Here is a 56,274-nt window from a genome sequence, read left to right as displayed (position 1 = left end):
CCTCGCGTCCGGGGTCCGCCGGACCTCGGCCCCGGGGCGCCGTCGGTGGTCGGACCCGTCCCGCCGGTGGTTTCCCGTACCGGTTTCGCTACCACCCCTGGGCGGATGGCTGGGGGCATGCTGGGGTGCCCGGGGGGCGTGACCGGGGTCCGGGCGAGACACAATCGTGGTGAGGCTCCGTATACGGCCGCCGGCGTCCGAGTCCGGCCGGCGCCGAGGTCTCGACGGGACGTCGCCCGACGGCGCGCGATACCCCGACCATCCGTCATCGCGTCGAGAGCGGTAGGCCCGGGCCGGCCACACCGGCCGGTCCGTCCGCCTCGACCGAAACCCATGGGGGAAGTCATGCGATATTCGATCCTGGGCCCACTGCACGTCATCGACGAGGCGGGCAACGGCGCCCCGATCAGCGCGCCCAAACTGCGCACACTGCTGGCGGCACTGGTCATCCGAGGCAATCAGGTCGTCTCGATAGATCAACTGATAGACGAGATATGGGGCGAGAATCCGCCCCGTCGGGTGACAGCGGCACTGCATGTGTACGTGTCCCAGCTCAGGCGATTGATCGGCAGGCCGGACGACCCCGAAGGCCCGATCGTCACCGGGGCGCCGGGATATCTGCTGCGGATGGCGCCGGAGGACCTCGACCTGTGGACCTTCCAGCGCCATGTGCAACAGGGGCGCGCGCATCTGCGGGTCGGCGCGTACCGCCAGGCGTCCGAGTCGCTGCGGGCCGCCCGGGACCTGTGGCGCGGGCCGGCGCTCGGGGAACCGTACGGCCAGGGGCCGCTGATCCGCGGGTTCATGACCTGGCTGGAGGAAGCCCGTTTGGAATGCACCGAGTTGCTGGTGGAGGCCGACCTGGAATTGGGCCTGCACCGGGAGTTGGTCGGCCCGCTGTACGCGCTGACCACCGAGCACCCGCTGCGTGAGGTGTTCCATCGGCAGTTGATGCTGGCGCTGTACCGGTCGGAGCGGCAGGCGGACGCGCTGCGGGTGTACCAGCAGGCCCGGGAGACGCTCAACGGCGAACTGGGCCTGGAGCCGGGACGGGCGTTGCGGGACCTGCAATTGGCGATCCTGACCGCCGACGAGCAACTCGACACCAGGCTCGCGAGTTGACGTCGGCCCGTCGGCGGCCCGAATGGGTCGCCGACGGACCGCGGCTCACGCGGTCGGCTCCTCCGCGATCGTGATGGCCTTCTCCGGACAGGCCCGGGCGCCGCGCAGGGCGGCGGCCCGTCGAGCCGGGTCGACCTCGAAGTCGCCCATCTCGTTGAAACCCTCGTCGGTGACCTCGTAGACCTCCGAGGCCAGCGCACTGCACATGGAATGCCCCATGCAGGCATCGGAGTTCACCCGGACGCGCATGCCCGCTATCCCCGTGCCCGGCCGAGCACGAGGTCGAGGTTGTGCAACCCCCGGCCGGGCGAGTAGTGATGCAGCGGCACGGTGCCCTCGGCGACGTGGTAGTTCGGCACGCGCTTGTGCCACTCCTCGATCGCGATGCCGATGATCCGGCGCGCGAGGTGCATCCCCAGGCACCGGTGCGGTCCGGTGCCGAAGGCGAGTTGACGGGTGGCGTTGCGGTCGAAGTCCACCTCGTCGGGGTTCTCGAAGGCGTCCGGGTCCAGGCCCGACATGCCCCAGGACAACAACACCCGATCGCCCTTGCGCATGGTCACGCCGTGCCGCTCGACGTCGCGGGTGACCAGGCGCCCGGTCGAGGAGACCGGTTCGTGTCGGATGAGTTCCTCCACCACGGCGGGGATCCGGTCGGGATTCGCGTTGATCAGGTCCTGGACCTCGGGGTGGCGGGCCAGGTACAGGAAGATCAGACCGAGCTGCGCGGTGGTGCTGTCCAGGCTGGCGAGCATGGTCACGAACGCGGCGTTGATCATCTCGTCGCGGGTGAGTTCACGGCCGTCGAAGCGCCCCTCGACGAGTTGGCTGATCACGTCCCGGCGGCCCTGGGTTCCCTCGGCGCGGCGCTGGTCGATCGCCTCGCCGAAGAAGTCCCACAGCGGCTTGTTCGCCACCCGCAGGTCCTCGTCGGTACGGGCGTTGGGGATGCCCTCGCGCCGCAGCCAGGTCTTGTGGTCGAGCAGCGTGCGCAGGTGCTCCCGGCCGATCCCGAAGCTGATCAGGAAGGTCTCGGCGGGCAGTTGGATGCCGAAGTCGGTGAGGAACTCGCAGCGCCCGGCGGCCACGATCGGCTCGATCGCGTCCACGGCGGCCTCCCGGATCCGGGGCGCGAAGTGGTTGACCACCCCGGGGTTGAACAGACTCGCCAGCGTCAGGCGCCACTTGCGGTGCTCCTCGCCGTCCAGCTGGATCGGGATCTGCTTGGTCGGGAAGATCTGCCGGTGCGGAATGACCAGTTCGGCGTTGGAGAACAACTCGGGGCTGCGCGCCGCCCATTCGATGTCCTCGTAGCGGGTGAGGATCCAAAAGCCGCCCGCCTCCTCGGAGCGCACGATCGGCGCGCTCGCGCGCATCTGCTTCCAATACGGGATCGGGTCCTGCTGGAGCCAGGGCTGGTACAGGCTCCACTGCCGCGAGCGCTCGTCGACGGTGGCCGGCGCCTCGGGCACGGATGCCGGGGTCTGGGTCGGGGTCGGGGTCTGGGTCCGGGTGGTATCGGTCATGCTCCTGCTCCTTCATGTCCTGGATCGGCCCGAAGGACGACGCCGGTGGGTGGATCCACACGTGCGGTGGCCCGTCGTCGATCGCTCGCCGGGTGGGCGCGCCGCCGCGGTCCGGGTCAGGCGGATGGGGCCGCCGGCGCGGCGGACGCCGCCTCGTCGGGTTCGCCGAACCACGTGGTCAAGGCCGCGCCCAGACCCTTGGCCCGGGCTCCGGTCGCGTCGTCGGCCCACGCGACGAACCCGTCCGGGCGGACCAGGACGAGCGTCGCGTCCAGGGCCGGCTCGGCGGAGCCCGCGGTGACGATGTCGACGCGGTCGGCCCACGCGATCGCCTCGGCCGGGTCGGCCCCGCCGCCCGCGCCGCCGGTCAGGTCCACGAGCAGGCCGCGTCCGGTGCTCAGGAGTTCGAGCAGCTTCGTGTCGCCGGCGCCGGTGTTCAGCGTGACCCCCGGGACCCGCCGGCCGACCAGCGCGTGCGTTTCGGCACCCGGATCGGCGTCGGCCGGCGCCGGGTAGCCGACCGCCGTGGTCATCTCCAGCAGGTGCCGGTTGACGCTCTCGATCGCGGTGAGTTCGGCGACCATGTCGCGCAGCGGGGTGATCTCGGCCAGCGGGTGCATCAGCGCCATCTGGGCCCGCGAGTGCAGCGCGACCCGCTCACCGACCGGGCGACGCTCGCTCTCGTAGCTGTCGAGCAGGCCGGGCGAGGCGTGCCCGGCCAGCGTCGCGGCCAGCTTCCAGCCCAGGTTGAGCGCGTCGTGCAGGCCGGTGTTGACGCCTTGCGTGCCGGAGATGAACAGCACGTGCGCGGCGTCGCCGGCCAGGAACACCCGCCCGTCCCGGTAGCGTTCGGCCAGCCGGGTGGGGCCGCCGTAGCGGGCGAGGTAGTGCGTGCGGGCCACCCGGGGCGCCTTGCCCAGCACCCGCCGTACGCTGTCGAGCAGTTCCTCGGTGCTCACCGGGACATCGGCGGCCGGCGGCGTGGCGCCGAACTCGATCGTCATCAGCCGCAACCGGCCCGGCTGGAGCGGCAGCGCGCCGAACACCCCGGCCGGGTACAGGCCGCCGTCGAAGGTGTCGTGCTCGCTCTCCTCGAGCTCCACGTCGCCGAGCACCCCGGCGTACTCCTTGCCGGACGCGACGAACCCGATGCCGGCCAACCGCCGTACGGTGCTGTCCGCGCCGTCCGCGCCGACCAGGTAGGCGGCGCGCAAGGTCTCCTCGGTGCCGTCCTCGGCGCGCGTGTGGACCGTGACGCCGTCCGCGTCCTGCGTGTAGTCGCTCACCCGCACGCCTCGGCGCAGTTCCACGCCCAGTTCGCCGGCCCGCGCGCGCAGCAGCCGCTCCAGGCGCCACTGCGGGTAGGCGTAGGTGTATTCGGTCGGGCCGACCGAGGTCAGGTCGAGCCAGTGGAAGGCGAACGGGGTGCGCGGCCAGGCGAACATCTCGTGTTCCCCGATGCGGTCCGCGAGTCCGCGCTGTTCCAGGATCTCCAGGGTGCGGCCGTGCACGGCCATGCCCGGGGAGAACTCGGGATCGTCGGTGCGCGGCTCCACCACCACGGGTTCGGCGCCGGCCAGGGCGAGTTCGCACGCGAGCAGGAGGCCGGTGGGGCCTCCCCCGGCGATCACGACGGTGCGGCTCATGCTCTTCTCCTCCGCGCTGGGCGTTGGGGGTCGGCCCAGAGCTTGAGCGCAGCGGCTAAGGCTGGGCTTAAGGGCGCCGGGCGGCCGGGCTCGCGGGGGCGTGCCGAAGCGCCCTTCACCCGGGCTCGGAAGCGCCGCCCCGGCGCCCCGGCGGGCAATGCGGTGAGCCGCCGGCACCGGCCGCGTGAGCGGTCGTAAGAGTCGCTTTAGAACCGGCTGTGACAGTGGGCGCGAACGACCGGGGGCACCCGCCGGCGAGGCAGTGGGAGGGCCTGCCGCGGGCGTGGTCCCGCCCGGCGGTTGCGGTCTCACGGTGCCGAGGAGAAGCAGTCCATGACAGCACGGATCATCGCCGCCGACCGGGTGCTGCCCGGCGCGGGGGCCCCGGAGGTGCCCGACGGGGCGGTCCTGGTGGCGGACGGACTGGTCCGGGACGTGGGCCCGCGTGCCGAGGTCCTCGCCCGGGCGCCGGTCGGCACACCGGTGGCCGATCATCCGGGCGCGAGCGTCCTGCCGGGGTTGATCGACAGCCACGTCCATCTCGTGTTCGACGCGAGCGCGGATCCGGTGGCCGCGTTGGCCGGGGTCGACGACCTGGACCTGTTTCCGGCGATGGCGAGCCGGGCTCGGCAGTTGCTGGACAGCGGCGTGACCACGGTGCGCGATCTCGGCGATCGGGGCGGCCTGGCCCGGCGGTTGCGGGACGCGATCGCCGCCGGGTTGCTGCCGGGGCCGCGGGTGCTCGCCGCGAACACGCCGCTGACCGTGCCCGGCGGGCACTGTTGGTTCCTCGGTGGCGAGGTGGCCGACCACGACGAGTTGCTCGCGGCGACCCGCGCGCACATCGCCTCCGGCGCGGACGTGCTCAAGGTGATGGCCACCGGCGGGAACCTGACCCCCGGCGGCCCCCAGGCGTGGCAGCGCCAGTTCGGCGCGGACGCGATCGCGCTGGTCGTGCGCGAGGCGCACGCCGCTGGGCTGCGGGTGGCCGCGCACGCGCACGGCGCGGTCGGCGTCGAGGCCGCGCTGGCGGCGGGCGCGGACACCTTGGAGCACTGCACGTTCATCCCGGAGGCGGGCCCGGCGGCGGGCCCGGACGTACGGCTCGATCTGGTCCGCGAGATCGCCGACCGCGGGGTGTTCGTGTGTCCCACCTTCAGTCGCGCGTTCGATCTGACCCGGGAGCGGATCGGCCACGAGGCCATGGGCCCGTGGCTGGACGTGGCCCGGGTGTTGCACGAGAACGGCGTGCGCCTGATGGCCGGTACCGACGCCGGCATCGCGGGGGCGAGCTTCGACGCCTACGTGACCGGCCTGGAGTGGTTGGCACGATCCGGCCTGGCCAACACCGACGTGTTGGAGATGGCCACCACGAACGCGGCGGACGGGCTCGGGCTGGGTGATCGCACCGGGCGGCTGGCCCCGGGCTTCGCCGCCGACCTCGTGGTCGTCTCCGGCGATCCGCGCGCCGATCTCGCGGCGCTGCGCGCGGTCCGGCTGGTGCTGGCCGACGGCCGCGCGCATCTGCCGCCGGCCGAGGTCGAGGCCCGGCTTCGCGCCCACCGCTGAGCGCCGGGCGGACCCGCGCGGGACCGCCCGCTCGCCCCCGAGGCGCCCGGGGCCGTACCCGCCTGTCGGCGGACCCCCTCGTCACACATCGCACATCGCACGTCGGACATCGGACATCGCCGAGGAGTCGAGATGGAACGCAACGAGCACAGCGATCGCACGGTAGTCGTCGCGGGGGCCGGGCCCAGCGGCCTGATGTTGGCCTGTGAGCTGGCGCTGGCCGGCGTGCGCACGATCGTGCTGGAGCGGTTGGTGGAGCCGCCGGGGTGGTCCCGGGCGCTCGGGCTACAGTACGGCTCGATCCGGGCGTTGGAGCAACGCGACCTGGCCGCACCGGTGTTCGAGTACGCGCCGATCAAGCACTTCGGTTTCGGGATGTTGCGGTTCACCGGGCTGGAGGAACACCTGGTGCCGCGCCGGGTGCCGCAGCGCCGGATCGAGCAGCATCTGGAGGAGCGTGCGGTGGAGTTGGGGGTGGACGTGCGCCGGGGGCACGAGGTCGCCGACTTCACCCAGGACGAGTCCGGGGTCACCGTCACGGTGCGTACGGCGGACGGCGAGTACCGGGTGGCCGGCGCGTACCTGGCCGGGGCCGACGGCGGCGCCAGTGTGGTGCGCAAGCGGGCGGGCATCGACTTTCCCGGCACGCCGTCGGTGGCCGACGGCATCACCGGCGACCTGCGGATCCCGGTGGAGCGGCAGATCCGGATCGACCCGTCACTGCATCCGAACGGGATGTTCGCGCTGATCCCGTTGGAGGGCGAACTGGTCCGGGTCACCGTCGCGGAGTTCGGCGCGCCCCGGACCGGGCGCGAGGTCCCGGTCACCGAGGAGGAGTTGCACCGGCAGATCCGACACGTCGTGGGACGGGAGTTCGACCTGGGCACACCACAACTGTTGTCCCGGTTCGGCTCGTCCGCGCGGCAGGCCGAGCGCTATCGGCAGGGGCGGGTGATCCTGCTGGGCGACGCCGCCCACGTGCACTTCCCGATCGGCGGCCAAGGCTTGAACACCGGCTTGCAGGATGCGGTGAACCTGGGCTGGAAGCTGGCCGCGACGATCCAGGGATGGGCTCCGGAAGGGTTGTTGGACACCTACGCCGTCGAACGGCACCCGGTGGCCGCACGGGTGTTGATGAACACGCGGGCCCAGTTGTCGCTGATGTTCCCGCTCTCCGAGGCCGAGCCGCTGCGCGAGGTGCTGGGCGAGTTGCTCGCGCACGAGGAGGTCAGCCGGCATCTGGTGCACATGATTGCGGGAGTGGACATCCGCTACCCGGTCGCGGAGCGGTCCGGGATCGGCGCGGACGGAGGCGCCGCCGCCGAGGTGGGCGGGCACGCCCTGCTGGGCGAGCGCTTCCCGGACGCGACGCTGCTCACCGAGGCGGGCGAGACGAGCGTGGACCGGGTGCTGCGTACCGGCCGTGCGGTGCTCCTGGATCTGTCGGCGGGCGACGCCGAGCCGTTCGACATCACCGGCTGGAAGGACCGCGTGGACGTGGTGCAGGCCGCCCCGGTCCCGGAATCGGCCGCCTCGGCCGTGCTGCTGCGGCCCGACGGGTACGCCGCCTGGATCCGCCCGGAAGGCGTGAGCGGGGACGGTGGCCTGCGACGCGCCCTGACCGGCTGGCTCGGCGCGCCCGCGTAACCACCGCCTGATCGCCCGGTCGGCGCGCCCGCGTAGCGATCCGCTCGTTCACCCGGTCGGACGCACGGTGTTCTCGGCCCGAATTGCCTTGCCGGACACGTGTGTTGCCGATGCGATTGAAAAGTCGAGAGTTCCTCCGTATCGTAAGTCGAGAGATCCTCCGGTTTGCTTTCGGCCCGGAAGGGGTGCCGTCGCGTGCCTCGCCCCGGCCGGCCACACCCGACCGGCACAACGGTCATCGCTGCGGGCGCGCGAGCCCGCGCACGCTCACCGTTCCCCCTTCTTGGCCCCTTGTGGAGGCACCATGTCGACCCCGCCGGCAGTTGGCACACCGGCCGATCCGGTCTCGGCCGTCGAACGACGCGAGCGCCGCCCCGGCCTCGCGCTGGCCGTGATCCTGGCCTGCCAGCTGATGGTCATTCTGGACGCGACCATCGTCAACATCGCGCTGCCGGACATGCAGGAGGCCCTGGACTTCTCACCCACCGGCCTGACCTGGATCATCAACTCGTACACGCTCGCCTTCGGCGGCCTGCTCCTGCTCGGCGGGCGTGCCGGCGACATCCTCGGGCGCCGCAAGGTCTTCATCGCCGGCATCGCGCTGTTCACGCTCGCGTCGCTGGTCGGCGGCTTCGCCAACTCCGAGGCGATGTTGCTGACCGCCCGGGCCTTCCAGGGCGTGGGCGCCGCGTTCGCCGCGCCCAGCACCCTCGCGCTGTTGAACACCAACTTCGAGGGTCCCGCCCGAGCCAAGGCGCTCGCCGTCTATTCGGCGGTGTCCGGCGCGGGCATGGCCTTCGGCCTGGTCTTCGGCGGCCTGCTCACCGACGCCACCTCCTGGCGCGCGGTGTTGTTCATCAACGTGCCCATCGGCATCGGCATCCTCGCCCTGGCACCGCTGTACATCCGCCAGCCCGAGCGCCACCCCGGCCGCTTCGACATCCTGGGCGCGGTCACCTCGACCGCGGGCATGGTCGCCCTGGTCTACGGCTGCATCCGGGCCGCATCCGACGGTTGGAGCGACGGTCTGACCATCGGCGCGCTCGTCCTGGCCGGGGTGTTGCTCACCGCGTTCATCGCGATCGAGTCCAAGGCCGCGCAGCCGATCACCCCGCTGCGCCTGCTCGCGCACCGCAACCGGGCCGGCGCGTACCTGAACATGCTGCTGCTGCCGGCCACCATGTTCGCGATCTTCTTCTTCCTCACCCAGTTCCTGCAGACCGTGATGGGCTACAGCCCGCTCAAGGCGGGCTGCGCGTTCCTGCCGATGGCGCTGTGCCAGTTCGCCTTCGCCCGGGCAACGCCCAAGCTGCTGCCCAAGTTCGGCCCCAAGCCGATCCTGGTCTTCGGCGGCGTCCTGGTCGCGCTGGGCATCCTGTGGCTGACGCAGATCGACGACTCCAGCAGCTATGCCGGCGGCGTGGTCGGACCGATGCTGCTGTTCGGCATCGGCTCGGGACTGAGCTTCATGCCACTGAACATGATCATCCTGTCCGAGGTCCCGCCCAAGGACGCGGGCGCCGCCTCCGGCCTGCTCCAGGCCCTCCAGCAGGTCGGCGCGAGCCTGGGTCTGGCCATCCTGGCCACCATCTCCGGCACCGCGAGCAAGAACGCCGCCAAGCACCCGCCGGCCGGCCTCGATCCCGAACAGACCGCACACCACGTGCTCACCGAAGGCATCTCCACCGCGGCCATCGGCGCGTCGGTCTTCGCCGTCGGCGCACTCGTCGTGTCGATCTTCGTGATCCGCCCCAAACCCCCCGCCCCCAAGCCCGCCGCCTGACCGCGTCCCGTGCCGCGTCCGGCGCCGACCGGCCCTTCGGAAGGAACTTCCCGCATGACGGACACAAGCAGTCGACTTCCCCTGTCGGTGCTGGACTTCGCACCCGTGGCCAGCGGTGCCTCGGCCGCCCAGGCTCTGCGCGACACCGTTCGGATCGCGCAGAGCGTGGACCGACTCGGGTACCTGCGCTACTGGATGGCCGAACACCACAACGCGCCCAACATCGCGAGTTGCTCGCCGCCGTTGATGATCGGTCGGATCGCCGCCGCCACCTCGCGGTTGCGGGTGGGTTCGGGCGGGGTGATGTTGCCCAACCACGCTCCGCTGGTGGTCGCCGAGCAGTTCGGCACCCTGGAGGCGCTGCACCCCGACCGGATCGACCTGGGCATCGGCCGGGCCTCGGGCACCGATCCGATCACCGCCCGGGCGCTGCGCCGCAGTTCCGACCCCGGTGACGACTTCCCGCAGCGCTTCGCCGAACTCCTGGACTACTTCGAGTCGCCCGCACACGGCGGCCCGATCTCCCCGGTCAGCGCGATCCCGGCGGAGGGCAACCGGCCGCCGATCTGGATGCTCGGCTCGAGCCCCTCCAGTGCCCGGATGGCCGGCATGCTCGGCCTGCCGTTCGCGTTCGCGCACCACTTCAGCGCGGAGAACACCATTCCGGCGTTGGCCACCTACCGGGAGAACTTCCGTCCGTCGGCCGACCTGGACCACCCCTACGCCATCGTCGCGGCCATCGTGATCGTCGCCGAGACGCAGGAGCGGGCGGAGTGGCTGGCCGGACCGATGGGGCTGTCGTCGCTGCTCCAGCGCACCAGCGGAATCACCGGGCCCTACCCCAGCCCGGAGTATGCCGAGGCCTTCGAATACAGCCGGGAGGAACGGGAGTTCGTCCGCCAGCGGATAGCGGCGCACCTGGTCGGCGGACGGCACGACATCGCGGCCAAGATCGACGCGTTCGTCGACCGCACCGGCGCCGACGAGCTCATGGCGCTGACCCTGGTGCACGGCGTCGACGACCGCATCCGCTCGTTCGAGATCCTCGCCGAGGCGACCGGCCTGGTGCCCTCGGCGCACTCGGCCGACTCGCTGACCCGCTGACGCGCCGACCCGCAGACCGCCGATTCGCCGGTCGCCGATTCGCCGGTCGTGCCGACGAATCGGCCCGCGAACCCGGTTGCCTCGCCGGTGGCGGGGCAGCTATACCACCAGACCGCTCGACGGCCCGACCCCGGCCGTCGGGCGCACCGTGCCCGCCCGCCTTCATCCCCGTGAGCGGGCGGGCACCAGCCCCGGTCCGGCGCGCGTGCGGGTCTCAGGCCGCCGGGCCGGGGGCCATCTGCTTGTCGAACCAGCCCGACAACCGGGCGCAGTGGTCGATCAAGGCCGAGAAGGCGCGCACCCCGTGGCCCTCCCGGGGACACATCACGAGCGTCGACTCCGCGCCCGCCTCCACCAGCGCGCGAAGGAACTCCCGGGCCTGCCCGGCGGGCGTGCAGCGGTCCAGCGCGCCCGCCGTCACCAGGGTGGGCGTGCGCACGTCCGCGCCCGGATGGCTCAGTGACGTGATCGTGCGCACCGATTGCCCTGTCACGACCGCCGGTTCCGGACAGCGGTCGTAGCCGTGCCGCACTCCGGCGAGCCCGTGCGCGGAGAAGGAGAGTTCGGGATGGCGGCCACCGAAGGTCTCGGTGCCGCGCCGGAGTTCGGCGACCTTGCCAAAAGTGCGGTCGTACTCGCCGACCACCGTGTCCGGCCCGGCTATGCCGGCCCACCCGAGACGGTCCTCGTCGAGCCGGCCGGTCGAGGTGACGTCCACGCCGTTCGTGTCGATCCGCGCCGCCTCCGTCGCGGTCCCGGTGCCGTCCACCACGAGCAGCACAAAGTCCCCGGCAACCACCTTGCGATCGGAGCAGAACGCCTCCACCACGGCCACCGCGCGGCCCTACGGCGACCCGGACGGCACCCCGAACTGCCGGTCACCGGTCCGCAATACGGTCCGCCTCCCGTCGGCCCGGGCGATCCACCGCAGGTCGGCGGTGTACCGAGCCTCCTCGCCCGCCCGTGGGCTCGTCACGCAGACCAGCGCGTCGGGGCCCGCCCGGCACGCCTCCCACACGTTCGTCCCGGCCCCGCTCACCTGCGGAACGCAATCGGAAAGCGATGAGGAGCGCGGATCGGAAGGCGATCAGGAGTGCGCTGCGAAGGCGATGCGGAAGGCGGATCGGCGTGCCGGTTACCGGGGGCGCGGCGGCATCAGCCGAACACCGTCCCGGAGTTGGCTGTGTTGATGCTGCGCCGGCGGGAGAACGCGCCCAGGTCGATCGGCTCGCCGGTGTGTACGCCGACGAACCGCACCGGTTTCGTGTCGTGATCGATCCCGCTCTCCACCCCCTCGATCAGGGCTGCCATCAACTGCCCCACCAGCGGCGCGTTCTTGAACTGGTTGCCGCTGGTGCCCATCGCCACATAGAAGCCGTCCATGGCGGTGCGGTCGTAGATCGGCGTCCAGTCGTCGGCGACGTCGTACACCCCGGCGATGCCGCGCGGCCGGTTGGGCACGGTCAGCCCGGTCAGGCGCCGGGCCGCGCGGGTCACCTGCGCCTCGAAGACGTCCGGCGTCGGGTTCGGGTTGGCGGCGTCGGGGTCGTCGAGCCACTGGAGCGGGTCGCACTCCGGCTCGGTCCCGCCCACGAGCAGTCCGCCGTCGACCTCGCCGCGCAGGTACACGCCCAGATCCAGATCCGCCACGGTGACCCCGGCCGCCCCGTCCGGGTTGTAGCCGGCGGGCGCCCGCAGGTATCCGACCTCCTGCCGCATCGGCCGCACACCGATGGTGAAGTCGGCTCCCACCCCGGCCAGTTCGTTGACCCGACCGGACCACGGCCCGGCCGCGTTGACCACGGTCGGGCAGGCCACCACCGTGCCGTCGTCCAAGGTCACGCCGACCACCCGGCCGCCGGTCGACCGCACCGCGACGACGGTCCGCCGGAACCGGAACTCGGCGCCGAAGCGCGTCGCCGCCGCGGCCAGGTTCTGCGCGGCCAGTTGCGGATCGCTGATGTAGCCCGCGTCGGGCGTGAAGACCGCACCGAGCGTGCCGGTCGGCTCCGCCCAGAAGTCCTCGTCGTCCAGGCGCTTGGGCGGCCCGTACCGCCCGGTGTCCAGACCCGGGATCCTGGTCGCCAGGGTGTCGGCGTCCCACTCCTCGTAGGGGACCCCGACCGCGTCGAACAGCGGCAGGTAGGCACCGCGCGGCGCGGCGTCCACGTCGAGCAGGGCCAGGCCGCTGCGTTCGAAGCGGACCGGGTCGTCGACGTCGCAACCCAGGTGCTCGCGCCAGGCGCGCCAGCAGAACTGCGCCTCCCACGACGCGGCCACCCCGGCGTGCGTGGAGAAGTTGAACCGGATGACGGCGCTGGAGGCGCTGGTGGAGCCCAGGCCGACCCCGCCGGCCTTGTCCACCACGAGCACCCGCCGTCCGGCTCTGGCCAGTTCGAGCGCGATCGACGCGCCGATCACCCCTGCTCCGACCACCACGACGTCCGTGTTCATCCGGGTTTCCTCCCTGCCGATGCGGCGGCACACGGACGGGTGCCCGGTGGGTCGTCCCGGTCCGTGTCACCAGTCCAGTCTGACCGTCGCCCAGCGCTCGCGGGCCTGGATCCTGCTGGTGCCGCCGGCCGCCGCGGCGGCGGAGCTGCCGGGACGTGCTCGGTGCGCGGATCACCGCCAGGTTCCGGGGCCTGACCCACGGCGCCGGGCAGGTGGTGGTCGGGGTCGGCGCGCCGGTGGATCGCCTCGACCTGGTGCCGGACTCGTACCGGCAGGCGCGCCATGCGCGCGACGCTGCTGGTGCCCGGCTTGGGCGACATCGCCCGTAGTGGTGCGCCGGGCCCTACGACCTGCTTCTGCGGCTGCCCGCGGCGGAGCTGGGCGCGGCGGCTCGGGTGCCGGCCCTGGTCGTGCTGGAGCGGGCGGACGGTCACGGAGTGCTGCTGCCGACGCCGGCCGCGTTCCTCGACCACGCCGGCGACGTGCGGCGCACCGCCGCGTTGTTGTGCGTGCACCTGGCGACGTTGTACCGACGGCTGCGTCGGATCGAGGCGCCCACCGGCTGCCGGCTGGACCACGGCGACGACCGGCTGACCTGCACCTGGGCCTCAAACTCCGCGCTTTGGCCGGTCCGGACCGACCCGACACCGTGTGACCCCGTGGCTGCCGGGACGGGCGGGGGGCGGGACGCGAAGGGTTCCGCCGCAAGATATCTTGATGTCGAGCAATGTTGCGGACATGGAGCGGAGCATCCTGTGACTGACCCGACCATCATCTATACGCACACCGACGAGGCCCCGGCCCTGGCGACGTATTCGTTCCTGCCCGTGGTCCAGGCGTACGCGGCGACGGCCGGGGTCAAGGTGGAGACCCGTGACATCTCCCTGGCCGGGCGGATCATCGCCCAGTTCCCCGACCACCTGAAGGCGGACCAGCGGCTCGAGGACGCGCTCGCCGAGCTCGGTGACCTGGCCAAGACGCCCGAGGCCAACATCATCAAGCTGCCGAACGTCTCGGCCTCGATCCCGCAGCTCAAGGCGGCCATCGCCGAGCTTCGCGAGCAGGGCTACGCGCTTCCGGACTACCCGGACGACCCGAAGACCGACGAGGAGAAGGACGTCCGGGCGCGCTACGGCAAGACCCTGGGCAGCGCGGTCAACCCGGTCCTTCGCGAGGGCAACTCGGACCGCCGCGCCCCCACGTCGGTCAAGAACTACGTCCGGGCGCACCCGCACCGCATGGGCGTGTGGACGGCCGACTCGAAGACCAACGTCGCGCACATGGGCGCCGACGACTTCCGCTCCACCGAGAAGTCCGCCGTGATCGCCGAGCCGGGCTCGCTGCGCATCGAGCTGGTGGCCGAGGACGGCACCACCACCGTGCTGCGCGAGTCGGTACCGGTGCTCGCGGGCGAGGTCGTGGACGCCTCGGTGATGCGCGCGGCGGCGCTGCGCGAGTTCCTCGCCGCGCAGGTGGCCCGGGCCAAGGCCGAGGGTGTGCTGCTGTCGGTGCACCTGAAGGCCACCATGATGAAGGTCTCCGACCCGATCATCTTCGGCCACGCGGTACGTGCCTACTTCCCGCAGACCTTCGCCGAGCACGGCGACGCGCTCGCGGCGGCCGGTCTGAGCCCCAACGACGGTCTCGGCGCGATCCTCAAGGGTCTCGAGTCGCTTCCGGACGGCGCGAGGATCAAGGCGTCCTTCGACGCCGAACTGGCCTCCGGTCCGGCGCTGGCGATGGTCGACTCCGACCGGGGCATCACCAACCTGCACGTGCCCAGCGACGTGATCGTGGACGCCTCGATGCCGGCCATGATCCGTACCTCCGGTCACATGTGGGGCGCGGACGGCAAGGAGGCCGACACCCTGGCCGTGCTGCCGGACAGCAGCTACGCCGGCGTGTACCAGGTCGTCATCGACGACTGCCGCAAGAACGGCGCCTACGACCCGGCCACGATGGGCTCGGTGCCCAACGTCGGTCTGATGGCGCAGAAGGCCGAGGAGTACGGCAGCCACGACAAGACGTTCGAGATCCCCACCGCGGGCACCGTGCGGGTCGTCGACGGCGCGGGCACCGCGATCCTGGAGCAGGTCGTCGGCGCCGGTGACATCTTCCGGATGTGCCAGACCAAGGACGCGCCGATCAAGGACTGGGTCAAGCTGGCCGTCACCCGCGCCCGCGCGACCGGCAGCCCGGCGGTGTTCTGGCTCGACGAGGGCCGCGCGCACGACGCGAACCTGATCGCGAAGGTCCGCGCGTACCTGCCCGAGCACGACACCGAGGGCCTGACCATCGAGATCATGTCGCCGGTCGAGGCGACCGCCTTCTCGCTGGAGCGCATCCGTCGCGGCGAGGACACCATCTCGGTGACCGGCAACGTGCTGCGCGACTACCTCACCGACCTGTTCCCGATCCTGGAGCTGGGCACGAGCGCGAAGATGCTCTCGGTCGTCCCGCTGATGGACGGCGGCGGCCTGTTCGAGACCGGTGCCGGCGGCTCGGCGCCCAAGCACGTGCAGCAGTTGGTCAAGGAGAACTACCTGCGCTGGGACAGCCTGGGCGAGTTCCTCGCGCTCGCGGTCAGCTTCGAGCACCTCGCGCAGTCCGTGGGCAACGCCCGTGCCCAGGTGCTGGCCGACACGCTCGACCGCGCCACCGGCACCTTCCTGGACAACGACAAGTCGCCCAGCCGTCGGCTCGGTGGCATCGACAACCGGGGCAGCCACTTCTTCCTGGCGCTGTACTGGGCCCAGGAGTTGGCCGCGCAGACCGAGGACGCGGCGCTCGCCGAGGCATTCGCGGGCCTGGCCCGGACGCTGACCGAGCAGCAGGAGACGATCGTCGCCGAACTGATCGCGGTACAGGGCTCGCCCGCCGACATCGGCGGCTACTACCGTCCCGATCCGGCCAAGGCCTCGGCCGTGATGCGCCCGTCAGCCACCTTCAACGAGGCCATCGCCTCGCTGGGCTGACCCGTTCGGGGCGGGCCGACCTCGTCGAGGTCGGCCCGATCCCCGCGAACCCCGGGCCGACACCTTCGAACCGCCCCGACCGGCACTGCGCCCGGCCGGGGCGGTTCGGCGTTTCCCGTGCCGGGAGTGGCCGGCCCGGTGCTCAGTCGACGGTCACCGGGTGGCGCACGACCGCGTCGAAGAAGTAGCCCTGGGTGTTGAACGTCGAACGATCGGGCTGGACCCGCCCCGAGGTGTCGCTCGCCCGGGCGAGCAGTTCCGTCGGGCCGGTGGTGGTGGGACGCCAGTCCACACTCCAGCGCACCCAGCCGTCCCGACGCGGCTGGTCCCGCAGCCGCGCGCGGCGCCAGGTCGCGCCGCCGTCCGTGCTGACGTCCACCCGGCGTACGCCGCCCGTGCCGGACCAGGAGCGGCCCTCCAGGCGGTGCGTGACGCGCGACGCGAAGCGGGCACCGGTGGGCAGTTCGAAGGCGCTCTTGAGGGTCTGTCGGGTCAGCGGCGCGCTGCCGCCCTCGGGGTGGGCGGGCCCGAACAGCCGGTAGAAGTCGGTGTTCCACGGCGAGTAGAGCGGCTGAGCGGAGACCTCGATGTCGCCGACCCACTTGATCGAGGAGATGCCCACCCACGACGGCACGACCACCCGCACCGGCGCGCCGTGATCGGCGGTCAGCGGCTCGCCGTTCATCTCGTACGCGAGCAGCACGTCGTCGAGCGCCTTGGCCAGCGGCAACGGCCGGCGGACCCGGCCGAGGTTGACGCCGCCGGTGACGTACTCCTCGTCCAGCCCCCGCGGCAGCACATCCACCGCCTCGCGGCGCAGACCCGCGCGGCGCAGCACGTCCGACAGCCGCGCGCCGCGCCACCGGGCCATGCCGATCGCGCCGAGCGTCCAGGCGGTGCCGGCCACCGACTCGCCCTGTTGCGAGGTGTAGAAGCTGCGGCCGTTGCCGGCGCACTCGATGGTGGCCGAATGGGTGTGTGCCGGCAGTCGGCGCAGGTCGGCCAGGTCGAGTTCGATCGCGTGGGCCTGGTCCACGGATCCGCGCAACCCGCTCCCCCACAGCCGCAACCGCCAGTCCCGCGCGGACAGTTGCGGGGTCGAGGTGTGATTGCGCACGAAGAACCGGTCGACGGGGGTGTGATAGCCGCTCCCGCGCAACGCGTGGAAGTTGGTCTCCGCGTTGGTGCCCCGGATGGTGAACAGTTCGGGCGGCAGCGGCTTGACGATCCCCGGGGCCGCGACGGCACCCGGGGCGGTGGGCGGCGCGGCCGGCGCGGGTGGGCGGCTCGGGTCGGTGGGGGCGGTGGAGGCGGTCGGGTCGGCCGCGTACGCGGTACCCGCGGGCAGCGCGGTGAGGACGCCCGCCGCGCCGAGCAACTTGAGCAGGTCGCGTCTGGGCACCCCGTCGGCGCGGGCGGAGCCGCCGATCCACTGCCGCAACCGGTGTCGGTCGTACGAGACTTCGCTGATCGGTGTCATCGAGGCTTCCTCTGCTGAAGGGACGTCGGGAGGCGCGCGCGGGCATACGGGCGCGGCGGTGCGTCGATTGCGCGGAGAAGGTCGGATCAACAACAGCGACGGCGCGGCACGGCGACGCGCGACGGCGCGTTCTCGCCGGTGCGGCGGTGGCTGAGGATCACAGCGCGATGCTAGAGGACCCGACCGCGAGCCGTCGATGGCGCGCAGACAGCCGATCGGTCCCGGGCTCGTCCCTCGGGTTCGGTCGGGCACCGCGCAGCGTCGCGGCCGTGCCGGCGGGGGTGGAGCCGGAGTGACCCGTGCGCGGCGACCGAGGCGGGCGGCTGAGCGCACCGTCGACTCCCGGGAGTGCCCGGGTATCGGCCGCCGAGGCGATGGGCGCGGCGGCCGGGCGGCTGGGCCTCAGCGGCCGGCCAGCGGCCAGGCGTCCACGTCGCGGTAGTGGATCGGGCCCGGGCCCCGGCCGAAGTTGCTGCCGACCAGGTGCAGTCGGCGCGCGGACCAGCGGCGGCCGACGAAGTCCTCCAGTTCGCGGGCGGCGACTCCGATGCCGTCGGGGTTGTCCCGGCGGGCCCGGGCCAGGGTCAGGTGCGCGCGCAGCGGCCGGTCCGCGGGCACGACGCCGCCCGCCCGGACCACGCCGCGAACCGCGTCGGCCAGGGTGTGCAGCGCCGCCAGGTCCCCGCGCACGTCGCTCCACAGGACCCGCTCGTCGAACTGCCCGGCGCCGCGCAGTTCCAGGTCGACCGGCCGGGTCGAGGCGGCGACCTCGGCCAGCGGTGCGCGCAGGGCCTCGACCACGTCCGGGGCCACCTCGCCGAGGAAGACGAGGGTGATGTGCCAGTCCTCGATCCGGTTCCAGCGCAGCCGCGGATGCGCGGCGTGCACCGGCCGCAGCGCCCGGGCCAGTTCGTCCTTGGCATCGTCCGGCGGGGCGAGCGCCACGAACAGTCGTACGGTCCTGGGCGGCGTCGGGGCGTCGTCGATCACAGGTGATTTCGTACCGCATCACCGCCGACCACCGCGCGCCGGCCCACCGACGCGGCCGAAAACTGCGCCGCTACGCGCCCGCACCCGCGGCGTTCCGCGGCCCGACGCACCGCGTCCGATGCCGCTCCACGGTCCCGCCGCCCCGCCGCCCTGTCGCCCCGCCGCCCTGTCGCCCCGCCGCCCTGTCGCCCGGGTCGCGCGCTTCCCCGTACATCCGACGAACCCACCGTCGATCACGCGCGCCCCGGACGCGCCGGCGCTCGCACCTCTCCGGCCCGCCACCCCCGTTCACCCGGCGGGCCGGCCCGGCGAACGGGTTCGACACTGCGGGCCCGGAGCGGCCGGCGGGAAGGTGCTCCGCGTGTCCCGGACGGCGACCGCGTGTCCCGGCTGGTCACGGCGCCGACCGGAACACGTTTCGAACGGAACGGGACAGGGGTCCGGACCGAACGCCGATCCGAGGATCGTCGCGGACCGGCTGCCGGCCGCTCCCCGGAATCGATCGATTCGGGTCCGGATTATCGCTTTTCTGGGACTCCCCGCCCCGTCGAACTGCCGGCACGATGGGTGCCGCGTCAGCTACGGCGAGTGTGTGTCGGTCCGAGGAAACGGGAGAAGCGTGACACGGCGTGACGACAGCGCTCCACAACCGGACAGCGCGACCACGGCGGCGGAGTACGTGGCCGCGTTACGTGCCCTGCGCGAGTGGTCGGCGCTGACGTACCGTCAACTGGCGGCCAAGGCCGAGGCGTCCGGGCATGTACTGCCCGCCAGCACGGTGGCCGCGGCGCTCGGTCGCAGCACGTTGCCCAGGGCCGACCTGGTCGAGGCGCTGGTGTTCGCCTGCGGGCTGGACGCCGACGCCGCCGCGCGCTGGCTCGCGGTCCGGGAGAATCTCGCGGCGGGACGCGTCCCCGAACGCCGGGTGGCCGAACCGCCCGGGCCGGCCGCCGAGTCGGCGGGCGAACCGCCGCCGGAACCGTGGTGGCGTCACCGCAGTGCGGTGCCGGTCCTGATCGGCGTGATCCTCGTACTGATCGCGATCGGCACGATCCTCACCATCCGCCACTACTCCGACGACAAGGATGTTTCCCGCCTCGCCGACGGGCACTACCTGGTCAAGCCCGGCCAGATCGCCGACGAGTCGCTGTGCCTGGGTGAGGGGCTCGAGCGCAACGGGCGCACCGACCGGCCGTTGGCCGTGCAACGCCCGTGTGCGGGTCTGGTCCCGGACACCTACCTCAAGGCGCTGGCCCCGGACGTCTACCAGATCGAGTGGCACCACCCGGTGGAGGGCATCGGCTGCCTGCGCGTGGACGACGCGTTGCTGGCCCCCGGCGCGCTGCTCAGCCCCGGCGTATGCACGGGTGCCGCCAACGAGCGCTTTCTGATCGAACCGGCCGACCCGCTCCTACCCGGGCTCTTTCGACTCCGCCCGGTGCACAGCGGCCTGTGCGTGGGGATCCTCGGCGGCCCCGCCGAGATCTCACCCGGGGCCGAGGCCGCACAGGCCGGCTGCTCGGGCACGGCCGACCAGCGCTTCCGGTTGGAACTCGTACCGGACCGAAAGAAGCCCTGAGCCCCAGGGGGCGGGCCACGCCCGGCTCAACGGCCCGGTCAGGCGGGAAGGTTCGGGTGGCCGATGCCCTCGAACGGCTTGATCCGGACGATCGGTTCCCGGCCGCCGCGCTGCGGCACGGTCTGCACGGCGCCCCAGGGTCGGTCCGGGAGGGACACGGTGAAGGAATAGGTGTTCGCGCAGCCGGTGCAGTCGTACCGGTCCTGCCAGAGTTCGACATCGGTGTCGCTGCCGGGGATCCGGGCGGCATGCCGGTAGGTCGCGTGGCAACGGGTGCAGCGCTCGCCGGGAGCGCAGGTGCCGCCGCACGGACAGGGCAGGTCGAGGCTCTCGGCGGGCTCCCAGTAGCGGGTGGCCAGCGCCGCGGCGGTCCGGGCGTCGGGGGCCTTGGACCCGCGCGGGACGGTCATCCGCCGGGCGGCGACGACGTACGACTCGCCGGAGGCGGCCATCCGGCCTCGGATCACGCCCTTGCGGACTCGGTTGGTGGTCATGCTTCCTCCGGCGATTGCCCACGGATCGGGTGTCGGGTACGGCCGGCGGCGCGGGCGGGACCTCGGGACGTCGGACCCGCGTGGGCGGGGCCGCCGTACCTCACGATATCCGCCCTTCGCGGCGAGCCCGAATCCCGGCGGCGCGATCAGCCCGGACGCACCGCCCGGGGACCGGTCACCTCGGCGGCGAACGCGCGCACCCGCTCCCGCAGGCCGCGGTCGGCGGTCACCACGAGACAACGACGCGCGGGCGTTCTCGCGTGCTCGGCCGCGACGAACTCGACGATGCGGTCGTCACCGCTGCCCGAGGCCCGCACGACCCGCACACCGGGCACCTCCGCGACTTCGCGGGCCGCGCCCTCGACCACCAGGACCACGTCCAACGGCCCCCGCCGCGCCCACTCCGGCACGGAGCCGCCACCGGGCAACCCCGCCGCCGCCATCCCCACCAACGCGTCCCGCAACCGCTCGGTGGCCCCATGCCGATCCCGCCACCACCCATCCGGCACGGCCCCCACCACATTCGCCCCGTCCACCACCACCAACGCCACCGCAGCACCCATCCCCCCATCCTGCCCACCCTCACCCCCGAAACAGCCCCGACACGACAACAAGCGACAACGACGCAGCACGGCGACGGAACCACGAGACGCAGCAACGAGCCGAGAACGCGGTACGGGTCAGCGAGGCGCGGCGGCGGGACGAGGCGGGAACGCGGCACGGGCCGGGGCGGCGGGGCGGCCCGGGTCGGCGGGGCGGCGCAGGGCGCGGGACGGGACGGGGCGAGGCGCGGCGCGATGGGCGCGGAGCGCGGCGCGCTGGCGACGCGGCAGGGCGGCGCGACGGCGCAGCGGCGCGGGACGCGGCGCGATGGGCGCGAAGCGCGGCGCGCTGGCGACGCGGCAGGGCGGCGCGACGGCGCAGCGGCGCGGGACGGGGCGAGGCGGCGAGGGGCGCGGCGCGATGGGCGCGAAGCGCGGGACGGGGCAAGGCGGGGCGGGGCGGGAGGCGTCTCGGCGTGGTGGCGGGCGTGCGGCGGAGGTCGCTTTCCCGCCTGTGGTTCCCGTCGGCGCATCAGGGCGCACATGCGGCGAGGTGCGGCTGCAAGCAAAGTTGGCCAAACTCACGTCCTCTGCCCGCCGGGCACCCCCTCATCCCGTCCGGCGTTTGAGGACAAAACCGCAACAGGCCCACCGGCCCAACCGGGTCCGCACGACCAAGGCCCGCCACCGGCAGCCAAGGCCGCACAACCATCCGTCCCGTCCGAACCGCCCAGCCCGTCCGGCGTTTGAGGACAGAGCCGCAACAGGCCCACCGATCCCACGGGTCCGCACGACCGAGGCCCGCCACCGTACGCCGCGGCCGGCGCAAAAGGGCCGAACCGCCCCAGCCCGTCCGGCGTTTGAGGACGGCACGGGTGTCGGGGGCCACCGAGGGCCCGGACGAAGGGACCCACGCCCCAGGTATGGAACGGCACCCGGCCACCGCGGGGGGCGGTGGTCGGGTGCCGGATCAGGGGACGAGGTGACGCGCAGGGGAGCCCGGAGTGTCCGGGTGCGCGTCGCCGGATCGGGTCAGGAGGCCGCGGCGGAGAACGCCACGAGGCCGTTGCGCCAGAGCTGGTTCACCCGCGCGCGTTCCGCGGAGTTCGGGTTGGCGTTGGTGCAGGACGTGCCGGGGCCGCCGCCGGACATCAGTTCGCTGCACGGACCCGAGTAGTGGTCCGGCAGGCCGAGCACGTGTCCGGTCTCGTGGGCGGTGACCCGGGTCGAGTTGTACTGCTGGTTCTGCCGGTAGTCGAGGAAGATGTAGCCGTTGCCGTGGCCGTCGGTGCTCGCGTACGAACCTCGCGAGTCGTTGCCCTCGTAGTACCGGAAGTCGGGGTTGCTGCCCTCTTGGAGGCGGACGTTGGTGACCGAGCTGTTCCAGATCTGCGTGGAGCGGGCGATCTGGGTGCGGAAGCTGGGGGCGTTCGCGGTGCTGTACACGACCGTGACCGCCGCCGCCGAGTTCGGCGCCGCGGCACGCTTGGCCGCCACGGACTTCATCACCGCGTCGAGGAAGGCCTGGTTCTGCGCCTGGTCCTCCTGGGCGGAGGTGTAGTGCGCGGAGGCGCGGAGGGGGGCCGCGACTCCGTCGGTGCCGGCCGCCGCGGCGGGCGCGGAGATCAGTCCGGCGGCGAGGCCGAGGCCGAGCATGGCGGTAACGATGGTCTTACGGGGATTCCGGGGACGCACTGGGGACATGGGGGGCTCCTTGGGTGCCGAAGACCTGTTCGGTGCGCAACGAGTCTCACGGGAGCCCGGTCCGGCCCGGATGATGACAATCGGCGATAGCACGGTCGTATCACCAGCCGTTCCCGCACCGTCACCGCGCATTCACGCATCGTGTTACGCAAGATTCACGCTTCCCCCGCCCATCCCGCGCGCACAGGTGTCTGGTACGACCTCGGTGGTGCGTCCTATCCTCCGCATCATGGAGCTCGAGGTGAGGCACCTCCGCGCACTGTGTGCCATCGGCGACACCGGCAGCCTGCACGCCGCGGCCCGGTTGCTCGGCATGACCCAGCCGTCCCTGACCGCACAGCTCAGACGAATCGAAAACGCTCTGGGCGCACCGTTGTTCGTCCGCGACCGGACCGGCAGCCGACCCACTCCACTGGGGCTCACGATGCTGCATCGGGCCCGACCCATCATGGCCGAGATGAGCGCGCTGGTCATCGACACCCAGGCCGAGGCGGTCCGAACCGCCGGTCCACACCTGCGGATCGGCGGCACCGCGAACCGGGTGATCGCCGACTGGTTGCGCCGGTTGCGACTGCGACTGCCCACCACGGACACCTATTTGCGGGTGGACGTGTCCGCGAGCACGCTGCTCGGGATGGTCGCCGCCGGCCAGCTCGACGTCGCGTTCGTGCACGAGGTCGAGGGCTTCCCGCTGCGCGTGCCGGACGGTGTGCGACGCCGCGTTCTGGTCGAGCGGGAACCGCAGTTCATCGCGATGTCCCCGGACCATCCGGCCGCCGCCGAGTCCGAGGTCAAGCTCGCCGAACTGGCCGACGACCAGTGGATGGTGGACCCGAGTGTGGACGGCGAATGGGAGGGCCTGCGCGAGGTGTTGACCGACGCGGGCATCAACCCCCGGATCCTGCACGGTGACTACCTCACGGCGGCGTCCCTGGTCGCGATCGGCGAAGTGGTCACCCCGTGCCAGCCCACGTCGCGGCCCCGACCGGACATGGCGGTGCGACCGCTGGCCGGCGATCCGCTCGCGGTGCGGCTGTTCCTGGCCTTCCGCACCGAGAACGGTCCCGCCCCGGCCCTGATCGACACCGTCTATCACGAGCTGGAGGCCGCCTACCGCGAGGCCGCGTGGCTCGCGGTGGCCTATCGACAACGGCTGCTGCGCGAGGACAGCCCGATCCTGCGCTACGACGCGTAGGACCGGTCGCCGCACCGCGGGCGGAGCCCGGCTCGGAGGCGCTCCCACGGCCGGCACACGGCCACTCGCGCCGGTGCCGATCCGGGTTCGCCGCGGCGTGGGTGAAATGATGGCCCGAACTACCGGTTCGACCACACTGTGAGCCGGTGCGTCCGGACCGTGAACAGTGAGGAACCCCCATGACGACCCCCGACGCCGGCACTTCCGCCTTGGTCCCGGCCTCCGTGCGCGCGGACGCCGGCGCCACCCTCGCGCGGGAGGCCGCGCGCTTCGCCGGGCTCGGCTGGATGCGCGGCACCTCCGGGAACCTGTCCGTGGTGCTCTCGCGCGACCCGCTGCGGCTCGCGGTCACCGCTTCGGGCCTGGACAAGGGCGAGTTGACGCCGGAGGACCTGGTCGTGGTGGACGCGGCAGGCGTACCGGTCCCGGAGGAGGCGAGCACGCCGCCGCGTCGGCCGTCCGCCGAGGCCGGGCTGCACGCCCGGGTGGTCGCGTTGACCGGCGCGAACGCGGTCTTCCACGTGCACGCCGTGTCCGCCGTGCGCGCGGGTCGGCGCTGGCCGGCCGGGATCGAGTTGCGCGACCTGGAGATGCTCAAGGGCATCGGCCGCTCCGCGCACGACGAGACGGTCACCATCCCGGTGATCGCCAACAGCCAGGACATGACCGAACTCGGCGACCGGCTCGAGGCCGCGCTGATCCCGGGTGTGCCGGCCGTCGTGGTCGCCTCGCACGGGATGTACGTCTGGGGCGCGGACCCGATCCAGGCCCGGCACCACGTCGAGATCGTCGAATGGCTCCTCGACTACCGCATCGCCGAGGGCTGAGCCCGACCCGCGACACCCACAGACCGGTAGGCCCACAGGCCCACACGACGAAAAGCGCGCGGGGCCGGGACCACGATCCGCTCGTGGCCCCGCCCGCGTGCCGCGGCTCAGTACTCGCGTACGCCCGTCTCGTTGACGATCGCGCTGATCAGTCGAGCCGGAGTGACGTCGAAGGCCGGGTTGAACGCACGCGAGCCGGCCGGGGCGACCCGGACGCCGGCCACCTCCAGCACCTCGGACTCGGGGCGCTCCTCGATGGTGATCTCGTCGCCGTGCGCGGTCGCGTCGTCGAACGTGGTCAGCGGCGCCGCGACCACGAACGGGATGCCCGCGTCGGCGCAGGCCAGCGCGACGCCGACCGAGCCGATCTTGTTCGCGGTGTCGCCATTGGCGGCGATCCGGTCCGCGCCGATCACCGCGACGTCCGCCAGGCCGCGCAGGATGGTGCTCGCTGCCGCGCCGTCCGGTTGGACCAGGTGCGCGATGCCCTCCTGGTCCAACTCCCAGGCGGTCAACCGCGATCCCTGGAGCAGCGGGCGCGTCTCGTCGACATAGACCAGCTCCAGGACGCCGCGCGCGTGCAGTTCGCGGATGATCCCCAGCGCGGTCCCCCATCCGGCGGTGGCCAGCGAGCCGGTGTTGCAGTGGGTCAGTACGCGCAACGGCCGCCGCTCGACCCGGGACAGGATCCAGTCCGCGCCGTGCCGGCCGATCGCGTGGTTGGCCTCGACGTCCTCGCGGACCACCGCCTCGGCCTCGGCGAGCACCGCGTCCACGCCCTTGGCCGCGAACGGCAACACCCGGTCCACGCCGCCGGCCAGGTTGACCGCGGTGGGCCGGGCGTCCCGGATCCGGGCGATCTCGGCGACCAGTCGGTCCGCGTCCCAGCCCTCGCGCTCGGCCTGCCGCATGGCCACCGCGACGCCGAACGCGCCGGCCGCGCCCAGTGCCGGCGCGCCGCGCACCGCGAGCCGGCGGATCGCGTCGATCAGCGCGTCCACATCGGTGATGTCCAGGTGCACGATCCGCTGCGGCAACGCGGTCTGGTCGAGCAGGCGCAGGCCGGTGCCGTGCCAGGCGAGCGAGCGTATCTCGGAGGCCATCAGGGGTCCTTTCCGGGCGGGTGATCGAGCGCCGGGCGCGGGCGGCGGCCACGCGGGCGGGCGAGGGCACCGGCCCGCCGGCGCGCCGCGCGTGGGAGCGAGCGCGTGCCTCGGCACTACGGATGCTACGTGGCGGGCCGGCTCGGCCCCGACTCCCGCCCGGCATCCGGGACGACCGCGTGTCGATCCGGTCACCCAATGTTCACATCGTGGACAATCTGTCCACATTCTGAACAAGAGCGAGAAGTGCCTGGTGAGGGTGCTAACCTCCCCCGAAACCAGTCGGATGTGATGATCACATCGAGACCCGGACTGGTGCGATCGGAAGGGAGCAGGCTGTGGCCGAAACGCGGCGTCATGACGTACGTATCGAGTGCCGCGGCCGCTCCATGGCGTGGGACCGTCCGCCGCTTCCGCTCGACAAGCGCGGTGTACGCGGCGTCTGTGTCCGCCGCACCGGCCGCTGTTGTCGGCGCCTGTACTGATCGATCGCCCGCCGATCGATCGCCCGAACGCCGATCGAGACACGCGAACCCGTCGCCACCCCGAAGCCGCGGCGCCGTCCGGCGCCGAGCCCGCGGGACCGCGAGGTTCCCGTCCCCGAACCGCCGATTCCGCACCGCCCCGCCGGGGTCGACACTCCTCCCAAGGACGCTCATGTACCGCATCACCTCCCGCCACCGCCTGACCGTGGCCGCCGTCGTCGTCGGCACCGCGCTGGCCGCCACCGCGTGCAACGCCTCCGCCGACAAGGACAAGTCCCCGGCCGCCGGCGGCACGGGCGGCGACTCGGCGAAGAACATCGTGTTGGTGACGCCCGAACCGATCGGCGTCAACGACTTCCTCAAGCTCGCCGCCACCGGCGCGCAGAACGCGGCCCGCAAGGCCGGCGGCAGCGCGACCGTGCTGGAGAGCAAGGACACCAGCGCGATCCAGCAGAACGTCGAGGCCGCGGTCCGCCAGAAGCCCGCCGTCGTGGTCGCCGTCGGCTTCGAGTTCGCCGACGTGCTGGCCCAGCAGGCCGAGGCCAACCCGAAGCAGCAGTTCCTGTTCGTCGACTCGTGCACCACCAAGCCGTACCCGAACATCACCTGCGCGACCTTCCGCGAGCACGAGGGCACCTTCCTCGCGGGCGCCGAGGCGGGCCTGTTGACCAAGAGCGGCAAGGTCGGCGCGGTGGTCGCGCTGGACAGCCCGCAGATCCGTCGCTTCTCCGACCCGTTCGGCGCGGGCGCCAAGCAGACCAACCCGGCGAGCGCCTTCACCCAGTTGTTCGTCGGCGGCCAGAAGCCGTTCAACGACCCGGCCCGGGCCAGCGAGCAGACCGCGTCGCTCAAGGCCAAGGACGTCGACCAGATCATGGGCGCCGCCTCCGCCGCGGGCAACCTGGGCGTGTTCAACGCGGCCAAGGCGGCCGGCGTCCAGGCGTACGGCGTCGACGTCAACCAGTGCTCCGCGGCGCCGGGCACGGTCGTGGACAACGTGATCAAGCACACCGACATCGCGGTCGCCCAGGGCGTCGAGCAGATCGTCGGCGGCAAGCCCGGCGGCGTCACCTCGTACGGCCTCAAGGAGGGCGGCATCACGCTCACCGGCATGGAGCCCGGCCTGGAGACCTCGCAGTGCCTGATCGCCCAGCACCCGGACGTGCTCAAGACCGTGCTGGGCCTGCGTGACCAGATCGTCGCGGGCACGATCACCGTGGCCGACCCGGCCGCCGCCAAGTAGTCGCCGAGCAGTCGCGGACTGCCCGCGGTTCGCCGGTGTCGGGTCCACCGACCCGACACCGGCGACCACCCCGCCCGGCCTCGCCCCCTTCCCCCCGGAGATTCGCCCGATGAACGATCAGCACGCCGCCGCCCCCGGTGCCATCGCCGAGGTCGAGATGCGCGGCATCGTCCGGCGTTTTCCGGGCGTGCTGGCCAACGACCGGGTCGACCTGCGGGTCGAGCGCGGCGAGATCCACGCGGTCATGGGCGAGAACGGCGCGGGCAAGTCGACCCTGATGTCGATCCTGTACGGCCTGCAACGACCGGACGCCGGCCACATCCTGTTGCGCGGCACCGAGCACTCGTTCGGCTCGCCCGTGCAGGCCATCGCGGCCGGACTGGGCATGGTCCACCAGGGCTTCAAGCTGTTCCCCTCGCTGACCGTCACGGAGAACGTGGTCTACGGCAGCGAGCCCACCCGGCGCGCCCTGGTCGACCGCGCCGCGGCGCGCGCCCGGGTCGCCGCGCTGGTCGAGACGCACGGCCTGCACGTCCCACCGGACGCGCGCGTCGCGGACCTGCCGGTCGGCGTCCAGCAGCGGGTGGAGATCCTCAAGCTGCTCTACCGCGACGCGCGGGTGCTGATCCTGGACGAACCCACCGCCGTGCTGACCCCGGCCGAGGCGGACCGGCTGCTCGAGGTGATCCGCGGACTGGCCCGCTCCGGGCGCACCATCCTGCTGGTCACCCACAAGCTGGGCGAGGTGATGGCGGTCAGCGACCGGGTCACCGTGCTGCGCGACGGCCGGGTCACCGCCCGGCTCGCCACCGCCGAGACCACCCCGGCCGAGATCGCGCTGGCGATGACCGGCCGCCGGATCGACCTGGACCGCACCCACCCGGCGGGCGCCCCCGCCGCCGAGGTGCTCGACGTACAGGGCCTGACCGTCTCCGCCGGCCGCGGCGCCAAGCCGCTGGTCGAGGACGTGTCGCTGACCGTGCGCGCGGGCGAGATCGTCGGCGTCGCGGGCGTGGCCGGCAACGGACAGAGCGAACTGGTCGAGGCACTGGCCGGGTTGCGCCCGAGCAGCGCGGGCCGGGTGCTCGTGGCCGGCCACGACGTCAAGGACTCCTCGGTGCAACACCGGCGCCGAGCGGGCCTGGCCTACGTACCCGAGGACCGGGCCACGGTCGGCGCCGCGCGCGACGCCTCGCTGGCCGACAACCTCGCGATGGGCTTCCACCGCAGCCCGCCGCTGGCCGGCCGCGGCGGCTTCCTGCGGCGCACGGCGATCCGCGAGCACGCCGCGCGCGTGATCGAGCGCTTCGGGGTCAAGGCCGCGTCCTCCGCCGTCACCATCGGCACGCTGTCCGGCGGCAACCAGCAAAAGGCCATCCTCGGCCGGGAGATCACCCACGACGCGCCGCTGCTCCTGGTCGAGCAGCCCACCCGCGGCGTGGACATCGGCTCGATCGAGAACATCCACGCGCGGTTGATCGAGTATCGCGACGCCGGTCACGGCATCCTGCTGGTCTCCGCCGAATTGAGCGAGATCCTCGCGCTCTCGGATCGCATCCTGGTCATGTACGAGGGCCGGATCGTCGCCGAACTGCCGCGTGCCGAGGCCGACGTGCACACGATCGGCATGGCCATGGCCGGCGGCGCCACCACCCGCGCCACCGCCGACGCCGCGACGCACGCCGATGTCGACAGCGACGCCGACGGCGACGCCGACGGCCGGCAGGCCACCGCACCGACCACCGCCCACCAGGCCTGACGGGTTATCAGATATGACTGCCAGCAAGGCCGGTACGGCCACCGAGCACCCATCCGGTCCACTCGCGCACCTGGCGCTGCGCGTGCGTGGCGTGGTGTTCTCCCCGGTCACCGTGTCCATCGTGGCCGCGCTGATCCTGGGCGCGATCATCCTGGCCGGCACCGGCGCCGACCCGCTGACCGCGTACGGCTCGGTGCTCACCGGGGCGTTCGGCTCCGAGGGAATCGGCGACACGCTCGGCGAGTGCATCCCCATCGTCGGCATGGCGCTGGCGCTGGCCATCCCGCTGCGCGCGGGCCTGGTCAATCTCGGCGGCGACGGCCAACTCGTGCTGGGTGGCCTGGCCGCCGCCTCGGTCGGCCTGTACTCGCCCTTCCCCGACGTGATCACCGTGATCCTGGCGCTGCTCGCGGGCGTGCTCGCGGGCGGTCTGTGGGCCGCGCTCGCCGCCGTCCTGGAGACCAGGTGCGGCGTGCCGCTGCTGGTCTCCAGCCTGCTGCTGAGCTACCCGGCGATGTCGTTCGTGTCCTACATGGTGCGCTTCCCGCTGCTCCAGAAGGGCTCCGGCATCCCGCAGACCGACCGGCTGCCGGAGGGCGTCAAGCTGCCCGAGTTCGCCGCCGGGTCCGGCGCGGGCACCGGGGTCAGCGTCGGCATCGTGCTGATCGTGCTGGCCGCGGTGGTCTACTTCGTGGTCGACCACCGCACCGCCGCCGGCTACGAGGTGCGGATGACCGGCCTGGGCGCGCGCTTCGCCGGCTACGCCGGGGTGGACCGGTCCCGGCTGACCCTGCGGCTGATGTTCGCCTCCGGGTCGCTGGCCGGGCTGGTCGGCGCGATCGCCGTGCTCGGCTTCCCGTACCGCCTGGTCGACGGCGCGCTGATCACCCCGGGCTACACCTGGACCGGCCTGCTCGCCGCGCTGCTCGCCGCCGCGTCCCCGCTGGGCACGGTGGCCGCCGGCTTCTTCTTCGCCGCGCTGACCATCGGCGGCTTCGGCATGGAGCAGGAGACCGCGGTGCCGCAGCAGCTCACCGCCGTGCTCCAGGCCGTGGTGATCCTGTTCCTCGCGGTGCGCGGCGGCGTCTTCCGCAAGGGCGGTTGGTTGCGCCGGCTCGGCCGAGGACCCGAGGCCGAGGCCCATCCACCACCACCCGATGCCAAGACCGGCCTGGTCGACACCGGCGTACTCGAGACCGGCGTCGCCGGGCCGCTCGCTCCCGCGCGCGGCGACGGAGGTAACTGACCATGTCCTTCGACGCGGAACTGATCTTCTCCGCACTGCGCGCGCTCACCCCGATCCTGTTCGCCGCCCTCGGCGGCGCGCTGTGCGAGCGCGCCGGCGTGTTCAACGTGTCCCTGGAAGGCACCATGCTGATCGGCTGCTTCGCGGCCGTCACCGGTAGCTGGTTCGGCGGCAGCGTGTGGGTCGGCGTGATCTCGGCGGTGCTTGCCGCGATGGTCTTCTCGCTGCTGCTCGCGATCGGCGCGGTCACCCTGGGCGCGGACGCGGTCGTGTTGTGCATCGCGCTGAACCTGCTCGCCGTCGGCCTGACCGGGTTCCTGCTGCGCACGATCTTCGGCAAGCAGGGCACCTTCGGCGACCCCGACCTCAAGGGCCTGCAACCGGTGGACATCCCCGGACTGGAGTCGGTGCCCTTCCTGGGCCGCGCGCTGTCCGGCCACTCGCCCCTGGTGTACCTGTCCTGGGTCGCGGTCGTGGTGATCGCCGTACTGCTGTCCCGACACCCGTGGGGCGTACGGCTGCGCGGCGTCGGCGAGGCGCCGGAGGCCGCCCAGTCGCTGGGCGTCAGCGTCGCGCGCTACCGCTACGCGGCGATCCTGACCTCGGGCGCGTTGTGCGGACTCGCCGGCGCGCAGCTCGCGCTGGGCAACGTGACCCTGTTCTCCGAGAACATGACCGCCGGCCGCGGCTGGATCGCGGTGGTCGCGGTGATGCTCGGTCGTGCGCTCCCGGTCGGCGTGCTGCTCGCCGGCATCCTGTTCGGCCTGGTCGAGGCGGTCGGTTTCCGGCTCCAGGGCGAGGGCATGCCGCAGCAGGCCGCCGACGCCGCGCCGTACGTGATGACGCTGGTCGCGCTGTTCCTGGCCACCCGCTCGCGCGCCAGGCGCGGCACCGCACCGCCCGGCCGGCTCACCGGCCGCATCCCCCGTCCCCGCCGCCTCGCCCGCACCACCTCGGAGCCGTCCACATGAGCAGCACCACTCGTCCGGCCGTACTGCCGATCACCAAGATCCCCAGCAGCGGCCTGCCCGCCCACGCGCTGGTCGTCGGCGACCCCGCCCGCGCCGCACTGGTCGCCGAGCGACTGGACGACGCGCGACAGATCGGCGCCAACCGCGAGTACGTCAGCTACGCGGGCAGCTGGCGCGGCGTACCGGTCGTGGTGTCCTCGCACGGCGTGGGCGGTCCCGGCGCGGTGTGCCTGTTCGGCGAGCTGGCCGAGGCCGGCGTACGCACCTTCATCCGGCTCGGCACGGCGGGCGCGATGGCGCGCGGTGTGGGCGACGGCGACCTGGTGGTGGCCACCGGCGCGGTCCGCGACGACGGCGTGACCCAGCAGTTGGTGCCGGCCGAGTTCCCGGCCTTCTCCACCCCCGAGGTGGTGCTCGCGCTGCACGGTGCGGCCCGCGAGCACGGCGCGCCGCACCACCGAGGCGTCGTGTGGACCCGGGCGGCGTTCATGCCGGGGGTGCTCGAACTGCCGATGAAGCCGTACCAGGCGGCCGGCGTGCTGGCCATCGAGATGGAACTGTCCGCGCTGCTCGTGTTCGCCGCGCTGGGCGGGCACCGGGCCGGCGGCGTGCTGGTCGTGGACGGCATCGCGGCCGACGACCTGGTCGACGAGTCCGGCAGCTCGACCTACGATCCGCACCGCCGGGTGGTCGCCGAGGGCGTCGAGCGCGGCGTCGTGGTGGCGCTGGACGCGCTGTACCGACTGGCCCTGGACGAGGCGGGCGAGGCGGCGGACCGGGCGTGAGCGACCTGCTCGTCACCGGCGGCGCGGTGCTCACCGCCGACGCCGCCGACACGTACATACCCGACGGCGCGGTGGCGATCGAGGGCGGCCGGATCTTCGCGGTGGGCACCGCGGGCGAGCTGGGCGCCCGGTATCGCGCCGCGCCGACCCTGGACGCGCGCGGCTGTCTGGTGTTGCCCGGGATGGTCAACGCGCACGCGCACTCGGCGATGACCCTGTTCCGGGGCCGGGCCGACGACGTCGACCTCCAGGTGTTCCTGGAGCGGTTGGTGGCCGCCGAGAGCGCGGTGCTGACCGCCGAGGTGGTGCGGGTCGCGGTCCGGCTGGCGCTGGCCGAGTCGATCCGGGCGGGGGTGACCACCGCGATGGACATGTACTGGTTCCCCGAGGCGGGGCTCGCGGCCGCGGCCGAGGCGGGCTTTCGGCTGGTCACCGGGCCGACGTTCATGGACGTGCCCGGACCGCCGGACGGTCTCGACTTCGCCGCGCGCCTGCGGCTCGCGCCCGCGTTGCTGGGCCGCTCGACCACCCGCTGCGTGACCCCGCACAGCGCGTACACGCTGGCCCCGGAGCAGTTGCTCGCGGTGGCCGAACTGGCCCGGGAGCACGACGCGCTGCTGCACATCCACGCCGCCGAGAACGCGGTCGAGGTGGCGAACGTGCGCGCCCGGTACGGCCGCCGCCCGGTGGAGCTCCTGCACGACCTCGGGCTGCTCCGCCCGGGCACCCTGCTGGCGCACGCGGTCTGCCTCACCGGCGAGGAGATCGCGCTGATCGCGGCGTCCGGCGCGGGCGTCGCGCACTGCCCGGTGTCCAATCTCAAGCTCGCCTCCGGGGTGGCCCCGCTGCCCGAACTGCTGGCCGCCGGCGTGCCGGTGGGCCTGGGCACCGACGGCGCGGTCAGCGCCAACGCGCTCGACCTGTTCGGCCCGATCCGCGCCGCCGCGACGCTGCACCGGGTCACCCCCGGCGCGGCGCCCGACCCGACCCTGATCGGGGCGCGCGCCTCGGTGCGGATGGCCACCGTCGACGGCGCGCGGGCGATCGGGATCGGCGCGCTGACCGGGTCGATCGAGGTCGGCAAGGCGGCCGACCTGGTCGTCCTGGACCTGAACCGGCCGCACCTGACGCCCCGACACGACCCGTGGTCGATGCTCGCCTACGCGGCCGGGCCCGCCGACGTACGGGACACCGTGATCGACGGCCGGATCGTCATGCGCGATCGTCGACTGCTTACGATCGACGAGGGCGCGGCGATCGAGGAGCTGAACGCGCTCGCCGCCACGCTGCCGAACCCGTCCGGTCGACCGAATCGGGATCCCGAGATGAACGACACCACACCGACGCGAGCATCGGAGGTCGCGCCATGAGTTCCACCACGCGCGGCTTCGTCGGCCGGCACACCGCCGCCGAACGCGACCCCAGGCTGCCACCGGGTCAGTACGACGCGCGCCACGACTTCCCCGTGCTCTCCGCCGAGGTCACCCCCGAACTGGCGCCGGCCGACTGGTCGTTCCGGATCGACGGACTGGTCGAGCGGCCGCGCGCGTGGAGTTGGGAGCAGGCCCGCGCGCTGCCCCGCGAGAGCTACGACGGGCCGATCCACTGCGTCACGTCCTGGTCCAAGCTGAGCACCGACTTCACCGGCGTCTCGCTGGACACGTTCCTGGCCGAGGCCGACCCCCTGGCCACGGCCACCCACGCGGTGGCCTACTCGCACACGGGCTACACCACCAACCTCACGCTCGCCGACCTGACCGGCGGCCGGGCCTGGATCGCGTTCGACTTCGAGGGCGCCCCGCTGACCCCGGCACACGGCGGGCCGGCCCGGCTGCTGGTGCCGCACCTGTACTTCTGGAAGAGCGTCAAGTGGATCGCGGGCCTGCGTCTGCTCGACCACGACGAGCCGGGCTTCTGGGAGGTCAACGGCTATCACCACCGCGGCGACCCGTGGGCGGAGGAAAGGTACTCGGGTGACTGAGGCGACCGCGGTGACCGAGGCGGGCGGGGCGAACGGGCCCGGCGCGCCGCCGATTCCGGCCTTCGCCGCGCCCGGTCGGGCCGCGCCGAGTCTGCGCGGGAAGGTGGACTGGCAGGCCGCGAGGGTGGTCGAGGTGCGCCGCGAGACCCCCAACGCGGTCACCGTACGACTCGCGCTGCCGGTGTGGAACGCGCATGTCGCGGGCCAGCACTACATGTTGCGGCTCACCGCCGCCGACGGGTACACCGCGCAGCGGCACTACTCGGTCGGCTCGGCGCCGGACGACGCCGGGCACATCGAGTTCACCGTCGACCGCATGCCGGGCGGTGAGGTGTCCGGCTTCGTGCACGATGTGGCCCGGCCCGGGGACCTGCTGGAGGTACGCGGCCCGCTCGGCGGATTCTTCGCGTGGGCGGGCGATCGACCGGCGCTGCTCGTGGCCGGCGGTTCCGGCCTGGTCCCGCTGATGGCCATGGTCCGCCACCGCCGGCGGCGCGGGCTCGCCGTGCCACTGCGCCTGGTGGCCTGTGCGCGCACCCCGGAAGACCTTTTGTACGCACGCGAGTTGGCCGCGCTGCCGGGCGAGGAGCACACCGTGCTGTACAGTCGCGCGGCACCGAGCGGGTATCCGCATCCGGTGGGCCGGCTGCGCGCGGAGACGCTCGCGCCGCACGTGGCGGCGGTGCTCGCGGACGAGCGCTACGAGGTGTTCGTGTGCGGCTCGACCGGCTTCGCCGAGCACGCGGGCCGGTTGCTCACCTCGGCGGGGGTGCCGACCACTCGCATTCGGGTTGAGCGCTTCGGCTGAGCGCGGCCGGTGGTACGAACCGCCGTACCACCGGCCGCGTTCGGCTATCGGGCGCGTTGGCCACCGGGCGCGATTCGTCGCCGGCTCACGCGCGTGCGGGCTCAGATCTCGCGCAGGATCGGGCGGTCGCCGGTCAGATCCAGGCGCGCGAACGTCGCCGTCTCCGGGTGGTCGCCGACGCCTCGGTCGTAGTACGGCTCGTCCGCGTCGGGACGGCGTACGCCGATCGTCCACCAGCCCGCCTCGCGCGCCGCGTCCAGTTCCTCGACCAGGTCGGACAGGAAGACCAGCCGCTCCGGTCGCGGCTCGCCGATCATCTCCGCGATCGTGTTGTACGACTCGGCCACCCGCTTGGGGCCCGCGTTCTCGGTGTCGAAGTGACCGGAGAACAGCGGCAACAACGAACCCTCCGGCGAACTGCCGAACCACGCGCGCTGCGCGGCGACCGAGCCGGACGAGAAGATGTACAGCCGGTGCCCCGCCGCGTGCCACGCGCGCAGCGCCGGGATGGCGTCCGGGTAGAAGTGCGAGGTCAGTTCGCCGGACGCGAAGCCCTCGGCCCAGATCAGGCCCTGGAGGGACTTGAGCGGGGTGACCTTCTCGTCCCGGTCCAGCCAGCCTTCGAGCGCTTCGACGATGCGCTTGGTGTTTGCCTCCGGCTCGCCGATCAGCGCCCGCACGCCCTCGGCCGCGCGCACGACGTCCGGGTGGTCGCCGTGTTCGTCGAGCCAACGCGCGAAGTGCGTGCGGGAGTACGGGTAGAGCTGCTCGGTGATGAAGCCGGTGGCGCTGGTGGTGCCCTCGATGTCGACGACGACCTTCAGCGGGGCGGTGGTGGTGCCGTCGCTCACGCCGCGTACCCCGCCCAGATCTCGTCGAAGTCCGGGAAGCGGGAGGAGATCGGGTCGCCGGTGAAGTCGCCGATCCAGCCGTCCTCGTCGTGGAAGAACCGGATCGCGGCGACCGAGGGCTCGACGCCCATGTCGAACCAGTGGGTGATGCCCTTGGGCACCGAGAGCAGGTCGCCCGCCTCGCACAGCACGGCGTGCACCCGACCGGCGATGTGCAGGTAGAAGATGCCCGCGCCCTCGACGAAGAAGCGCACCTCGTCGTCGTCGTGCGTGTGCTCGGTGAGGAACTTGGCACGCGCCCCGGCGGCCTTGGCCGGCCACTCCGGGTCGTCCGAGGGCTGGAGGCGGATCACGTCGACCTGGATGTAGCCCTCGGCGGCGGTGATCCGGTCCACCTCGGTCCGGTACGCCGCGATCACCTCGTCCTGGGTCGCGCCGTCGGGCAACGCGACATCGGCCGTCCAGCGCTCGAAGCGCACGCCGATCGGCTCCAGGGCACGCGCGATCTCGGCCGGGTCAGAGGTACGCAGAATCGGCGCGGCGGCGTCGGTCTCGGGCCAGACGGTCAGCAAGGACATGGCGTCCCTCCTTGGCTACTGAATCGGGGCGGACTCCCCGAGCGATCGGTCCTCGTTCGCGACCGGTCGCGGAGGCGATCGTGGACCGATCCCAAAACTACCGTCTCGACCGGTTCCGACCGAGAGCGCGGTCACCCTCCGAGACGGCGCCGCCGGCCCGAGCCGCCGTCACGTCCGAATAACGAACGCGATCGGTCGCCGACCGCGACGAACACGCCCGCCACCTCGGGTATCCGACAAGTCGGACACCAGTCGTTATCGATCCGTGACAATCGACATCGGAGGCCACAGGGCGATCACGAAACGGGCATTCGGGTTTGCCCGGACGCTTTGTCGCCCCCTTCCGGATCGGCCTAGGGTCGCCACTTCGCACCACCGGGTCCCGACAGCTTCCGAGCGCCGACTCCCGACCGTTTTGGGGCATTCGCGCGCCGACGGCTCTCGGGAGTCGGGGCTCGACGGCTTCGGTCGACGGCCGCGGCGGGGCGTGACCTGTCCCCTGCGAAAGGAGCTGACCGCGTTTGCGTGCCGCCGATGCGAGACCCCGACCCGGTCCCGGAATATCCCGGCGCGGCCTGCTGCGCGGCGTCGGCGCCGTCGGCCTGGCGGTGGCCGCGGCCGGCACCGCCGCCGCGACCACCGGCTGCAGCCGGGTGGACCTCAACGACGAACCGGACGGCGGCACGTTGCTGCACCGACTGCGCGAGCGCGGTTCGGTACGCGTCGGCTTCGCCAACGAGGCGCCCTACAGCTTCCTCGACAAGGACGCCGAACTCACGGGCGAAGCAGCCGAGTTGGCCAAGGCGGTCTTCGATCGCCTGGGTGTGCGCCGGATCGAGCCGGTGCCCTCCGACTTCGGTGCGCTGATCCCGGGTCTGCGTGCGGGCCTGTTCGACATCGTGGGTGCCGGTATGTCCATCACTCCCACGCGGTGCGCGCAAGTGTTGTTCACCGACCCCGAGTTCGACGCTGCCGAGGCATTCCTGGTGCCGAAGGGCAACCCGCGAGGGCTGGCCACCATGGCCGATGTGGCCGCGAACTCGAACGTGCGGCTGGGCGTCCTGCTCGGCACGGTCGAGGCGGAGGTGGCCGAGCGAAGCGGCGTACCCGGCGCCCGGATCACCCGGTTCGCCGACCAACCGAGCGCCTTCGACGGGATGATCGGCGGTCGGGTGGACGCGGTCGCGCTCACCTCGATCTCGCTGAACTGGGGTCTGCGCCAACGGGCACACGCCGACCTGGAGGTCACCGCGCCGTACCGGCCCGTGGTCGACGGCCGACCGATCACGGCGGCGGCGGGTGGGTTCGCGGTGACGCCCGATCAGACGGACTTCGTCGCGGCCTTCAACCGGGAACTGCACACGCTTCGAGACAGCGGCGAACTCCTGCGCATTCAAAGGCCGTTCGGCTTCACCGAGGCCGATGTACCGGCCCCGGAGCTGACCGCACAGCGGGTGTGTGCGACATGAGCGACGGCAATCGCGCCGACGTGCGCAGACCACCCGCCCGTCCCGGAATGGAGGCCGCCGGATGACGTCCGGGCAACTCGAACTGTTGCTCCACGGTGCGCTGAACACCGTCTACCTCACGTTGGGTGGCGGGGCGCTCGGCCTGGCCCTGGCGCTGGCCGCCGGGCTGGCCCGCTGCAGCGAGCATCGACTGCCCCGGTGGATCGGGGCGTGCTACGTGGAGGTCTTCCGCGGCCTGCCGACCCTGGTACTGGCCTTCTGGTTCGTCTTCGCGGTCCCGGCCCTGGGTTGGCAGTTGAACCCGATGTGGGCCGGCATGCTGGCCCTCGGCCTGAACATCGGCGCGTATGCCGCCGAGGTGGTACGCGGCGCGATCCAGGCGGTGCCGACCGCACAGATCGAGGCCGCGATCGCCCTCAACTTCACCCGCTCCCAACGGACCCGACGGGTACTGCTGCCCCAGGCCTACCGGGCCATGCTCCCGCCGCTGGGCAACAACCTGATCGAGTTGCTCAAGATGTCCGCCGTGGTGTCCATCGTGTCGATCCCGGACCTGACCTTCAACGCCCAACTCATCCGGATGTCCTCGGGTGAGACCACCCTGGTGTTCACCGGCCTGCTGTTCGGCTACGCGCTGATCGCCCTGGTGCTGATCACGCTGATCCGCGCGCTGGAACGGCACGCCGTGCGCTCGCTCGGCCGAACACCGGAGCCGGGCCCGCTGCAACGGCTGCTGCGACGCGCGGAGGTGGCCCGATGAGTTGGGATTGGGACTACGCGTGGGACATCGTCCCGGATCTGTGGTCCGGCATGCTGGTCGCGCTTCAGGCCACGCTGTACGGCTACGTGTTGGCGCTCGTACTGGGCCTGGTGTTCGCGCTGTTGCGGCGCAGCCCCACCCGTTGGGTTTCCGTACCGGTCGCGCTGATCTGTGAACTGATCCGCTGTACCCCGCTGTTGGTGCAGTTGTTCTTCATGTTCTACGTGCTGCCCACGATCGGGATCGACTGGGCGCCGCTGACCGTGGGCGCGTTGACCCTGGGCATCCACTACGCCACCTACGTGTCCGAGGTGTACCGCGCGGGCATCGAGGGCGTGCCGGTCGGCCAGTGGGAGGCGGCCGTCGCACTCCACCTGCCGCGCCGGCGGGTGTGGACGTCGGTGATCCTGCCGCAGGCGGTGCCGCGGGTGTTGCCCGCGTTGGGCAACTACCTGCTCTCGATGTTCAAGGACACGCCGCAGTTGATCGCGATCACCGTGGTGGAGGTGTTCTCCACCGCCCGGGAACTCAACGCGGAGACCTTCCGCACGCTGGAGCCGTTCACCGTCGCCGGCGTCTTCTATCTCGTCGTCACGCTGATGATGTCCGCGCTGTTGCGGCTGGTCGAGCGGCGGTTCGGGCGGGTGCGCTCGATCTGACGCCGCACGCACGCACGGACCGCCCGGCTCGACGTTGGAGGAACACACGATGACCCAGACCCAGACCCCGCCGACGCCCTCCACGGACCCGGTACCGCCCACCGACCTGATCACCTTCGAGGGGGTCGGCAAGCGCTTCGGCGACAACGTGGTGCTCGACGACCTGTCGTTCGGCGTGCGCGCCGGCGAGCGGGTCACCCTGATCGGGCCCAGCGGTTCCGGCAAGACCACCATCCTGCGGATGTTGATGACGCTGGCCCGGCCGGACACCGGCGTGATCGAGGTGGGCGGCGAACCGCTGTTCCACGAACGGCGCGAGGGTCGCCTGGTGCCCGCCTCGGAGCGGCACGTCCGGGCCATGCGCAGTCGGATCACCATGGTCTTTCAACAGTTCAACCTGTTCCCGAACATGCGGGTGCTGCGCAACGTCACCGAGGCTCCGATCCGGGTACACGGCGTCCCGAAGGAGGAGGCCGAGGCCCGCGCCGCCGACCTGCTCGAACTGGTCGGCCTGCGCGACAAGTTGTCCGCATATCCGGCCCAACTCTCCGGCGGCCAGCAGCAACGGGTGGCGATCGCACGGGCGTTGGCGGTCGAGCCGGACATCCTCCTGCTCGACGAGGTCACCTCCGCACTCGATCCCGAACTCGCCGCCGAGGTCCTGGACGTCCTGCGCGAGGTGGCCCACACCACCGACGTCACCATGCTGTGCGTCACCCACGCCATGCGCTTCGCCCGCGACGTCTCCGACCGAGTCCTGATGTTCTGCGACGGCCAAATCATCGAATCAGGACACCCGGAATCCCTCCTCACCACCCCCACCCACCCCCGCACCCAACGCTTCCTCAAATCCATCCTCACCGAATCCTGACCCCCACCACCCCAACAAACCACGGGCGGACCGGCGCGGCAGGCGGGCCGGCGCAGCAGGCGGGCCGGCGCGGTTGGGGTCGCGAGCGACCCGGGGCGGGGGGAGCGGTTGCGGGAGGTGTGCGGGAGGACGGCGCGGCGGGCGGGCGGGCCGGCGCGGCGGACGAGGCAGTAGTCAACGCGCGGCGGCGGGCGAGCCGTCCCAGCGAGCAGCGGGCGAGCGCAACCCATCCAGCCCGTCCGGCGCTTGAGGACAACCGGGCCGGAGGCCGGCCTCAGCCACCGACGCCCACACAACACACGAACGAACCACAGCCGCGCCTCAAGCACCCACCCAACCAATCCAGCCCGTCCGGCGCTTGAGGACAACCGGGCCGGAGGCCGGCTTCCCAACCGGCCCACCCAACGCGCACACGAGCGAACCGCAGCGAAACCCCGAAAGTCCACCCAACCAAATCAGCCCGTCCGGCGTTTGCGGACCACCCACGCCGGAGGCCACGTGTGCATCGGGGCCAACCACCCCGGGCCTACGGCAAGAAGCCCCCCGCGCGCGCCGCAACCACCGCTTCGACGCGGTTGTGCGCCCCCAACTTCCGCATCGCCGACCGCAGATAACTCTTCACCGTCTCCGGCCCCAGCACCAGCACCCGCGCCACCTCCGCGTTGGTCCGCCCCACCGCGACCTGAGCCAGCACATCCGTCTCACGAGGCGTCAGCCGTACTCCCCGCGCCGCTCCACCGGACGCACTCGCGGCCGTCCGCGCCAGCCTCCCGCACACCTCCCGCAACCGCTCCCCCAGCCCCGGATCGCTCGCGACCCCCGCCAGCGCCAGCAGATCGGCGTGCGCCAACCGGATCTCCAACGCCGCCCACCCCGGCAACTCGGCCGCCCGCGCCATGCGTTGCTCGACCTCGCGGGCCACCGCGATCTCGTGCCCGGCGTCCCGCGCCGCGTCGCAGGCCGACGTCAGGATCCCGTCTCCGAAGTCGGACGGCCGCCGCAGCGCCCCGTACAGCACCGCCGCCACCCCGCGCCCCGCGAGCACCGGCACCGCGAACACCGCGCGCACCCCCTCCGTGGTGACCGCCCGGTCGTACTCGTGGCTGATCGCCGACGCCGCGACGTAGTCGACCACCCGGACCGGCCGCCGCGTGGTGATCGCCTTGCCGCCCACGCCGGTCCCCGCCACCACCGTCAGTCCCGACAACACGCGCGTCGAGGTCCCGCTCAGATACGAGATCACCAGCCGATCCCCCGCATCGGGACACGGCCCGGCGAACGCGACGTCCACCCCGGTCCGCGCCCGAAACCGCTCGACGGCCCGACCCACCGGGTCACCGACCGACCCCGCGTATCCGCTCACGGCTCCTCCATATATCCCGCCACGGACGTCCCGCCCGACCTCGGCACCCCACCACCGGCGCCCCACGCGCCACGCGCCACGCGCCACGCGCCACGCAAGGGCAACGTACTCCCGCCCTCACCCCCACATCACCCCCATTCGGGGGTACTCCGCTCGCCGCCCCCACCCCCTCCCACCTACCTTCGCGACAGCACCGTCCGACGCCCCACAGCACCCCGCACTGCACCACACCGACGGCACCCCCGCACCACCCCGGGCCCATGGCACCACCGCACTGCCCGCGCCACAGCACCCCCACCCCGCCTCGCGCCCGCAGCACCACCGCACCACCTCGCGCCCACGGCACCCCCGCATCCCGACCAGGCAGGTGACCCGCGATGACCGCTCCCGCGCCGCCCCCACCCCCGCAGTCCCCGGACGACCCGCCGGCCGACACCCCCCTCGCCACCCGCCAGGGCGAGCGCACGCCGCCGCTCCCGCACGAGACCATCGGCGCCAACCTGGCCCGGATCGCCGCCACCTACCCCGACCACGACGCCCTCGTCGAGTGCGCGAGCGGCCGGCGCTGGACGTACGCGGAGTTCGACGCGGCCGTCGACGACCTCGCCCGCGCGCTGATCGGCGTCGGGATCGAGGCCGGCGACCGAATCGGCATCTGGTCGCCCAACTGCGCCGAGTGGACCCTGGTGCAGTACGCCTCCGCCCGGGTCGGCGCGATCCTGGTCAATCTCAACCCGGCCTACCGTGCACACGAGATCGAGTACGCGCTCGCCCAATCCGGCACCAGGCTGCTGGTCGCCGCGTCGCGCGTGAAGACCAGCGACTATCCGGCGATGGTCGCCGAGGTCCGCGCCGCCTGTCCCGACCTGGAACGCGTCGTACACATCGACACCCCGGACTGGCGGGCCCTGGTCGCCGAGGGCGCCGCCGTCTCGATCGACCGATTGCGCGCCCGCGAGGCCACCCTGCGCCCCGAGGACGCGATCAACATCCAGTACACCTCGGGCACCACCGGCTTCCCCAAGGGCGCCACGCTCTCCCACCGCAACATCCTGGGCAACGGCTTCCTGGTCGCCGAGATCCAGGGCTGGACGGCCGACGACCGGGTGTGCCTGCCGGTGCCCTTCTACCACTGCTTCGGCATGGTGATGGGCAACCTCGGCGCGACCAGCCACGGCGCGTGCATGGTCGTCCCGGCCGCGCTGTTCGACCCGGCCGCCACGTTGCGCGCCGTGCACGAGGAACGCTGCACGGTCCTGTACGGCGTGCCGACCATGTTCATCGCCGAGCTCGCCCTGCCCGACTTCGAGGCGGGCAAGTACGACCTCTCCACGCTGCGCACCGGCGTGATGGCGGGCTCACCGTGCCCGGTCGCGGTGATGAGGCGGGTGATCGACCGGATGGGCATGACCGAGGTGACCATCTGTTACGGCATGACCGAGACCTCACCGGTCTCCACCCAGACCCGCCGCGACGACTCGCTGGAGCGCCGCGTGGGCACGGTCGGCCGGGTACACCCGCATCTGGAGATCAAGGTGGTCGACCCGACCACCGGCGCGACCGTCCCCGAGGGCACCCCCGGCGAGTTCTGCACCCGGGGTTACTCGGTGATGCTCGGCTACTGGCAGGACCCCGACCGCACCGCCGAGGTGATCGACGCGGACGGCTGGATGCACACCGGCGACCTCGCGACGATGGACGCGGACGGCTACGTGTCGATCGTCGGCCGAATCAAGGACATGGTGATCCGAGGCGGCGAGAACGTGTACCCGCGCGAGATCGAGGAGTTCCTGTACGGCCACCCGGACATCGAGGACGTCCAGGTCGTCGGCGTGCCGGACGAACGCTTCGGCGAGGAACTCATGGCCTGGATCAAACTCCGCCCCGACGCCCCCGAACTGACCGCGACCCACCTCCGCGAGTTCTGCGCCGGCCGCCTGGCCCACTACAAGATCCCCCGCTACGTACACCTCGTCGACGCCTTCCCGATGACCGTCACCGGCAAGATCCGCAAGGTGGAAATGCGCGAACGCTCCATCGAACTCCTCGACCGTGAACCCACCTGACCGAGCCCGTCCGCGACTCAGCCGATCGACCGTCTGTCCGCCTCGACTCTCGCCACCGCAAATGTCGGCGCCAACGCACGAAGCAACCGCGTGTGCAGTTCCGGTTCGGGGTGTGGTGTTTCGGGGGCGGTGTTGTTACCTTCGGGTAACTTTCCGGGGCGAGGAGGACCGTATGGCCGGCACATCGTCGTCCGCGCGCGCTTTGGTGGCGTTGCTCGGCGGAGCGGGTGTGGCCCACTTCGTGTACCCGAGGCCATTCAACGCGGTGGTGCCTCGAAGCCTGCCGGGCAACCCGCGGGTGTGGACCCGGGCAAGCGGCGTGGCCGAGTTCGCTCTGGCGGCGGCGGTGGCCGTGCCGCGCACCCGGCGGGTGGGCGCCTTGGCCGCGGCGGCGTTCTTCACTGCGGTTTTCCCGGCGAACGTCAAGATGGCCGTCGACTGGCGTACGCGGCCGGCCCCGCAGCGTACCGCCGCGTTCGCCCGCCTGCCCCTCCAGATTCCGCTGGTGCTGTGGGCGCTGCACGTGGGGCGGAACGCGAGTCGGTCCTGAACTCGACGTCGGCCTCAGCCGGGGCCGCCCGCCGACCGCGGGCCCGGCGAACGCTCCGCGTAGCGCAGCGGTTCGTGCCCGCCCAGTTCGATCGAACGCCCGCGCTCACCGCCCGGCGAACCCTCGCGCCCACCCCCGGGCGAACGCCCGCTCTCATCGACTCTTAAGACTCGTCTCACCCGCCGCACAGCCCCGCCCGCAACCGTGTCGTGCATGAGCCCCGCCCGCGAAGGAACGCACCGCGCGGCACGCCGCGGCCGATCCGTCCTCACCCCCCTGGCGGTCGTCCTCGCCTGTGCGACCCTGCTGTGGATGGTCGTCTCCGGCAACCGCGCGGAGCCGACCTCGTTCAGCCCCGCGCCGACCGCGAGTTCGGCCGCGGACCCGCCGGCGGTACCGCCCGAGAGCACGGAGCCCACGTTGTCGTCGACCGACGCCCCCACCGACGTCGCCCGAGGCGCCGACCGGCAACCCGCCGTCGGCCCGACCTCCGCCGGCGTCGCGTCCGCGCTCGCCGGCGCGCTGCCCGAGATCTCGGGCAACCTGTCGGTGGCCATCCTCGACCCGGCCGGCGGCGAACCGGTCGGCTACAACACCGACCGGTCCTACGTCACCGCGAGCATCGTCAAGGTGGACATCCTGGCCGCGTTCCTCCTCCTGACCCAACAGGAGCACCGCGCCCTCACCACCACCGAACGGGCCACCGCCGCCGCCATGATCGAGCACAGCGACAACGACGCCGCCGACACCCTGTGGTCCGCCATCGGCGGCGCCGCCGGCCTCCGCACCGCCAACACCGCCCTGGGCCTCATCGAAACCGAACCGACCGGCCTGTCCTGGGGCCTGACCCGGACCACCGCCACCGACCAGGTCCGCCTGCTCGACGCGATCACCGCGACCGACTCCCCGCTCGGCGCCGGCTCCCGCGCCTACCTGGCCGACCTGATGACCTCCGTCGCGGACGACCAGACCTGGGGCGTGGCCACCGCCGCCGACCCCGACACCACCCCGGCCCTGAAGAACGGCTGGCTCCCCCGCGACGCCACCGGCCTGTGGGTGATCAACAGCATCGGCCACATCACCCACGCCGGCCGCCCGCTCCTGATCGCCATCCTCTCCGACGACCAACCCTCCATGCCCACGGGCATCACCCAACTCGAAGCAGTGGCCCGAGCCGCCGTCCCGGCCGTGGCAACCGCCGCGAACTGAGCCCGGTCCGCCCCGCTTCACCCCGGCCCCGGCCCAAAGGGCCCACGCCTCACGCGTCCCGCCGCAGGAAGCGCCAGGTGCCCAAAGTCAGGGCCAGGGCGGCGTAACCGGCGAGGACCGTGAGGCCGGGCCAGGGGGCGATCGGGAGGTGGTTCAGGTCCCGGGTGGTCTGGATGGCCAGGCCCGCCGTCATCGGGGTGATCCGCTCCAGGCGGCGGTGCCAGTCCGGATCGGCGATCGCCTGGACCAGGAGCGGGAGGATGTAGAGCAGGGTCAGCAGGACCGCGACCGCGCCGGTCGTGTCGCGCAGCACGAACGCGACGCCCATCGCCAGCAGCCCGATCAGCACCAGGTAGAGCACCGTGCCGCCGGCCGCGCGCAGCGTCGGCCCGTCGGTTGCGGACAGCCCGGGATAGCCCTGCTCGGGGGTGAAGCCGTTGCCGTCCAGGATCGTGCGCCCCGCCCACAGCGACCCCAGCACGCCGATCGTGCCGGCCGCCGCGACCATCGCCACGAGCAACATCGCCTTGCTGCCCAACAACACGATCCGGCGCGGGAGGGCGGTCAGCGACGTGTGGATCATCCCGGTGCCGTACTCGTTGCCGACCATCGACACCGCGAGCAGGACGACCGCGATCTGACCGACCCGGACTCCGGTCAGACTGTCCTTGGTGATGTCCTCGAAGCACCCGGCCGGCGTCGCGCAGGCCGAGGCGTGCATGGCCGATGTGGTCAGTACGCTCACCACCACCGTGGCCACCACCAGTGCGCACAGCAGCCATCCGGTCGAGCGCACACTGCGCAGCTTGGTCCACTCGGCGAGCGCGGCGTTCCTCATGCGTCCCGCTCCCGCAGCCGCCACGCGGCGATGGCCAGCGCCACCGCGGTGTAAGCGCACAACACGCCCAGCCCGGCCCACGGTGCGATCGTGGTGTCGTAGCGGTCGAAGGTGCGCTGGATGGCGAATCCGGCGGAGGGGGTGAGTCGTTCCAACCACGCCCCGGTGGACACCGGCAGGCCGCTGCCCACGATGCGCGGGATCAGCAGCAGGGCGAGCACGAGGGTGATCGCGGGCGCGCCTCGGCGCAGGATCGCACCGACCGCCAGCGCGAACATCGCGGCGACCGCGAGCAGCACGGCCGTACCGATCAGCGCGCGCAGCACGTTCGGATCGGACAACCCGGCCGGGATGCGGTTCTTCGAGCGCTCCACCGGTCCCGTGGCCAGGAACGCGCCGAACGCGCCTACCAGTCCGGCGACGAACGTGGCCGCGCCGACCACGATGGCCTTGGCCGCGAGCACCCGCCCTCGGCGCGGGGTGGCGGCGAACGTGGTGCGGATCGTGTCCCGGTGGAACTCGGCGGTGATCGACACCACGCCGAGCGCGACCACGGCGATCAGCGCGATCAGCACGCCGCCGAGGATCGTCTGCGTGGCGTCCTCGCCGAACCGATCCGGACCGATGTCGCCCATGCCGATCACCGTGAAGGTGCCGTCCACCTCGGTGAAGCCGGGCGGTGGGCCGGCGTCCGGTCCCTCCGTCGCCGGTCCCGCCGACGCGCCCGCCCCACCCGGTCCGGCCCGGTTCTGCCAGGTCCCGGCGGGCTGTTGCGGCTGCGCCGGCTTCAGGCTCACGTGGTCGAAGGTGGCCTTGCCGGTGGTGCTCTGCGAGGAGATGCCCTCGCTGCCGAACGCGCGCTCGACCTTCACCGCGTCCGGCGACGCGACGAACAGCCCGATCCGAGCGGTCCGCGGCAGATCGTCCAGGTCGACCCGGCCGACCCGACGCCACCCGGCGCCGTCGCTCGACTCGTACGCGGTGATCGTGTCACCGGCCCGAACCAGCTTGAGCCAGCGCGGCACCGGACCACCGCCGCCCGCCTTGTCGCTGTCGTACCCGCTGTGCAGGCGGACCCCGTGGTCGGGCGTGACCACCACCGCCGCGTACGCCGCGCCGAACGCGTCGCTCGCCCGGATCATCAGGCCCGCCTTGGCCCGCCCGGCACTGCGCTCCTGTGTGCTCACCCGGGCGACCAACTCGCCGTCACCGGCCAGCTCGCGCTCGACGAACTGGCCGCCGTCGGCGAAGTGGTCGGCCAACTTGACCTTTTGTTTGCCGCCGCCGCTCGACACGTCCTGGATGCCACTCCCGCCCGCGATCAGCAGGCCGACCAGCACGGTCAGCACGGCCGCCGCGGTCAGCGTGAGCAGCCATCGGCGCACCGACCTGAGCTTGGTCCACTCGGCGCGCAGCAGCCCGCCGAAGCCGTCCCGGCCGCCGGTCAGCGGGCTTCGGTACGGCGTCGTCGTCGTCGTGGGGTCCGCCATCACCGCTCCCCGGCGTCGGTCGCGGCGCGGTAGTCGACCGCGTCCCGGGTGAGTTCCATGTAGGCCTCCTCCAGCGAGGCGCGGTGCTCGGCGATCCCGGAGAACGGCACGCCGTGCTCGGTGAGCAGCCCGATGATCCGCTCCGCGTCCAGGCCGGTGACGGTCAGCGCCTCGCGCTCGGTGGCCGCGACGGTGGCGCCGACCCGGGTCAGCACGGTCATCGCCTCGCGGCGCCGCGCGGTGCGCAGCACGATCCGGCCGCCCGACGCGGCGGCGAGCAGTTCGCCGATGCTCGTGTCGGCGATCAACCGGCCCCGGCCGATCACCACGAGGTGGTCGGCACTGTCCTCCAGTTCGCTCATCAGGTGGCTGGAGACCAGCACCGCGCGGCCCTCCGCGGCCAGCGCGCGCAGCAGCCCGCGGATCCACATCACGCCCTCGGGGTCGAGGCCGTTGACCGGTTCGTCGAGCATCAGCATCGGCGGATCGCCGAGCAGCGCGCCGGCTATGCCCAGGCGTTGCCGCATGCCGAGCGAGAAGCCGCCCGCGGGCCGACGTGCCGCCGACGCGAGGCCGACGCTCTCCAGTACGTCGTCCACCCGACGCGCGGGCAGGCCGTTGGAGTGCGCCATCCACAACAGGTGGTCGCGGGCCGGGCGGGCCGGGTGCACCGCCGCCGCGTCCAGCAGCGAACCCAGGTGCCGCAGCGGCGTGCGCAGCGTGCGGTAGTGCCGGCCGCCGACCAGCGCGGAGCCCTCATCGGGTCGGTCCAGGCCGACGATCATCCGCATGGTCGTGGACTTGCCGGCGCCGTTGGGTCCGACGAAGCCGGTGACCTGGCCGGGCGCGACGGTGAACGAGAGGTCGTCCACGGCGGTCTGCGGACCGTAGCGTTTGCGCAGGCCGCGAACTTCGATGGTTGCTTCCATACCCAGGAGGCTATGAATTCGGCCGGGTCCGGCACATCACGCGGGCGAGCCAAACCGGGTTCCCCGTGCGGGGGGAAGCCCGCCGCACGCCTCCCCGGCGCGGGGGAGGCGGATTCCCCGGCCCGGGGGAAGCCGCCCGCGTGGCCCGCCCGGGACAATGGCGCCATGAAGCACAGCGATCCGGCCCCCGGCCGCGTCCTCGACCTCGGTCGTCGGCGCGGAGAGCCGTGGTGGCACCCCTTCGGCGCGGGGGTGGCGCTCGGCTTGTTCTCGCTGCCGGAGACGGTGGTCCGCACCGCGCCGCGCTCCGACGAGGCGGCGGGCATGTTGTCGGTGGCGCTGATCCTGGGCCTGTGCGCGACGGTGCCGTTGGTCCTGATACGGCACCGACCGGCAATGGTGGCCGTGGCGGTGACGGTGGCGGCCGTGTCCACCGGGGCGCTCTACCAGGGTGTCCCGATCGCCGCGACGATCGCGGTGGTGATCGCGTGGGCGGCGCTGGCGCTCGGCCGGGTGCGCGGCGCCCGCACCCGCAACGCCGAGCGGGACGCCTCGCGGCACGCGATCGAGAGCACCCTGCTGGAGTTCACCGCGCGTGGTGAACGAGCCAGGATCGCCCGGGAGTTGCACGACGTGGTGGCGCACCACATCTCGATGATCTCGGTGCAGGCGGAGACCGCCCGGCTGGCCACGCCGGGGATGCCGAAGGAGGGCGCCGAGCGGCTGCTCGCGATCGGCGACACGGCCCGCACCGCGCTGACCGAGATGCGCCGCCTGCTGGGGGTGCTGCGCGAGGACGCCGGCGCCGAGCCGACCCGCCGACCGCAGCCGGGCCTCCAGGAACTCCTGGAGTTGATCGACGAGTCCCGGGATTTCGCCGGCGCGGGCGTGCGGCTGATCGTGCGCGGGCGGATCGCCGTGCTCGATCCGGGTGTCGAGTTGGCGGCCTATCGCATCGTCCAGGAGTCGTTGACCAACGCGCGCCGACACGCGCCCGGAGCCGCCGTCGACGTGCTGCTCGACTACTCCGACGAGGATCTGCTGCGGGTGCGGGTCCGCGACAACGGCCCGGGGCCGCGCGCCGGCACCGGCCCGGGCGGGCACGGCCTGCTGGGGATGCGTGAGCGCGCCGCAAGTGTGGGCGGCGAGTTGCGCACCGGGAACCCGCCGATGGGCGGATTCCTGGTCGAGGCGATATTGCCGGCCGGCCGGATGGCCGGCACCGCGGGCATACCCGCCGAGGGGCTCACCACCGCGGGAGGGGTCGGATGAGCGGGCCGGCGGCGTTGCGAATCGTGGTGGCCGATGACCAGGAGGTGGTCCGGGCCGGTTTCGCCGCATTGCTGGACACCCAACCGGACTTCACCGTGGTCGGTACCGCCGCCGACGGCGCGGAGGCGATCCACCGCTGCCGCGAGCAGCGCCCCGACGTCGTGGTGATGGACGTGCGGATGCCGGTCATGGACGGCATCGAGGCCACCCGGCGGATCCGCGCGAACACCGTCGAGGACGAGCCGCCCCGAATCCTGATGTTGACCACCTTCGACCTCGACGAGCACGTCTACGACGCGCTGGTCGCCGGTGCCGGCGGCTTCCTGATCAAGGACGTGACCGCCGAGCGCCTGTTCGACGCGGTGCGCGTGGTGGCCGCCGGCGAGGCGCTGCTCGCGCCGAGCGTGACCCGCCGGCTGATCGGCGAGTTCACCCGCCTGCGTCCGCGCCCGGCCCCGCCCGGTCTGGCCGACCTCACCCCTCGTGAGGTCGACGTCCTGCGGCTGGTCGCCGAGGGCCTGTCGAACGCGGAGATCGCCGGCCGCCTGGTGGTCGGCGAAGAGACGGTCAAGTCGCACGTGAGCCGGGTATTGCGCCGACTGGGCCTGCGCGACCGGGTCCAGGCGGTGGTCATCGCGTACGAGTCGGGCCTGGTCGTACCGCGCTCCGGCGGCCGATGAGCGAACCGGCCCCCGATGCCGCCCGGCCCCACCAGGCTCCGCGGCCGGTGACCTCCGGGCACACGTCGGCGAGTCCGCGTGCGGGTCCGGGGCCGCCGGGGAGATCATCGAGGGATGAACACGACAGTGCACCTGGCCCAGCAGGCCGAGGCGGACGAATTGCTCGGGCGCAGTGCGTTGGCGGCGCTGGTCGGCATGCTCCTGGATCAGCAGATCCCGATGGAATGGGCCTTCGCGGGCCCGTACACGATCGCCCAGCGGCTGGGCCGCACCGATCTGGACGCGCACGAGATCGCCGCGTACGAACCGGACGCGTTCGCCGAACTCCTGTCCACCAAGCCCGCCGTGCACCGCTATCCCGGGTCGATGGCGCACCGCGTGCAGCAGTTGTGCCAGTACCTGGTCGAGAACTACGGCGGCGAGGCGAGCGCGGTGTGGGCCGACGTGGACACCGGTGTCGAGTTGCTCAAGCGGCTGCAGGCGTTGCCCGGTTTCGGGAAGCAGAAGGCGCAGATCTTCCTGGCCCTGCTCGGCAAGCAGTACGGCGTGACACCGAAGGGTTGGCGCGAGGCGGCCGGCGGCTACGGCGAGGCGGGCTCGCACCGTTCGGTCGCGGACATCACCGGCCCCGAGTCACTGGCCAAGGTCCGCGCGCACAAGCAGGAGGCCAAGCGCGCGGCCAAGGCCGCCAAGGCGGCGAAGGAGTCCTGACCGCCCGCCCGCACGCGGTCGGTTCACCCGCGCCGCCCGCCCTGTCGCCTCCGCCGTCGACGCAGGAGCAGGCGTCGCCTCCGCCGTCTACGCAGATGTCGACGCGGGTGTCGCCGCAGGAGTCGAGACCCCCGGTGCCGCCGTCGCGGTCCGCCCGGATCGGGGCAGGAACAGCGCGGCCGTCGCGGTCAGCACGGTCGCCGCGCCGAGGATGGCCCAGGCCCGGTCGTACCCCTCCAGGGTGGCCGGGGCGCCCACCGCGGCGACGAACACCGCGACGCCGAGCGCCGCGCCCACCTGGCGCAGCATGGTGATCACGCCCGAGCCGGTGGCGAAGCGATCCGGGGTCAGCGCGCCGGTCGCGGTGGCGATCAGGGTCGGCAGGATCAGGCCGACGCCGATGCCGGTGAGGATCGAGCCGGGCAGCAGATCGCTCGCGTAGCGCGCATGCGGTTCGAGCCGCACGATCCACCAGCCCAGTCCCGCGCTGAACGACAAGCCGCCGGCCACGACCAGCGCGCCCGGCCCGAAGCGGGACACGTAGCGGCCCGCCAGGATGCTCACGAACGGCACACACAGCGGTCCGGGCACGGTGCCGAACCCGGTGCGCAACGCGCTCCAGCCCCACACGGTCTGCATCCACATCGTGGAGGAGAACAACATCCCGGCGAACGCGACACCGAACAGGATGTTGGCGATTCCCGAGACGGCGTAGGTGCGGTTGCGCACCAGGGCGCCCTCGACCACCGGCCGCGGGTGGCGCCCGTTGCGCAACAGGAAGCCGGCCACGAACACCGCGGTGGCCACCCACACCCCCACCGCGCGGCCCGAGAGCCATCCCCAGTCGGGCGCACGTACCACGCCCAGGGACAACGCGCCGATCGCCGCGGTCAGCAGCGCGGCGCCGAGCAGGTCCGGCAGCGGACCCCGGTCGGTGGGCGCCGTATCGGGCAGTCGGCGCACGCCGAGCACCAGGGTGAGCACACCGATCGGCAGGTTGACCACGAAGACCCAGCGCCAGCCGGGTTCGAGCAGCAGCCCGCCCAGGATCGGTCCGAGCGCGGCGGCGAGCCCGCCGATCGCGGCCCACGCGCGGATCACCGAGCCGCGCCGCTCGGGCGGGTACGAGGAGAGCAGCAGGCCCAGCGACGCGGGCGTCAGCAGCGCGGCGCCGACCGCCTGGGCGAGTCGCGCGATCACCAGTACCGCGAGCGTGGGCGACGCGGCGCACAGCGCGGATGCCACGGTGAACACCGCGATGCCGGCCAGAAAGGCGCGCCGGTGACCCATCCGGTCGGACAACCGGCCGCCGGGCACCAGCAGCGCGGCGTAGACGACGGTGTACGCGTTGAGCACCCAGGACAGGTCGGCGAGCGAGGCGCCGGACCAACTCTCGGCCAGCGAGGGCATCGCCACGTTGACGATGAACAGGTCGAGATTGACGAGTACGACGCCCGCGCAGACCAGGACTGCGGCGAGCGCGCGGGGCGGGTGATCCGGTTCGGTGCCGGCCATGACGGCTGCCTCCCAGGTGGGTTCACGACTGAGTTCTATGACGGAACTCAACGTAGGGCTCGTCAGTTCTATAATGCAACTCAGTGAGTATCATGAAAGGACTCACCGGTTAGAATGGGGCCATGCGTCGCAAGAGTTTCCAGGAGATGGCCTGCTCGGTCGCCCAGTTCCTCGAGGTGGCCGGGGAGTGGTGGACGATGCTGATCGTGCGGGACGCCTTCCTGGGCGTGACCCGCTTCGACGACTTCCACGAGCGGCTGGGCATCTCCCGCAACGTGCTCACCCAGCGGCTGGAACACCTGATCGAGCACGGCGTCCTGACTCGGGAGGTCTATCAGGACAAACCCGTGCGCTACGACTACCGACTGACCGACAAGGGCCGCACCATGTGGCCGGTCCTGAACGCGATGCGCCAGTGGGGCGACCAGTGGGCCGCCCCCGACGGCCCGCCGTTGATCGTCACCCACAGCGCGTGCGGCCAACCGGCCACCGCGGTACATGTCTGCTCACACTGCGGCGACCCGCTGACCTCTCGCGATCTGCGCGCCTCCACGGGCCCGGGCGCCCGGGACGGCCTACTGGAGGGCCTGTCCCCCAATGCCGCGCCCACCGCGTGACCCGATCCGCCCGCACGAAGCCCACCGGGTGACCCCGACGCGCGCGTGCGCCGTGTGGCCCGACCGGCGTCGCGAACCGACCGGGCCGACATCGTTCGCAGGAATCAGAGCGTCGGCTCGGCCGGCGGCGCGGTCGGAAGCACGGTGAAACCGAGCTTGGTCAACGCCCGGGAAATCTCCGCCGCGCTGAAGTCGCGCGGAAGTTGGCCCGTGATCACCGAGCCAACCTGCTTGACCGGATAGGTACGGCGCCCGATACGGACCGATTCGCCGGTGATCGGGTCGGGCTTGACCCCGCTCATGGCGCGCTCCACCTCGTTCATCTGCAGGTGGAAGGACTGGCCAGCGATCGTGCAGCGCATATTGCCTCAGCAAAGGAAGGGGTGAGTACTACCGGTGTGGCAAGTCTTGCGCAGTCCCGGCCGCAAGCACAGTCCATGACCGCCGTCCGGGGGTCGGCCGGGTAGTGCGGGCTGATATGTCACATCGTGTCGTCTCGGGTTCGAGCCCTGTACACCCATCCGGCAAAAGCGGAATGCCTCGTTCCACCGCAGACAACCCGCACCATCGTCTGTCACCCTGCTCCGGGCAGTGACCAACCGTCGACCATCCGGAGTTACCCTCGGGGAGGACGAACGTGAACAGGCTCCCGAACGCGCCCGTCACCACAAAGGTCGCGTCCACACCGCTAAAGGTCGCGTCGACACCGCTGTGGGCGGAGTTCGGCCGTACCTTGCGGACCCGGCGCCGCCTCGCCGGAATGACGCAGCAGCAACTCGGGCTGCGCGTCGGCTACCACCACAGCCTGATCAGCAAGCTGGAGGCCGGCCTGCGCGAGCCGCCCGCCGGCCTACCGCGCCGACTCGACGATCTCCTGGACACCGGCGGGGACCTGTCCGCGTTGCTGACGAGCCGATCGATCCCGGCGCCCGCCCTGCACCGCACCCACTTCTCGGTGATCCCCGGCGGCGAGGCCCCCGCGGGCCTCGCGCCGCTGGCCGACCGGTTCTGGCCCGATCGGCTGCCGTACCACGGGCTGCCCTGCCCGCTGCACGGCAAGGACGGCTGTCACGAGTGCGAGGTCCCGCCGTACGCCGACGCGCTCACCATCCTGGGCGCCATCGACGGGAACAACCCCTCCGGTGTGGACCCCGACGTCGTACACGTGCTCACCGCCCTCCTCGGCGGCTACACCCAGGCCGGTCTGCACGGCGGCGCCACCACCGGGCTGGTCGGCTCGGTCGAATACGTGCTGCGCCGGATCGTCAGTTGGGCCGAGTCGCTGAACGCGCACGGCCGCTCGCCGCACGCCCAGTTGCGATTGGCCGCCGACTACGCCCAGCTCGCCGGTCGTTTCCGGATGCAACAGGGGCAGAGCGTGATCGGCATGGCCTGGTACGACCGCGGCCTCAACTGGGCGGACGTGTGCGAGAGTCCGGGCGCCCGCGCGTCGTTGCTCGGCGACGTGTGCTCGCTGGCCCGCCTCGACGGCGACGCGGCGGCAGCGCTGGCCTACGCCCGAGCGCTGGAGGCGGTGGACACCGGCCGGGCCTGGATCACCACGCTGGCGCAGCTCTACCAGGCCCGCGGGCACGCGCTCGGCGGTGACATCGGCGAGTGTCGGCGGCACATCGCCACCGCCCATCGACACGTGAACCGTTTCGACGAACGCGACCGGGCCGAGGCGCCGTGGCTGACCGGACTGGCCGGTCGGTTGCGGATGGAGGCCACCATCGGCGGCGCGCTGCGCGACCTGGCCGCGCGCACCGGCGACCTGGCCTCGGCCCGATCCGCGGTGCAGTCGGTCCAGGCCGCGCTCGACCTGCTGCCGGTACCGATGCGACCGGCGCGGGTGCTGCTCACCGTGCGTCTGGCCGACGCGCTCGCGTGCGCCGGTCAGCCGGACGCGGCGGTGCTCGCCGCCGCGCCGGTGGTGCACGAGGCGGCCGGTCTGGGCACCGCGACCACAAATCGGGAACTACTGGGCCTGCGCCGACGTCTGACCCAGCATTGGAGCGATCTGCCCGAGGTCCGCGACCTGTTGGAGCAGATGCCTGGTCAATGAGCGGCGGTCGGCCCGGAACCGCGGTCTCGAACGGCCCCGGAGCCGTCTTCGAGGCCCGAACGACCGCCCGATCGGTTGATCCGGCACTCCCGCGACTCCCGGGGTCTGCTTGGCGTTTGCCAGAATTTGCCGGCCGTTGCCGATCGCTTCACCCCGTCCACACACCCGTGTGAGTGTTTCGCTCGCTCGGGCACGAACCCGGCCTGCACGGTCGCCCGCGTCGCTCACGAGGCGTACGCGGCGCAAGCCGGCGACGTGGTCGAGGCACGCCTTCCACCCAAGGAGCCTCGATGAATCGCAGAACGACCACGGCCGGGACCGTCCTGGCCATGCTCGCCGGCTTGGCGATCGGCGCGGCCGGACCCACGGCCGCCGCCGACCCGTCCCCTCCCCCCGCCAACTCCCAGGCACTCGCGGTATCCGCCGCCGACCGGGCGGCCGCCAGCGGCCTGGACAGTCTCGCCAAGGGGCCCGACGAGCAGTACGAACGCCAGGTCGTGACCCCGTGGGTCAACGATCTGTACTCGGTCGCGTACCAGCGCACCTACCGCGGCCTCCCGGTCGTCGGCGGGGACGCCGTGGTACTGGCCGACGGAAAGGGCCGGGTGCGGGCGACCCAGTCCTCCACCGCGACGCAGGTATCGGTCACCACCCAGCCGACCATCACCGCCGGCGCCGCCGAGAGCACGTCCAAGGCGCAACTCCCGGTCGTGGACAAGGTCGACTCGCACCGCCTGGTGGTCCGGGTCAAGGACGACAAGAG

The 56,274-nt window shown here is 72.5% G+C and carries 49 protein-coding genes and 2 pseudogenes; 32 read left to right on the top strand and 19 right to left on the bottom strand.

The features are described from left to right. Positions 1 to 345 precede the first annotated feature (345 nt). Positions 346 to 1,122 carry a BTAD domain-containing putative transcriptional regulator gene (locus ACIRL2_RS48010; protein WP_395873821.1) on the top strand — a complete coding sequence of 259 codons (777 nt, stop codon included), beginning with the start codon at positions 346 to 348 and terminating at the stop codon, positions 1,120 to 1,122. A 45-nt stretch (positions 1,123 to 1,167) separates the two neighbouring features. Here ACIRL2_RS48010 and ACIRL2_RS48005 read toward each other — a convergent pair whose 3' ends face one another. From ACIRL2_RS48005 to ACIRL2_RS47995, 3 genes are all read right to left on the bottom strand, one after another. Then, on the bottom strand, positions 1,168 to 1,371 hold the full coding sequence (locus ACIRL2_RS48005; protein ID WP_395873822.1) for a ferredoxin: 204 nt from the start codon (positions 1,369 to 1,371) through the stop codon (positions 1,168 to 1,170). A gap of 5 nt (positions 1,372 to 1,376) precedes the next feature. After that, a complete protein-coding gene (locus ACIRL2_RS48000) occupies positions 1,377 to 2,648 on the bottom strand; it encodes a cytochrome P450 (protein ID WP_402241572.1) in 1,272 nt (423 codons plus the stop codon). 116 nt (positions 2,649 to 2,764) lie between these two features. After that, positions 2,765 to 4,294 carry an FAD-dependent monooxygenase gene (locus ACIRL2_RS47995; protein ID WP_395873824.1) on the bottom strand — a complete coding sequence of 510 codons (1,530 nt, stop codon included), beginning with the start codon at positions 4,292 to 4,294 and terminating at the stop codon, positions 2,765 to 2,767. Between the two features lie 333 nt (positions 4,295 to 4,627). Between ACIRL2_RS47995 and ACIRL2_RS47990 the strand changes: the two genes are divergently transcribed. The 4 genes from ACIRL2_RS47990 (at position 4,628) to ACIRL2_RS47975 (ending at position 10,397) form a co-directional block, all read left to right on the top strand. After that, positions 4,628 to 5,863, top strand: a complete 1,236-nt coding sequence (locus ACIRL2_RS47990) for an amidohydrolase family protein (protein WP_395873825.1) — start codon at positions 4,628 to 4,630, stop codon at positions 5,861 to 5,863. 132 nt (positions 5,864 to 5,995) lie between these two features. Continuing rightward, positions 5,996 to 7,510, top strand: a complete 1,515-nt coding sequence (locus ACIRL2_RS47985) for an FAD-dependent monooxygenase (RefSeq protein ID WP_402241569.1) — start codon at positions 5,996 to 5,998, stop codon at positions 7,508 to 7,510. A 304-nt stretch (positions 7,511 to 7,814) separates the two neighbouring features. Next, on the top strand, positions 7,815 to 9,293 hold the full coding sequence (locus tag ACIRL2_RS47980) for an MFS transporter (protein WP_395873828.1): 1,479 nt from the start codon (positions 7,815 to 7,817) through the stop codon (positions 9,291 to 9,293). Positions 9,294 to 9,347: 54 nt separating this feature from the next. Continuing rightward, positions 9,348 to 10,397: an LLM class flavin-dependent oxidoreductase gene (locus tag ACIRL2_RS47975; RefSeq protein WP_395873829.1), complete on the top strand. Its 1,050-nt coding sequence runs from the start codon at positions 9,348 to 9,350 to the stop codon at positions 10,395 to 10,397. 214 nt (positions 10,398 to 10,611) lie between these two features. Here ACIRL2_RS47975 and ACIRL2_RS47970 read toward each other — a convergent pair whose 3' ends face one another. Beyond that, complete coding sequence (locus ACIRL2_RS47970) at positions 10,612 to 11,232, bottom strand: prolyl oligopeptidase family serine peptidase (protein WP_402241565.1); 621 nt, start codon at positions 11,230 to 11,232, stop codon at positions 10,612 to 10,614. Between the two features lie 320 nt (positions 11,233 to 11,552). Beyond that, positions 11,553 to 12,851 carry an NAD(P)/FAD-dependent oxidoreductase gene (locus tag ACIRL2_RS47965; protein ID WP_402241562.1) on the bottom strand — a complete coding sequence of 433 codons (1,299 nt, stop codon included), beginning with the start codon at positions 12,849 to 12,851 and terminating at the stop codon, positions 11,553 to 11,555. Positions 12,852 to 13,006: 155 nt separating this feature from the next. Between ACIRL2_RS47965 and ACIRL2_RS47960 the strand changes: the two genes are divergently transcribed. The 3 genes and pseudogenes from ACIRL2_RS47960 to ACIRL2_RS47950 all read left to right on the top strand — a co-directional run bounded on the left by ACIRL2_RS47960 (position 13,007) and on the right by ACIRL2_RS47950 (position 15,826). Beyond that, entirely contained in the window at positions 13,007 to 13,180 is a 174-nt protein-coding gene (locus tag ACIRL2_RS47960) for a hypothetical protein (protein ID WP_402241559.1), read from the top strand. A gap of 66 nt (positions 13,181 to 13,246) precedes the next feature. Continuing rightward, positions 13,247 to 13,447, top strand: a pseudogene (locus ACIRL2_RS47955) (helix-turn-helix domain-containing protein); the annotation flags it as partial. A 159-nt stretch (positions 13,448 to 13,606) separates the two neighbouring features. Next, positions 13,607 to 15,826, top strand: coding sequence for an NADP-dependent isocitrate dehydrogenase (locus tag ACIRL2_RS47950; protein WP_402241583.1), 2,220 nt, complete (start codon positions 13,607 to 13,609; stop codon positions 15,824 to 15,826). 142 nt (positions 15,827 to 15,968) lie between these two features. Here ACIRL2_RS47950 and ACIRL2_RS47945 read toward each other — a convergent pair whose 3' ends face one another. Both ACIRL2_RS47945 and thpR read right to left on the bottom strand, forming a co-directional pair. Continuing rightward, positions 15,969 to 17,306, bottom strand: a complete 1,338-nt coding sequence (locus ACIRL2_RS47945; protein WP_395873833.1) for a sulfite oxidase — start codon at positions 17,304 to 17,306, stop codon at positions 15,969 to 15,971. 402 nt (positions 17,307 to 17,708) lie between these two features. After that, a complete protein-coding gene (gene thpR / locus ACIRL2_RS47940) occupies positions 17,709 to 18,296 on the bottom strand; it encodes an RNA 2',3'-cyclic phosphodiesterase (RefSeq protein ID WP_395873834.1) in 588 nt (195 codons plus the stop codon). A gap of 619 nt (positions 18,297 to 18,915) precedes the next feature. Between thpR and ACIRL2_RS47935 the strand changes: the two genes are divergently transcribed. Continuing rightward, complete coding sequence (locus tag ACIRL2_RS47935; RefSeq protein WP_402241556.1) at positions 18,916 to 19,875, top strand: hypothetical protein; 960 nt, start codon at positions 18,916 to 18,918, stop codon at positions 19,873 to 19,875. Between the two features lie 38 nt (positions 19,876 to 19,913). Here the strand turns inward: ACIRL2_RS47935 and ACIRL2_RS47930 are convergent, their stop codons facing one another. From ACIRL2_RS47930 to snpA, 3 genes are all read right to left on the bottom strand, one after another. Then, the gene (locus tag ACIRL2_RS47930; protein ID WP_402241553.1) at positions 19,914 to 20,369 is read right to left on the bottom strand and encodes a hypothetical protein; all 456 of its coding nucleotides are present in this window, start codon (positions 20,367 to 20,369) and stop codon (positions 19,914 to 19,916) included. Positions 20,370 to 20,515: 146 nt separating this feature from the next. Continuing rightward, the gene (locus tag ACIRL2_RS47925) at positions 20,516 to 20,932 is read right to left on the bottom strand and encodes an NTP pyrophosphohydrolase (protein ID WP_395873837.1); all 417 of its coding nucleotides are present in this window, start codon (positions 20,930 to 20,932) and stop codon (positions 20,516 to 20,518) included. A 1,011-nt stretch (positions 20,933 to 21,943) separates the two neighbouring features. Next, positions 21,944 to 22,615: a snapalysin gene (snpA, locus tag ACIRL2_RS47920; protein ID WP_402241550.1), complete on the bottom strand. Its 672-nt coding sequence runs from the start codon at positions 22,613 to 22,615 to the stop codon at positions 21,944 to 21,946. A 229-nt stretch (positions 22,616 to 22,844) separates the two neighbouring features. On the opposite strand from snpA, the gene ACIRL2_RS47915 reads away from it, so the two are divergent. After that, the gene (locus tag ACIRL2_RS47915; RefSeq protein ID WP_395873839.1) at positions 22,845 to 23,810 is read left to right on the top strand and encodes a LysR family transcriptional regulator; all 966 of its coding nucleotides are present in this window, start codon (positions 22,845 to 22,847) and stop codon (positions 23,808 to 23,810) included. Positions 23,811 to 23,989: 179 nt separating this feature from the next. Continuing rightward, positions 23,990 to 24,637, top strand: a complete 648-nt coding sequence (gene mtnB, locus ACIRL2_RS47910; RefSeq protein ID WP_402241547.1) for a methylthioribulose 1-phosphate dehydratase — start codon at positions 23,990 to 23,992, stop codon at positions 24,635 to 24,637. Positions 24,638 to 24,744: 107 nt separating this feature from the next. Here mtnB and mtnA read toward each other — a convergent pair whose 3' ends face one another. Further along, complete coding sequence (gene mtnA / locus ACIRL2_RS47905; protein ID WP_402241544.1) at positions 24,745 to 25,740, bottom strand: S-methyl-5-thioribose-1-phosphate isomerase; 996 nt, start codon at positions 25,738 to 25,740, stop codon at positions 24,745 to 24,747. 657 nt (positions 25,741 to 26,397) lie between these two features. On the opposite strand from mtnA, the gene ACIRL2_RS47900 reads away from it, so the two are divergent. The 8 genes from ACIRL2_RS47900 (at position 26,398) to ACIRL2_RS47865 (ending at position 35,018) form a co-directional block, all read left to right on the top strand. Further along, positions 26,398 to 27,468, top strand: coding sequence for a BMP family ABC transporter substrate-binding protein (locus tag ACIRL2_RS47900; protein WP_402241541.1), 1,071 nt, complete (start codon positions 26,398 to 26,400; stop codon positions 27,466 to 27,468). A 109-nt stretch (positions 27,469 to 27,577) separates the two neighbouring features. Then, positions 27,578 to 29,227: an ABC transporter ATP-binding protein gene (locus tag ACIRL2_RS47895; protein ID WP_402241539.1), complete on the top strand. Its 1,650-nt coding sequence runs from the start codon at positions 27,578 to 27,580 to the stop codon at positions 29,225 to 29,227. 13 nt (positions 29,228 to 29,240) lie between these two features. Continuing rightward, on the top strand, positions 29,241 to 30,473 hold the full coding sequence (locus ACIRL2_RS47890) for an ABC transporter permease (RefSeq protein WP_395873844.1): 1,233 nt from the start codon (positions 29,241 to 29,243) through the stop codon (positions 30,471 to 30,473). 2 nt (positions 30,474 to 30,475) lie between these two features. Next, positions 30,476 to 31,444 carry an ABC transporter permease gene (locus ACIRL2_RS47885; protein ID WP_395873845.1) on the top strand — a complete coding sequence of 323 codons (969 nt, stop codon included), beginning with the start codon at positions 30,476 to 30,478 and terminating at the stop codon, positions 31,442 to 31,444. Continuing rightward, the gene (locus ACIRL2_RS47880; protein ID WP_402241535.1) at positions 31,441 to 32,229 is read left to right on the top strand and encodes a nucleoside phosphorylase; all 789 of its coding nucleotides are present in this window, start codon (positions 31,441 to 31,443) and stop codon (positions 32,227 to 32,229) included. The genes ACIRL2_RS47885 and ACIRL2_RS47880 overlap by 4 nt, the downstream gene beginning before the upstream one ends. Continuing rightward, a complete protein-coding gene (locus ACIRL2_RS47875; protein ID WP_402241532.1) occupies positions 32,226 to 33,599 on the top strand; it encodes an amidohydrolase family protein in 1,374 nt (457 codons plus the stop codon). The genes ACIRL2_RS47880 and ACIRL2_RS47875 overlap by 4 nt, the downstream gene beginning before the upstream one ends. Then, positions 33,596 to 34,210: a sulfite oxidase-like oxidoreductase gene (locus ACIRL2_RS47870; RefSeq protein WP_395873849.1), complete on the top strand. Its 615-nt coding sequence runs from the start codon at positions 33,596 to 33,598 to the stop codon at positions 34,208 to 34,210. The genes ACIRL2_RS47875 and ACIRL2_RS47870 overlap by 4 nt, the downstream gene beginning before the upstream one ends. Continuing rightward, positions 34,203 to 35,018 (top strand): ferredoxin reductase, encoded by an 816-nt coding sequence (locus ACIRL2_RS47865; protein WP_395873850.1) that lies wholly within the window; start codon positions 34,203 to 34,205, stop codon positions 35,016 to 35,018. Before ACIRL2_RS47870 ends, ACIRL2_RS47865 begins: the two co-directional genes overlap by 8 nt. A 101-nt stretch (positions 35,019 to 35,119) precedes the next feature. On the opposite strand, the gene mtnC is transcribed toward ACIRL2_RS47865, so the two are convergent. After that, positions 35,120 to 35,869, bottom strand: coding sequence for an acireductone synthase (mtnC, locus tag ACIRL2_RS47860; RefSeq protein WP_395873851.1), 750 nt, complete (start codon positions 35,867 to 35,869; stop codon positions 35,120 to 35,122). Beyond that, entirely contained in the window at positions 35,866 to 36,447 is a 582-nt protein-coding gene (locus tag ACIRL2_RS47855) for a 1,2-dihydroxy-3-keto-5-methylthiopentene dioxygenase (protein ID WP_395873852.1), read from the bottom strand. The genes mtnC and ACIRL2_RS47855 overlap by 4 nt, the downstream gene beginning before the upstream one ends. Before the next feature lie 521 nt (positions 36,448 to 36,968). Here ACIRL2_RS47855 and ehuB point away from each other — a divergent pair. The 4 genes from ehuB to ehuA all read left to right on the top strand — a co-directional run bounded on the left by ehuB (position 36,969) and on the right by ehuA (position 40,206). Further along, entirely contained in the window at positions 36,969 to 37,916 is a 948-nt protein-coding gene (ehuB, locus tag ACIRL2_RS47850; RefSeq protein WP_395873853.1) for an ectoine/hydroxyectoine ABC transporter substrate-binding protein EhuB, read from the top strand. Between the two features lie 61 nt (positions 37,917 to 37,977). Then, a complete protein-coding gene (ehuC, locus tag ACIRL2_RS47845; protein WP_402241526.1) occupies positions 37,978 to 38,676 on the top strand; it encodes an ectoine/hydroxyectoine ABC transporter permease subunit EhuC in 699 nt (232 codons plus the stop codon). Further along, positions 38,673 to 39,335, top strand: a complete 663-nt coding sequence (ehuD, locus tag ACIRL2_RS47840; RefSeq protein WP_395873855.1) for an ectoine/hydroxyectoine ABC transporter permease subunit EhuD — start codon at positions 38,673 to 38,675, stop codon at positions 39,333 to 39,335. Before ehuC ends, ehuD begins: the two co-directional genes overlap by 4 nt. A gap of 49 nt (positions 39,336 to 39,384) precedes the next feature. Beyond that, the gene (ehuA, locus tag ACIRL2_RS47835) at positions 39,385 to 40,206 is read left to right on the top strand and encodes an ectoine/hydroxyectoine ABC transporter ATP-binding protein EhuA (protein ID WP_402241523.1); all 822 of its coding nucleotides are present in this window, start codon (positions 39,385 to 39,387) and stop codon (positions 40,204 to 40,206) included. Positions 40,207 to 40,732: 526 nt separating this feature from the next. On the opposite strand, the gene ACIRL2_RS47830 is transcribed toward ehuA, so the two are convergent. Continuing rightward, entirely contained in the window at positions 40,733 to 41,569 is an 837-nt protein-coding gene (locus ACIRL2_RS47830) for a LuxR C-terminal-related transcriptional regulator (RefSeq protein ID WP_395873857.1), read from the bottom strand. Between the two features lie 377 nt (positions 41,570 to 41,946). Here ACIRL2_RS47830 and ACIRL2_RS47825 point away from each other — a divergent pair, with 377 nt between their 5' ends. The 3 genes from ACIRL2_RS47825 to ACIRL2_RS47815 all read left to right on the top strand — a co-directional run bounded on the left by ACIRL2_RS47825 (position 41,947) and on the right by ACIRL2_RS47815 (position 45,394). Then, complete coding sequence (locus ACIRL2_RS47825; RefSeq protein ID WP_402241519.1) at positions 41,947 to 43,635, top strand: AMP-binding protein; 1,689 nt, start codon at positions 41,947 to 41,949, stop codon at positions 43,633 to 43,635. A gap of 172 nt (positions 43,636 to 43,807) precedes the next feature. After that, positions 43,808 to 44,185 carry a hypothetical protein gene (locus tag ACIRL2_RS47820; protein ID WP_402241516.1) on the top strand — a complete coding sequence of 126 codons (378 nt, stop codon included), beginning with the start codon at positions 43,808 to 43,810 and terminating at the stop codon, positions 44,183 to 44,185. 213 nt (positions 44,186 to 44,398) lie between these two features. After that, positions 44,399 to 45,394 carry a serine hydrolase gene (locus ACIRL2_RS47815; RefSeq protein ID WP_402241514.1) on the top strand — a complete coding sequence of 332 codons (996 nt, stop codon included), beginning with the start codon at positions 44,399 to 44,401 and terminating at the stop codon, positions 45,392 to 45,394. 49 nt (positions 45,395 to 45,443) lie between these two features. On the opposite strand, the gene ACIRL2_RS47810 is transcribed toward ACIRL2_RS47815, so the two are convergent. Genes ACIRL2_RS47810 through ACIRL2_RS47800 form a run of 3 tightly spaced genes read right to left on the bottom strand, consistent with a single transcriptional unit; the run spans position 45,444 to position 48,651 of the window. Beyond that, positions 45,444 to 46,232, bottom strand: coding sequence for an ABC transporter permease (locus tag ACIRL2_RS47810; RefSeq protein WP_395873862.1), 789 nt, complete (start codon positions 46,230 to 46,232; stop codon positions 45,444 to 45,446). Then, on the bottom strand, positions 46,229 to 47,722 hold the full coding sequence (locus tag ACIRL2_RS47805; protein ID WP_402241512.1) for an ABC transporter permease subunit: 1,494 nt from the start codon (positions 47,720 to 47,722) through the stop codon (positions 46,229 to 46,231). The genes ACIRL2_RS47810 and ACIRL2_RS47805 overlap by 4 nt, the downstream gene beginning before the upstream one ends. Next, complete coding sequence (locus tag ACIRL2_RS47800) at positions 47,722 to 48,651, bottom strand: ABC transporter ATP-binding protein (protein WP_395873864.1); 930 nt, start codon at positions 48,649 to 48,651, stop codon at positions 47,722 to 47,724. The genes ACIRL2_RS47805 and ACIRL2_RS47800 overlap by 1 nt, the downstream gene beginning before the upstream one ends. Before the next feature lie 165 nt (positions 48,652 to 48,816). Between ACIRL2_RS47800 and ACIRL2_RS47795 the strand changes: the two genes are divergently transcribed. From ACIRL2_RS47795 to ACIRL2_RS47785, 3 genes are all read left to right on the top strand, one after another. After that, positions 48,817 to 49,923, top strand: a complete 1,107-nt coding sequence (locus ACIRL2_RS47795; RefSeq protein ID WP_395873865.1) for a sensor histidine kinase — start codon at positions 48,817 to 48,819, stop codon at positions 49,921 to 49,923. Continuing rightward, positions 49,920 to 50,603, top strand: a complete 684-nt coding sequence (locus ACIRL2_RS47790) for a response regulator (RefSeq protein WP_402241508.1) — start codon at positions 49,920 to 49,922, stop codon at positions 50,601 to 50,603. Before ACIRL2_RS47795 ends, ACIRL2_RS47790 begins: the two co-directional genes overlap by 4 nt. A gap of 114 nt (positions 50,604 to 50,717) precedes the next feature. Further along, complete coding sequence (locus ACIRL2_RS47785) at positions 50,718 to 51,314, top strand: HhH-GPD-type base excision DNA repair protein (protein WP_402241505.1); 597 nt, start codon at positions 50,718 to 50,720, stop codon at positions 51,312 to 51,314. An 87-nt stretch (positions 51,315 to 51,401) separates the two neighbouring features. On the opposite strand, the gene ACIRL2_RS47780 is transcribed toward ACIRL2_RS47785, so the two are convergent. Next, positions 51,402 to 52,880: an MFS transporter gene (locus ACIRL2_RS47780; RefSeq protein WP_395873868.1), complete on the bottom strand. Its 1,479-nt coding sequence runs from the start codon at positions 52,878 to 52,880 to the stop codon at positions 51,402 to 51,404. A gap of 71 nt (positions 52,881 to 52,951) precedes the next feature. Here ACIRL2_RS47780 and ACIRL2_RS47775 point away from each other — a divergent pair, with 71 nt between their 5' ends. Next, positions 52,952 to 53,446 (top strand): winged helix-turn-helix transcriptional regulator, encoded by a 495-nt coding sequence (locus ACIRL2_RS47775; RefSeq protein ID WP_402241502.1) that lies wholly within the window; start codon positions 52,952 to 52,954, stop codon positions 53,444 to 53,446. 104 nt (positions 53,447 to 53,550) lie between these two features. Here the strand turns inward: ACIRL2_RS47775 and ACIRL2_RS47770 are convergent, their stop codons facing one another. Next, on the bottom strand, positions 53,551 to 53,808 hold the full coding sequence (locus tag ACIRL2_RS47770) for an SCO5918 family protein (protein ID WP_395873870.1): 258 nt from the start codon (positions 53,806 to 53,808) through the stop codon (positions 53,551 to 53,553). 275 nt (positions 53,809 to 54,083) lie between these two features. On the opposite strand from ACIRL2_RS47770, the gene ACIRL2_RS47765 reads away from it, so the two are divergent. Then, positions 54,084 to 55,511, top strand: a complete 1,428-nt coding sequence (locus ACIRL2_RS47765; protein ID WP_395873871.1) for a multiprotein-bridging factor 1 family protein — start codon at positions 54,084 to 54,086, stop codon at positions 55,509 to 55,511. A 290-nt stretch (positions 55,512 to 55,801) separates the two neighbouring features. After that, positions 55,802 to 56,274 (top strand): annotated as a pseudogene (locus ACIRL2_RS47760) (peptidase M28); the annotation flags it as partial.

The sequence above is a fragment of the Embleya sp. NPDC127516 genome (genome assembly GCF_044765325.1).
In the GTDB taxonomy this organism is placed as follows: Bacteria; Actinomycetota; Actinomycetes; order Streptomycetales; family Streptomycetaceae; genus Embleya.
This window is presented reverse-complemented; position numbering and strand designations above follow the sequence as displayed.

What these genes read in the sequence shown, in the direction of transcription:
- ACIRL2_RS48010 (WP_395873821.1), top strand. Translation starts at nt 346, where the DNA reads ATGCGATATTCGATCCTGGGCCCACTGCACGTCATCGACGAGGCGGGC.
- ACIRL2_RS48005 (WP_395873822.1), bottom strand. Translation starts at nt 1,371, where the DNA reads ATGCGCGTCCGGGTGAACTCCGATGCCTGCATGGGGCATTCCATGTGC.
- ACIRL2_RS48000 (WP_402241572.1), bottom strand. Translation starts at nt 2,648, where the DNA reads ATGACCGATACCACCCGGACCCAGACCCCGACCCCGACCCAGACCCCG.
- ACIRL2_RS47995 (WP_395873824.1), bottom strand. Translation starts at nt 4,294, where the DNA reads ATGAGCCGCACCGTCGTGATCGCCGGGGGAGGCCCCACCGGCCTCCTG.
- ACIRL2_RS47990 (WP_395873825.1), top strand. Translation starts at nt 4,628, where the DNA reads ATGACAGCACGGATCATCGCCGCCGACCGGGTGCTGCCCGGCGCGGGG.
- ACIRL2_RS47985 (WP_402241569.1), top strand. Translation starts at nt 5,996, where the DNA reads ATGGAACGCAACGAGCACAGCGATCGCACGGTAGTCGTCGCGGGGGCC.
- ACIRL2_RS47980 (WP_395873828.1), top strand. Translation starts at nt 7,815, where the DNA reads ATGTCGACCCCGCCGGCAGTTGGCACACCGGCCGATCCGGTCTCGGCC.
- ACIRL2_RS47975 (WP_395873829.1), top strand. Translation starts at nt 9,348, where the DNA reads ATGACGGACACAAGCAGTCGACTTCCCCTGTCGGTGCTGGACTTCGCA.
- ACIRL2_RS47965 (WP_402241562.1), bottom strand. Translation starts at nt 12,851, where the DNA reads ATGAACACGGACGTCGTGGTGGTCGGAGCAGGGGTGATCGGCGCGTCG.
- ACIRL2_RS47945 (WP_395873833.1), bottom strand. Translation starts at nt 17,306, where the DNA reads ATGACACCGATCAGCGAAGTCTCGTACGACCGACACCGGTTGCGGCAG.
- ACIRL2_RS47930 (WP_402241553.1), bottom strand. Translation starts at nt 20,369, where the DNA reads ATGACCACCAACCGAGTCCGCAAGGGCGTGATCCGAGGCCGGATGGCC.
- ACIRL2_RS47925 (WP_395873837.1), bottom strand. Translation starts at nt 20,932, where the DNA reads ATGGGTGCTGCGGTGGCGTTGGTGGTGGTGGACGGGGCGAATGTGGTG.
- snpA (WP_402241550.1), bottom strand. Translation starts at nt 22,615, where the DNA reads ATGTCCCCAGTGCGTCCCCGGAATCCCCGTAAGACCATCGTTACCGCC.
- ACIRL2_RS47915 (WP_395873839.1), top strand. Translation starts at nt 22,845, where the DNA reads ATGGAGCTCGAGGTGAGGCACCTCCGCGCACTGTGTGCCATCGGCGAC.
- mtnB (WP_402241547.1), top strand. Translation starts at nt 23,990, where the DNA reads ATGACGACCCCCGACGCCGGCACTTCCGCCTTGGTCCCGGCCTCCGTG.
- mtnA (WP_402241544.1), bottom strand. Translation starts at nt 25,740, where the DNA reads ATGGCCTCCGAGATACGCTCGCTCGCCTGGCACGGCACCGGCCTGCGC.
- ACIRL2_RS47900 (WP_402241541.1), top strand. Translation starts at nt 26,398, where the DNA reads ATGTACCGCATCACCTCCCGCCACCGCCTGACCGTGGCCGCCGTCGTC.
- ACIRL2_RS47895 (WP_402241539.1), top strand. Translation starts at nt 27,578, where the DNA reads ATGAACGATCAGCACGCCGCCGCCCCCGGTGCCATCGCCGAGGTCGAG.
- ACIRL2_RS47890 (WP_395873844.1), top strand. Translation starts at nt 29,241, where the DNA reads ATGACTGCCAGCAAGGCCGGTACGGCCACCGAGCACCCATCCGGTCCA.
- ACIRL2_RS47885 (WP_395873845.1), top strand. Translation starts at nt 30,476, where the DNA reads ATGTCCTTCGACGCGGAACTGATCTTCTCCGCACTGCGCGCGCTCACC.
- ACIRL2_RS47880 (WP_402241535.1), top strand. Translation starts at nt 31,441, where the DNA reads ATGAGCAGCACCACTCGTCCGGCCGTACTGCCGATCACCAAGATCCCC.
- ACIRL2_RS47870 (WP_395873849.1), top strand. Translation starts at nt 33,596, where the DNA reads ATGAGTTCCACCACGCGCGGCTTCGTCGGCCGGCACACCGCCGCCGAA.
- ACIRL2_RS47855 (WP_395873852.1), bottom strand. Translation starts at nt 36,447, where the DNA reads ATGTCCTTGCTGACCGTCTGGCCCGAGACCGACGCCGCCGCGCCGATT.
- ehuC (WP_402241526.1), top strand. Translation starts at nt 37,978, where the DNA reads ATGACGTCCGGGCAACTCGAACTGTTGCTCCACGGTGCGCTGAACACC.
- ehuD (WP_395873855.1), top strand. Translation starts at nt 38,673, where the DNA reads ATGAGTTGGGATTGGGACTACGCGTGGGACATCGTCCCGGATCTGTGG.
- ehuA (WP_402241523.1), top strand. Translation starts at nt 39,385, where the DNA reads ATGACCCAGACCCAGACCCCGCCGACGCCCTCCACGGACCCGGTACCG.
- ACIRL2_RS47825 (WP_402241519.1), top strand. Translation starts at nt 41,947, where the DNA reads ATGACCGCTCCCGCGCCGCCCCCACCCCCGCAGTCCCCGGACGACCCG.
- ACIRL2_RS47820 (WP_402241516.1), top strand. Translation starts at nt 43,808, where the DNA reads ATGGCCGGCACATCGTCGTCCGCGCGCGCTTTGGTGGCGTTGCTCGGC.
- ACIRL2_RS47815 (WP_402241514.1), top strand. Translation starts at nt 44,399, where the DNA reads ATGAGCCCCGCCCGCGAAGGAACGCACCGCGCGGCACGCCGCGGCCGA.
- ACIRL2_RS47810 (WP_395873862.1), bottom strand. Translation starts at nt 46,232, where the DNA reads ATGAGGAACGCCGCGCTCGCCGAGTGGACCAAGCTGCGCAGTGTGCGC.
- ACIRL2_RS47805 (WP_402241512.1), bottom strand. Translation starts at nt 47,722, where the DNA reads ATGGCGGACCCCACGACGACGACGACGCCGTACCGAAGCCCGCTGACC.
- ACIRL2_RS47800 (WP_395873864.1), bottom strand. Translation starts at nt 48,651, where the DNA reads ATGGAAGCAACCATCGAAGTTCGCGGCCTGCGCAAACGCTACGGTCCG.
- ACIRL2_RS47795 (WP_395873865.1), top strand. Translation starts at nt 48,817, where the DNA reads ATGAAGCACAGCGATCCGGCCCCCGGCCGCGTCCTCGACCTCGGTCGT.
- ACIRL2_RS47790 (WP_402241508.1), top strand. Translation starts at nt 49,920, where the DNA reads ATGAGCGGGCCGGCGGCGTTGCGAATCGTGGTGGCCGATGACCAGGAG.
- ACIRL2_RS47785 (WP_402241505.1), top strand. Translation starts at nt 50,718, where the DNA reads ATGAACACGACAGTGCACCTGGCCCAGCAGGCCGAGGCGGACGAATTG.
- ACIRL2_RS47775 (WP_402241502.1), top strand. Translation starts at nt 52,952, where the DNA reads ATGCGTCGCAAGAGTTTCCAGGAGATGGCCTGCTCGGTCGCCCAGTTC.
- ACIRL2_RS47770 (WP_395873870.1), bottom strand. Translation starts at nt 53,808, where the DNA reads ATGCGCTGCACGATCGCTGGCCAGTCCTTCCACCTGCAGATGAACGAG.